This is a genomic window from Nocardia sp. NPDC050435, from assembly GCF_040655395.1.
Lineage (GTDB): Bacteria > Actinomycetota > Actinomycetes > Mycobacteriales > Mycobacteriaceae > Nocardia.
The window spans coordinates 55,188-112,858 of record NZ_JBFAJW010000010.1 but is presented as its reverse complement, the minus strand read 5'-3'; the positions used below and the strand labels follow the sequence as shown (position 1 = coordinate 112,858).

Here is a 57,671-nt window from a genome sequence, read left to right as displayed (position 1 = left end):
CCAGAGTGCGGACGCCGCACCGGAACTCGTCGGCACGCTCGGCGGGTGGCCGCGCTTGGCGCTGGTCCTGGCCGGTGTGCTGGGTGCGCTGGTCGCGGCTCAGCGTGTCCTGGATCGCGCGGACATGTGAAGACGCGCACGCGATCGCCGATAGTGGAGGGCATGAACGGCTTCGACCGCCTGGCCCAGCGCGTCCGGGTGCCACCGGCGGCACTGGCGTTCGTGGCGACGCTCGCCCTCGCCGTGGCGGTATTCGCGATCGTCCTGCATACCCTGCGGTCCGATACCAGCCTGGCGGACCGCTCATCGATCGGTCTCGCGTCGATCCAGGCCCTGGCGGTGGTGGCGGCGAGGCGGCTGCCGCTCGTGGCGTGGGGAAGCTCGATCACCGCGGTGGTCCTCGCCACGATCTGGACCGGCGGCGAGTCGTGGGTCGATGCGATGACCAACAGCTATCTGCTGGTCCTGGGCCTGATCGCGCTGACCGTGCCGGTGTGGGCGTCGGCGGCCTGCTGGGCCGGGACACTCGCCGTGGGAGTCCTCGTCACGGTCTTCCTGCGGCCGGACGACTGGCTGTCGGAGCTACTCGAACTGAGCGCCCTGGCCGGACTGGTACTGGTGGCGGGCGCGGCGGTGCGGGGGTTGCTCGCCGCGCATCGCAGCCTGCGGGCCGAACAGGCCGCGGTGATCCGGCAGCGCGAGCGCACCGCCCTGCTGGAGGAACGCGCTCGGATCGCCCGCGAGCTGCACGATGTGGTGGCCCACCACATGTCGGTCATCGCGATCCAAGCCGAGACCGCCCCGTTCCGGGAACCGGAGACGATGCCGCAGACCTTCGCGGCGATCCGCACCAGCGCGGTGACCGCCCTCGGCGAAATGCGCCGCATCCTGGGCGTATTGCGCGCCGACGACACCGGCGTGCTGCCGCAACCCACGCTCACCGACCTCGAGGAGATGGCAGCGGCGGTGCGCGCCACCGGCACCCGCGTGGAGCTGAGGATCACCGGAGACCCGGCAGCACTGCCCGCCGGACTCGGTTTGTCCGGCTACCGGATCGTTCAGGAAGCGGTGAGCAACGCGGTCCGGCACGCACCGGGTAGGAATATTCGCATCGAAATCGACGCCGGTGACGACTGTGTCCGCCTCCAGGTCGACAACCAGCTGCCAGCCACCGTGCGTGTCATCGCGGACGGTCTTCCCGGGTTCGGGTTGACCGGAATGCGTGAGCGCGCCAACGCATTCGGTGGACAACTGACCGCCGGTCCTGCCGACGACGGCTGGTTCCGCGTCACCGCCACTCTGCCGATCGGGGAGTGACCATGACGCGGATCCGGGTGCTCATCGCCGATGATCAGGAACTCGTCCGGGAAGGACTGGCCGTCCTGCTGGCCGCCCAGCCCGATATCGATGTCGTCGGCCAGGCCGCCGACGGTCTGCACGCGGTCCTCGAGGTCGAGCGATCGAAACCCGATGTCGTCCTGATGGATGTGCGCATGCCGGTCGTGGACGGCCTCGAGGCCACCCGCCGGATCATCACGGCTGGACACAGCGCCCGCATCATCATGCTCACGACCTTCGACCTCGACGAATACGTCTACACCGCACTGCGTTACGGTGCCAGCGGCTTCTTGCTCAAGGAATCCTCCGCACACACCCTGGCCGAGTCCGTGCGTGCGGTAGCTCGTGGTGATGCCATGCTCGCCCCCTCGGTGACACGCAGGCTGCTCACGGAATTCACCGAGCGCCCCGGCCGGCGCACCGCTTCGATGCGTAACCGGCCGGGAGCGCTCACCGCCCGCGAGACCGAGGTCCTGATCCTCATCGCCGGCGGCCTGTCCAACGCCGAGATCGCCGGCGAATTACTGATTTCCGAGCAGACCGTGAAGTCACATGTCGGGCGAATTCTGGAGAAGCTCCAGCTGCGCGACCGCACCCAGGCCGCGATCTACGCCTACGAAACCCGACTGCTCAGGCCCGATTGAGCGCTGGCCTAGAGAGCGCAACCGATCACGCGAGCATCCGCGAGCGGAACGCCGTGCCGGTTCACACAGTCGACCGCGTCGTCGACACCCATCACATTCCACCCGACATTTGGGGTGTATTTGAACATGTACACGACCGGGTGCAGGGTGCCTTCCGGTTGACTCAGCGCCGTCGCGTAGTTCCCACTGCACTTCGCGTTCTGGAGGTCGGCCAAGGGGAACTTGGGTCCTCCCGTCATGCGCAGTGTGGTGATCAGGTATTCGCGGGTGACCACGGCGCACGGCTCGGCCGACGCGGGCGCCGCCGTGGTTTTCGGCGGCTTCGACGGAGCCGGCTCCTCGGCGGCGGGTGCGGTGGTCTCGAGGGTGGGTGCCGTGGTCTCGCCCGTGGGCGCGACGGTTGCGGGGGTGGTGGTGCCCCGAGCGGATGTGGAAACGGTGCTCGATGCCGAAGGAGCGGCATCGGAGGCGCCCTCGCCACCGCACGCCGTGAGAGCCACCGCGAGGGCGGCCGTCGCGGTCGCGAGCAGAACAGATCGGGTCATATTTCCTCCGCGCTAGAGGCCGCCCAACCGGCGGCTGTTTCCAGATCATCTGAGCGCCTGCGAATTTCATTACACAGGCGAACTATGAGGGAACTCACAGGTCGGCTCCGGACCGGGATCGGTTCCGAACCGGACACACGCGTCGCCGTCCTGGTCAAAGGGCGCGTATCCGCTCGGCTCCAGGCGCAAACTGGTTGTGTCCCATGACGAATCAGCAGTGGAGTGCGCCATGCTCGTTCTTACGGATCACACCAAATCCGGCAGCACAGAGACCTTTCCGCAGAAGGACTTCATGGAGGGGGCGAAGTTGCTCGCGGGGAGGGTCGATCCGCCCACCAAATCAGCAGGGGCGCTACACAAGTTGCTCACCATCGTGGTCCAGGTCGCAGTGGACGACGCCGAGACCACCTTCACCGAGGACGACGTCGCCTACGCCTACCGCAAACTGGTCCGGCTGGCCAAGGCGCGAGTGCTGAGATGGGAAGTCGACGCCATCGAGTGCGAGAAGTTCCTGGCGGACAAGGAGAACGGCCAGCGCGCGACATGGCTGAGCCGGACCCAGAAGGAGCAGGACAAACGGCTCGAGACCCTCGAACAGAGCAAGTTCGTGGTGTTCACCCGCGGCACCGACCCGACGCAGGCGCTCAACATCATGATCTACGAGACCTTCGGCGGTGTGCTCGCCGGTCCGGAGCGCACGGACCGGCCGACCGAGGAGGAGGCGGGTGTGCAGACCGGTTTCGGCGTCAAGATGACGAGTCAGGGGCGGCTGGAGGAGTGGTCGCTGGGCACCCTCGACGGATTCTCGACCGGTGGGTACATGCTCATCGCGGCGGCGAAACCGGACGCCGTGCGGTTGCCTCCGGTCAAGGTGCGCGGAGCCGGTGAGCGCGGGGTCACCGGGTTCGCCGATCAGCGACTGCTCGGCGTCGCGATCCTCAAGGCCGGTCCCAAGTCCACCGCCGATCCGCTGGAACGAGCGATCGAAGGTCTGATGAAACAGGGAAAGGACAACGCGACGAGCGCCCTGCGCGACGCGGTATTGCATCGCTGAGTGCGTCGTGGCATTCGACTCGAACGAAGCGGAGGAATTCCGGTAAGTCGCGTCCACCGAATGTGCGGTGCGAGGTCGTATGTTGTCGAGGCGATGATTACCGACGACGAGCGACACCTCGCGGACCTGCTGGATTCGCTGCGCCGGGAAGCGCCGGATCTCGCGGCGAATTTCGCCCAGCGCTTCCGGAGCGACCTGCTGGGTTATCACGGCCTCGATGACGCCGACATCGTCGAGGCGGTCTTGCGTGCCGTCGACGGCCTGATCGCGATGGCACGCGAGCAACGCCCGGCTACCGACGACGAACTCGCGGGGCTGCGCGGGCACGGGGAGTTACGCGCGGACCAGGGCGTGCCCCTGGAATCGGTGATGCGGAGCTGGCAAATCGCGATTCGTGAAGTCATTCGCAGGATCGGAGAACTGGCCGAATCCGCGAACGTGCCGGTTCCCGTCCTCCGGGTATTCGTGGACGCCATGCTCGCCGCCATGGATGAGGCGATGCTGGAAATCAGCACCGGATATCGCGCCCGCGAATTCCGCCTTTCCCGGCAACTGGACATCCGCCGGGACGAGTTCGTGCGCGCCTTGTTCGGCGGCGGGCTCACTCCCGAAGAATCCCGGCGCGAGATGCAGGCGTTCGGGCTGACGCAACCGAGGTACGCCACGTTCCGGGCGGTGCCCGCCGACCGGACGGCCGAGCACGTCGATTGGGAATTGCGGCAGCGGCCCGGCTGTCGGCCGCCGTATGGTCTGACCGCGGTTCTCGATGGTGACGTGGTCGGCTTGTGCACCCTGGAGCAGGGGTCGCTGGAACTGGGCACGCTGGTCGTGGGTGTGGGGCCCGCGGTCGAACTCGACGAGGTGGCGTCGTCGTTTCATATCGCCGGGCGGGTGGCCTCGACGGCACTGGACTTCGAGTTGCCGGGCCAGCACACGCTGGCCGAATTGGGGCTGCTGACCGCGGTGACCGCTGACCCCGCGCTCGGCAAAAGCCTCTCGGCACGTTACTGCGACCCGCTGACCACCGACGACGAAATGGAAATCCTGCGCACCGTCGATTGCTACCTGTCCAACGGCATGAACGCCGCCGAGACCGCCACGCACATGTTCGTGCACCACAACACGGTGCGGCACCGATTGTCCCGTTTCGAAGAACTGACCGAGGTGCGGCTGCGGGATCCCCACATCGCCTCGCAGGTCTGGTGGGCGTTGCGATACCGGCAATTGCGCACAATGGGCCGATCGAATGATCAGGTGCGTTCCAGCGCCGGATAGCGATAGGTGCCGTCGATCACCGCCGAGCCCGGAAAGTACGTGCGGTGCATCACCGTGAACGGCGAATCCGGGACCGGAAGCCAGTTCGCGACGGGTGTCCTCGGCCGATCGGCCGACAACGCGACGGTGAGGGTTCCGTTCGCGCTGGGCCGCAGCCGATCGCTGCGCGTACCCAGGCGCAGCGTGATCGGCCCGTCGGCCGGAACGGTGCCCGAGGGCGCGCACACCGAGAGTTCCCAGAAGCCGCCCGGGCGGTGCGGTGTCCGAAACGCGTCGAAACTGAGGACGTAGAGATTCGCGCCGTGCAGCGGTAGGCCTTCGCGGTCGGTGAAGTAGAGGATTTCCTCGACGGCTCTGGGCACGCACGCCGAACCGGTTGCTTGCAGAGATGTCATGAGGCCATGATCGGGCGGCACGGGCGCCGCGGCATTGGAAAAACTACCGCGACACCTCCGGCGGCGATGTGAATTCGACCAACCCGCCGGGGTCAGCGCGCAGGGACGCAGCCCCGGGCCTCGAACTCGGCCTTGGACGAGTACTGCCCATCCGGCAGGTACTGGGCCATCACGGCCTTCTCGTCGCCGGGGACCTTGGTGTTCTGCACCGCGTGGCCGAAACCCTGGCCCGGCAGCATGTTCCGCAGGATCAGGTAGGCGTCCTGCGTGTGCCCGGCGCCGTCACCGGCCGCGGGCAGCGGCAGCCAGGCGATCCCGCAGGCTTCGGTCGCGTTGGCCGGTCGGTGCTCGGGCAGGCTCGCGACGATCGTGTAGCGGCGCGCGCTGTCGAGGGGCACCTGTTCGTCGAAGAGGCAGCCGGTCACCCGGGTGGTGGCGATCGATTCGTTGCTGCACAGCGACCAGTACCGCATATCGACGTCGCCGTCGGTGCTCCGGGCGCCGGCCAGGGTGCGCGGCGTGCGGGGGAGCGTCCCGGTCAAGGTCAAGACTTCGCCGAAACCCCTACTGACGCGAGCGGCCACGCCCATCGAGTGCCGTTGTCTTTGTTAGACAACCGACCTTTAGTGCATGGCATGTCATATCTACTGACTGTCAACAGGGGATCGTTGGGGAGGAACCCAACCGTTGGAATCGTTCTACATCCCAATCAAATTGGGGTACGCAAGCCCGTTCGTGCGTGTTTGAATCGACGGAGAATGTTGAGGAGACAACCCGGCGGTCGGCAGACATCCGAGTCGGCACGGCTCCGCTCGAGCGGAGCGGGTTGAACCGGTCGATTGCCCAAGTGTGAGGTTCGGTAGGCGATGCTTTTTCGGAGCGTCTCAGGGCGTCCTAGTGTCGGACTGTGTTCCGTGCTTGTCGCATTGGTCGCCATAACCCTCGTTTCATCGTGTGGTAATGAGGATCGTGGAGGTCGGGAGCTGGAGACCAAACGTGGGTTCGCGATCTTGTCGAGTACGAGGGGGCTCAGCCTCACCGATGGCAAGTCCGTTCGGGAGTTGAAGGCATTCCGGACAGAGGCAGCCAACTGGAACGGCACGTCCGCGGTTTGGCGAGACGCAAACTCCGCTGTCGTTATTTCCGGCGGCACGATTGCGATAGTAACCGCCGACGGTGAGCGAGTTACGGCGCCGTGCGTCGATTGTCGCGGACTGGCTGTCCACGGCACGACGGTGGTCACCGCGCGAACAAACTTCCGTGCCGGCGATGGGTTCGACCTTGTTGAACTCGACGGCAACTTGCGGGAGATCCGGTCGACTCCGGTACAGCGCGTGAACGAGCGGTGGCTCGGCGTGCGCAATGCCGACGACGTGCGACCGCCGGAAGTCGTAGCCGCTACCGCGGACGAGGTATATGTGAGCTACATATCTCGATCGGGCGGAGCTCGGCACGGACCAGAGATTATCGCCAAACATTCCCGGGATGGAGATCTGCGCGCGTACACCCTGGTAGATGGAAAACAGTTCGGCCACGCCGTTTCGCCGGATCTCCGATATCTCGCCGTGGCAGCCGGTGGATCTGGTGGGGCTTGTGTTACGACCGCAAACCTACGGGTCATCGATCTGCACGAAATGCGCGAGTTGGACACCTACCCTGACCGACCTCTCGAACATATGACGGCGACAGGATCGCTGTCCGAACCGTGGTTCTATGCAGAGGATGTTCGGTGGGTTGCGGGACACGTGGAGGTCACCGGCCAGGTGCACACCCTTCGGTCCGACGAGAACTGCGATCCCGCGCCGCGGTCCTGGACGCGGCGGTACAGCGTCGAAAGTCGGCAGTTTACAGACATGCTTGCAGCCCCCATACGTGCGGCTCGCGTCATCGGGCCTAGCTGTACGGACCTGATCGGCTACTCCGGAATTGACAGTAAGCGCGTCGTGGTCGCTGTATCGGATGGAAAGCACATCGAATTAGCCACGAGCGCAGGGATCCTCGCGGCGACAGCAGGGAGCCTGTCGTGTTGAACGAAGATGAACAGGTTGTGGAAGAACAAGCGACGAGATACGACGCCTTCATTTCCTATCGGTCTGCGGTCTCGGCTAAGCCCGCTCGCCAGCTCCAGCGCGCTTTGATTGCGCTTTCGAAAAGGCACCGGACCGACGGCGGTGCAATCTCGCTCTTTCTCGATACACATTCTCTTGTGGCAGGCGAACTCGGTGTAGAAATAAGGCGAGCGCTGGAAAATTCGCGATCGCTGATCGTATTGCTGGGGCCCGGCACCAACCGGTCGCCGTGGGTTGATCGGGAGATTCAGCACTGGCTCGAGAACGGTGGCGACAAGTCGAGGCTGTTCTTGGTCCGCCATGACGAATCCGTGAATTTGAAGTGGGACGAGGACAGACAGAATTTCGCCGAACCGGATGCACTGCCCGCCATGCTGTCCGGCTTGTTCGACAGCGAGAGAAAGTGGCTGGAACTGCGGAGTTCGCTGACCGGAACCGATGAGACCGCTCTGGTTGGCTTGTATGCCCCGGTGGCGGGTATCCGGCCCGAGGACCTCCTTCTCGCCGAGGCGGACTTTCAGCAACAACGGCAGCGGCGCACCAGAATGGTCGTCTCGGCGCTGTCCATTCTGCTCGTACTCTCACTGGTCGCAGGCGTCGTCGCGGTCTTCAGCTGGCAAACTTCTGAGGAGAACCGGGTCCGCGCCGACCGAGAAGCGGTACAAGCCAGGGCGGAAGCCAACGCTGCTCAAGCGCTGCTCGCAACCGAGGATTCCGCGGCACTTGGCATTCGTCTCGGGGTGGAGGCTGCCGAGGCATCTTCGAGTGCAAGTGTGCGCGCGGCCCTGTTGGCAGTGGCCGACTCCAGCGCTGTACTCGAGCATGCATTCGAATTCCCCCGGAGCGAAGCGGGTTATCCAGGTACAGGCGTCGCATTTTCGGCCGATGATGCCCGCCTGTTTGCCTGGGGGCATGCGGCAAACCGGGCGGAGTCGTACATCGTCGGCTGGGATCTCGAGACGGGACGCCAACAATTCGGTATCCGACTGGATGTTCCGGCACTCTCTGAGGTTGCCGCGGTCGCGCCGGACTGGGTAGCGGGTTGTTCGGATACCGGCCCCGTCCTGATCAGCACCATCACGCGCGACGTGCGCAAGCTGGCACCGGACTGGCAGCAAATGAGCAGGTGCACACTGCATGTTTTTGGGGGCGGGATGGCGATAGTGACGCGAGAGAAGGAGGGTACACAGGGCAGGTCGTACTTCCTGAACCACGCGGGAGAAGTCAGCGAACTGGCGGGTATGTCGAGCATCGCGGTCCGACAGCACGCATCCTCGGCGATCGTTTCGGGGCCAGGTGGCATCGCGGCTTTGCGAGCAGCTGGAGTGACGTTGTTGAGCGATCAACCGGCGGGCACCGTCGATGTGCTGGACAACGCGGGCGGTTTCGCTGTACGCGCCGACGAGCGGCGATGGGTGATTGGGCGCCCGCAAGGAGAAAAATACGAACTTTCCGAACTTTCGGCAAGCCAGGAAGCTGTTGATTCCGCGCCGGAACTCACCCTTAGCGGGCTCACCGGTGCGCTGGCGGAGGTTGCCGCAGACGGCACGGTGCGTATGGCCGGATCCGCTGAATACGGACAGGTCGCGAGCGACGGCCGCCTCGACAAATTCAATCACGCCACTGATATCGAGCCTGTGGAGGACGGTTTCGTCGTCGTCTACCGTGACGCCGCCTTTGTCGTGTGGCCGCCCGGGCGACACGCGGACCCACCACTGGTGAAGTATTTGCCGCGCGAAACCTGGCGGGTGCTGCATGCGGGGTGGAGCATGGCTGCCGCGCGAACGGGGCAGACAGCGGTGATCGGATCATGTGCCGACCGAGACAAGATCTACCTCCGTGACAGCAGCAATCCGTCGACAGTTTGGATGATCGGTTCCGACGAGCTGGCAACGAAGATCGAGGACTTTGTCGCTGCCGGATCCGAATGCGGGGTCGTGGCAGCCTCGGAAGGCATACGATTCAAGCCCAAATATCATTTCGAGGATAGCAATCTGGTATTGCGGAAGAACGCGGCGTTCGACGCTGTTGCGATCGGTGCAGCCGAATCCAAGATCGCGGTAATCCAGGCGGACCTCCCCATCGAGGTGTTGTCCACCAACGGATCCGCGAATAAGCCCTGGGGTGCGAGGCAATTGCCACAGCCTGAGGTAGCGACCGCCCTCGGTGATAGTCGAGTGGTGTTCCACAAAGGAGCGGTTACAGTACGACGGGACGGTGCAGTGCAGCGATGGCGAACCACTGTTCCCAGTAAGGTGCTCGCCGTACACCCCGCCGGCCGGGAGATCCTCGCCATCGATAGTAAACCCGCCGCGCGCCCTGTTTTCGTCACAGATGAAGGGGTGGAAGACGAGGCGGACCTCGTATGTGCGACGACGCCTCTCGGATACATCCCTCACCCCGGCTTCCAATCATCCAAAAAAGCTGCGGCACAACCTCTCCTGGTTGCCGATCTGGCTCGTGGAGTGATCGATTGTCGTACCGGCAGGCTGATCGACGCGATGGAACCGAGTCGGATCGTGGACTACGGAATCACCGAGGACGGGGGGCGAATTCTCTGGCGCGACGATAACGAACGTCTGCAGATAACTGATTGGCGCGCCGCGGATAGTCAGGTGCGGAATAGGGCCGCGCCCGACGAGATCAGCAGGCCCGGAGCGCAGGTCTTCGCTACCAGCGACATGATCGCCGGAATCGCCCAGGGCGAGGGACTACTTCGGATATTTCGTACCAACGGCAATGGTTGGAAGCATCAGTCAACCGTTCCCATGATGCTGCGAAAACTAGCTGGGATCGCCCTCGCCGACAACGGTACGCTGGCCGTGGTGGTGGCCGAGAACGCTGCCTTCGAGATTTTTGACACCGCGACCGGGCGCCGCTTGGTTACTGGTCATCCGGAACTCATTGGCAACGATCAACCAGAGCGCATCTCGGTCACCGAGTCCGACGGATTTCTGACCATTCTGGTGTATCGGAAGGGTGATATCACCGCGAAGATCGGAATCGAAGTGCCGATCACTGTGTCGCTATTGGTAGGGCAGCTCTGTACCGCCTATTCTGCTCCCTTGTGCAATGGGCGCAGCAATTGATGATAGGGGAATTGCGATGTCGCTTTGGCTCATCCGGTGGTATTCCGGCTCGACCTAAATCTTGAGCTCGGGATGATTGCCCTCATACTCGACACAGATTAAGTGCACGCCACTAATCAGGACATATGCCCAGATCCGGGATAGTTCTTCAGGTATCTCACTCGTTCTTGTCCTGATAGGGCGGTACCGGCTTGGCGGCACGCGGTTGCGATGAAATCGCCACCGACCAGTCCCGCGATCTTCCAAGGCCGCACGCTGTCGCGCGGCGTCACTTCTAGTACTAGTGCGCACTTCGGGCCCGAGCGGTATGCGGCGACGATCAGCCGATCCAGCACCGGGGGACGGCCACCCGGCCGACCCCTGCGCCGCCGGTTCGCTCACTGATCGGCCCGTTCGGGAATCGCGCGGGCTCACGTTCCAGGATGCTTGACGAAACTTGGCCTGACGTCCATCGATTATTTCGAGGTGCCGATCGTTTGGCTGCCCGCTTCGCCATCGAGAGGCCAGTAAATGACTGGTAACGCTGGTCTCAAGACAGTGCTCTGCGTCGGACTCGAGAAGAGCGCGACCTGTTGTGCTCAGTGATCACCGTTCAATTGAGCTGCAGTACGCCTAATTGCGTGCAAGAACGGCAAATCTTCGTCCTGCACAGATGGTGCCAGCTCGTTGTACGGCACCAGTGCAGAATGCGAGCGATCTTTCACCTGCATCCACGCAGCCCACGCGTCGTGAACGTCCTCCGCTGTGGTCGATTCCCCTTTGACTCGTGCGAGGAGTGCGTAGAGGACAAACAGCGCGTCGGCTCCGTCCGGCGGCGAAGCCTCCCGTGACAGGTTGTCGCGGATCCGATTTGCGATCGTATCGAGATAGGTCATCCTCGAAGTCTCCCTACGAAGAGCAGCACGTGCACTGCCATGAACACGAACGGGACACGGCGTTCGCTGACGCCCAGCTCAGCGTAGCGGGCGCGCCATGACCGCACAGGGTCCCGCCTGAGCGCCGCCCACTCGTCGGAGAATACCCGTACAGGCAGCTCCTCCTCGATCTTGTTGATGACCTCAAACTTCGCTCGGTTGAGGTCGCGGTAGCTCTTGAGCTGTAGCCACCAGGTCGCGGAGAGGGCGAGACCTGCGACTGCGACAGCGACCGACGCCCATAGTGATTTCGTGAGGCGTGGGTCAGCAAGCCCCAGCACCGCGACGAACGCCGTCTGTACTGAGAGAAAAAAGGAGTTCGCGGTGCCTCGGCGTGCGGATACGCGGTCCGCCATCTCCACGGCCAGCTTGTAGAGATCGAGTACCTGGCTCGGGGGCGTGGGTCCAGTGGGATTGTTCACCTAGCTCCGCCGATTAGTAGTTTGAGATTGGGCCAGGTCCAGTCGTACATGTTGTCGCTGACTCGCGCTGCGGCCGGCTTGGTGCATTCCTTCCGGTCATAGCCCTTCAGTAGGAAGTAGCCGATCGACTCGTCCCGCGTGATCTCTAATTCGGTTGAAACGCCTGAGGCAACGTGCGTGTGCTCACCGCACATGACAATAACGATGTCGCATGCACGGATTCTCCGCCGCGCCTTCATTTTCCAGTCCCACGACGGTTCCTTGATCGACCAATCATGAACGGCAAAGGGAGAGTCTGTCTTTCTGGCCTGGCTTATCAGGGCTTCTTTCAGGAACCTGTCGTAGTCGTAGTCGAAGCTGACAAACACTCGCTTGGCCATCGCGTCTCCTGAACGGTCGATAGAAAATATGGTAGAAATTATCGGACTCTAGTCGCAAAAATCGTGATCCTTATGGTTGATCCCGGAGAATCCTGCTCCACGATGCCATCTGCTCGGCGTCGATATCCAAGGGGCCCTGCAACCGTTCCAAACCCTGCAATATGCTCTCCACTTCGGCCGCTGTCGGTCTATGGGTGCGCACTGCGGCGAGGTGAGCTTGTGCCGCCACCAGATCACCGCTGACGATGGCTGCGGTGGCTGCCGTGGCCTCGGTCCAGAGATTCCGTTCTGCAATCCGATTGATGATTGCGAGCGCTCTCCCGTATGTTAGAGCGGCATCCGACTTGCGCCCGAGTTGGAGCTCTGCGTTGCCGAGCAGGTCTGCAAGGTAATATGAGTTGGAGTTCTTGGCGAAGGCTGCCGAATAGACTTCGCGGGCCTCCGGTATGTGCCCCTGCGCTCTGAACCATCGGCCCTTGAGCGCCGCGCATTCGACATTCGACGCAAAAGCGTCTGGGGCGAGGCTTGCGATGCTCTGCAGGACCTGGTCGGTGTCTGCGTAGTTCCGATCGGACAGGTAAGTCTGGCCGAGAGAGCGCAGAATGAATAGGTCACGCGGCGACAGCTTGCGGGCCATCTCGAACTGTGCGGCCGCCTCCCGGTAGTTTTTGGTCGCCAGATACAGTTCCGCTAGCCTTCGATGAAGCCGGATATCGATCGGGTTCTGCTCGATGCCATGGCCTTGACCGAATGCTACGAGAAGCCATTCGTGGAGCTGCTTTACCTCGGAAGCCCTGCCATCGGCGGCCAATGTGTCGAGTCGCTCGCACCATTCGCTGACGATCGGCTCGCTCGGCGTCAGCGGAGCCGTCCGCAACGCCTCGGCCACTGTATCGAGCCACTGCATCGCTACGGAGTCCACCCTCTGGGCAGCTCTGATGGTTGCAGTCCTATCGCCGCTGAACTGCTCTACGAATTCGTTGAGCAAGAGTTTGACGTCGGGAAGCGAATCACCGCGCGCAATGTGGGCGTGGCTGTTCGCGAGCGGCGAAGGGACGTCGCTCATCCCGATCTGAAAGGTGATCGGGCGAACGGTGCGCAGCTGTGCCGCCGGTGCGGCCAGTACAGCCCCGAAGACAGCGCCGGCTTCCCATAGCACCCATGGCTTGCGCACCGATGTCGGCGTGAGGACCACCAGGGTGACAGTCGCCGTCTGAACATGCTTGGCGATCCACTGAAACCAGTCCTCGCCGAACTTGACGCTGCTGCCCAGTTCGCGACTTGTGGAGTATACGACCGTGACGGCGCCGACGCCGAAAAGCGACTTGACCGCATCGTCCACCGCATCGGCGATCGCCTTGTCGGACTCCGTGTGGCTTATGAAAATGATGGGTCTGTCCGGATCTGCTTCTGTGCTCATTCCCCAATCCGTACTCTCATGATCATACGGTTCCACCGGGGATCGTAACCCCAACGGGAAGCTGTCAAGGAGCGAACGGGCTGTAGCGACCGTACGGTACGAATCGTGGTGTATCGCTGCGCGTTTGGCGCTGGAGCGGAGGACGCCGGGCGATCCCTCGATCCTCGGTCTGGGCCAAGGAGCTCGGCTCATCACTAAAGCTCACCGCTCAGACGGAAAGTGTCCTCCGCCCCGGCTACTATCGCTGAACCGCGGCTAGTCGCGGGACTGCGAAGTGATCTCGGTGGGGGACGTATGCGTCGGCCCTGCCGTGCCCGACCCTATGGAGACCACATGGCAACCGGACTACATGATGAGGATCTCCCAGGCTTCTGGCATGACGCCGATCTGGCGTCGACGTCTGCGCAGCGAATGTATCTGCGACTCACTAGGATTCGGTTGATCGGCACGATCGCGGCAGCGATTGGTGGCGCTTTGTCTTGGTCACTCGGTTTTGTGGACCTGTGGGGCGTGTTCGCGATGGCGGGATTCTGTGCGGCCTTGACCGCAGAGATGGCTCTAACCCTCCTGCATCCGGAGCGCGACTGGTACGCAGCTCGCGCCTTGGCTGAGTCCTGTAAGACGCTTGCTTGGCGCTACGCTGTCGGCGCTGAGCCGTTTCGAATCGAGGTGAACTCCGTTGCGGCACATGCTGTCATGGCTGGTCGACTGTATGATCTCTCTCGGCAGGCAGGAGGAGCGATCGCGATCGGCGGCACGGCCACCGCAGTCGTGACCTCTGGGATGGAGACGCTGCGGGGGTCGGCGTTCGACGACCGGAAGGGTGCCTACATCGAGCAGCGGACGCGCGCGCAGCAGAGTTGGTACGCCGAAAAAGCCTCTGTAGCAAGGCGGTCCGCGAAGTTCTGGCGAGTTCTCCTCGTGATCGCAGAACTGATCGGATTGATAGCGGCAACCCTGCGCACCGTCGGCGCGATTCGTTTCGACTTGCTGGGAATAATCGCCGCGCTCGTAGGCGCGGGCTCGGCGTGGTTGGCCGTGCGCCAGCACTCCGCCAAAGCTGCAGCGTATTCTACCGCTGCCAATGAATTAGCTATTCAGGTCGGCCGCCTTGCCGACACGGTAGAGAGTGGTTGGTCGGAGGCAGTGAACGATGCTGAGGAGGCGATTAGTCGCGAACACGCGCTGTGGCTGGCATCGAGGTCTTCAGGCTCGTCCTGACATAGGTAAGGACAACTGATTCGAATACTTCTATCCTCCTGATGCATTAGCATCGCGAACGGATCTTGGCGGAATCGATCGAGACCAACGGGTACTCCCGAGCAAATGCCAGATGCATGAGGCATTGCCGATGTCAGGTTCGGTGAGACCCGTACCGCAGTGTCGAGGCTGTCTCCCGACGCCTGGGGTCAACCTGTCCTGTGCTCTCGTGGTCCGTGGCGTGGCAGCCGAACCGCTGAAGGATTTGAACCCCTGGCTATAGTGGTGGACGACACGACGGCCCGACGGCGTAGTTCTTGGCGCGGTGTTGATGTTGGGCTGAGGACTCGCCACGGCCACAGTGGTAAATTCGCACGAGGGATGCGCAGGCCCGGAGCGATCGTTCGACGTCCTCAGAGAGCCCACTGAATCGACGGTCGAAGCGGAGTCCCTGGATCGGCGCGGCCAGCTAGCGCATGTCGCAGGTTCTGATGTGCTGGGGCCGCCTTAGCGGGCAGGTCGGCCGACATGCCAGAGGCAGGGATCGGAGATTTGCGTGGATGAGCAGCACCAAATCCGATCCGTTACCCTGGTCGCTGCTAGAGAGATCGCTCGAGGTTAGGAAAACATGGGAAGCACCGCGCTCGATATTGTCGCATTGATCACCAACCGCGCTGCGGCATTCTGGAATTGGCTGGCCACCGGCTCCGCGGGATTCCCTCCGCTGTGATGCCGCGCTGACCAACTCTCGGCGAAACCCCCTGGTCTGTAACTCATTCGAGGACAACGGACGGGGGGTTTTCTCATGCGCGGGCGCGTCGGCCGACGTATGTTGTCGAGCATGAGCATCACCGAGCGGGTCCGGCCCCCGCGCTGGTTCTCCGTCGCCATGGGTCTGCTCACGCTGGTGGTGGCCGTGCTGTGCCTGGCGCTGTGCTGGGTGCTGGCGGCGCAAGGTGGGTTCGTGACCAAGGCGCTGCTGTGGGCGGCGCTGGTGGGGGTCGGGCTGGTCACCTCGGTGCTCGGGCTGATCGGGCTGGTCCGCTATCACGCGATCCAGTTGTGCCTGGCCGCGCCGCTGCTGATCGGGGCGCTGGCCGCGCTGGTCTGGTACGGCGTGCCGGAGCGGGCGGGGTGGGAGGTTTCGCGCGGGATCCTCGAGGATCAGTCGACCGAGTGCGCGAATCCGGGGGATCGGACCCGCCTGGGCGTCTACGTGATCCGCTATATCGAGCGCCGGGACGGCGGCTGCCTGTTCTACACCGACGGCTCCGATCTGGACCGGTCGGGATTCGCCTATTTCCCGAACGCGGGGCCGCCGACGCTGGGTATGCCGCAGGGGCCGGGCATCGGGTACGAGGCGTTCGACGGTCCCTGGTATCGATTCACCGAGAAGTCCTGAATTTTCCGCTCGCCGGAGCGTGTGCTGAACGATTGCTGTGCGTTCTTCCGGTTACTGTCGATGCGCTGTTTCTATCAGGCGGTCGCGCGGAATGGAGGAGCGGTGGGTCTCGGAACGGTGTTCGTCGGTGAAGCCGTCGGTACGGCTGTGCTGGTCCTGCTGGGCGCGGGCGTTGTTGCCAATGTATTGCTGGTGAAGTCGAAGGGCTTCGACGGCGGCTGGCTGCTGATCAACTTCGGCTGGGGTCTGGGTGTCATGGCGGGCGTGTACCTGGCCTTCAAGACCGGGGCACATTTGAATCCGGCTGTCACCCTGGGCATTCTGTGCAGCGGCGCGAAGGTCTTCGCGCCGGGTATCGCGGTGACCTTCGCTGCGACACTGACCTATATCGCGGCCCAGCTCGCCGGCGCTTTCGTCGGCGCCTGCCTGGCCTACCTCGCTTACAAGAAGCATTTCGACGCCGAACCCGACGCAGCCAAGAAGCTCGCGGTCTTCGCCACCGGGCCCGAAATCCGGGACTATCGCTGGAATCTGCTCACCGAGATCATCGCGACCTTCGTGCTGGTGATCGTGGTGCTGTCCTTCGGTCACACGCCCTCCGGGCTCGGCCCGCTCGCGGTCGCCCTGCTGGTCGTCGGCATCGGCGCCTCGCTCGGCGGGCCCACCGGCTACGCCATCAACCCGGCGCGCGATCTCGGCCCGCGCCTGGCGCACGCCGTGCTGCCGGTCGGACGCGCCGCGCGCACTCCGGTCGCGGTCGGCGCGCATCCGCAGGCAGATCCGGGCGCGGCCCGCCCGGCGAGTGCTAGCGACTGGAGCTATGCCTGGGTGCCGGTGCTCGGGCCCGCGCTCGGCGGCATCCTGGCGGGCCTGGCCTCGCACTACATCTTCTGAGCGCGCGGCTCGATCCACAGCGCTTCGGCGAGCGCGCAGAGCTCGCCCTCCGGCGTGGCCACCGCCACACCGACGGTGTATTTGCGGCCGTCCCGATGCGCGGCCCAGGCGTAGGAGACGTAGTCCGCGCCAACGGAAATCGGCCGTAGCCGGGTGCCGGTGAGCGCGGCGGTGACCGCTCCGGCGCGCATGCCGTGCATGGTCATGGCGGCCCAGCCGCCGGGGCAGTCCAGCAACGCCCAGACCTGCTCGGTGGGCAGGACGCCGTCCGGCCCGGCCAGCAGCGGGTCGGGGGTCCACGCGCCGGCGATCAGATCGCTGCCGGGCAGTTTCGAGGTGAACAGGCGCATGCCCTGGCCGGGTGCGCACTCCGCGCCGCAGCCGTAGCAATCCGTGCGCGGGCGTTCCAGCGCCGCCGCGGACGCTTCGCGCGCCTGCGCCCAGGACGGCGCCGCCGGCGCGACGAGGGTGACCGTGGCCTTCGCGGTCTCGACGAGCAGCCGTCCGTCGGCGTCGACCAGCGCGCGCTGACCGGACTCGGTGGCGGTGATCGTCAGCGGGGTCTCGACCGGGACCGGCGCGCGGAAGTCGACGCGCAACTCGGTGGGGTCGGCGGAGCTGGCGGCGAGCAATCCGGCCACGTAACCGCCGAAGGCGACCTCCGGATAACCGTGGGCGTAGCCCGGAATCTCGATCGCCGCCACCACACTCATACCCGAACCTCCACGCTCCGCTACCGGATCGACAGTACCGAGCGTGGATGCGAGTGCTGCCGCCGGTCAGCTCCGCTTCAGGCTGCCCACGCTCAGCGACCCGGGCGCGGGGCCCGTCAACCGCTGCTCGACCGCGCGGACGTAGCCTTCGGGGTCCTTGTCGACCGCGTCGACGCCGGCGTAGTTGCGCGCCTCGAAGGCGGCGAAGTCGACGGCGAGCTGATGGCGGCGCGACAGCTTGGCCAGACGCCGGAAGTCGGTGAGGCCCTCGCGTTCCTCCTCGGCCATGTGATCGCTGTTGGCCAGGTTCGCGGCCGCGACCGCGGCGTACCAGTCGTCGGTGCCGACGGTGTGCCGGGCCACCGCGGCGACCGCGTCGCGGATCTCGTTGTGGTCGTCGATCGCGTCGAGGGTTTCGTCCTCGACTCCGCTCGCCTTGCGCGCGGCGATGCCGACCTGCAGCAGAGCGGGGTAGAAGATCTCCTCCTCGGCGAGCGCGTGCAGTTCGAGGAAGGCGGCGAGCCGGTCCCAGATCGCGGCGAGTACGTCGGTCTGGCCGGGGTCGATCTGCTCCAGGATCGCGAAGAGCCGCCGCTGCTCCCGGTGGTCGTCGAGGATGAGCTCGGTGATGTCCACAATTCCTCCCTGATAAGGCATTTCAGGTCAGTCCCGGGCGCGGGCGCACACCGGCGCGGCCCTCGATCCGACGATATCCCACCGGGCGCGGCCCAAACGTCAGCCTGCTGGCACCGGCCAGTCCTGATCGGAGGTGGCACAGTGAACGAGGGGGCCGAGCGAGGAGGAGCAGGCATGAGCGGACGTACCCCGAGTCAGTGGGAGGAGCGCACCGCGGCCGATCCCGCGCATTCGACGTGGTACGTGGAACGGTTCCGGAAGCTGGCGGCCGAGGGCGCGGACATCGTCGGCGAGGCGCGGATGATCGACGCGATGCTCGCGCGCGGCAGCCGGGTGCTGGACGCGGGCTGCGGCCCGGGCCGCGTGGGCGGGTACCTGCATCGGGCCGGGCACGCCGTGGTCGGGGTGGACGTCGATCCGGTGCTGATCGCCGCGGCGGAGCAGGATCATCCGGGCCCGGACTGGCTGGTCGGCGATCTCGCGGAGCTGGATCTGCCGGCGCGGGGGATCGCGGCGGACTTCGACCTGATCGTGTGCGCGGGCAATGTGATGACGTTCCTGGCGCCCTCGACCCGGGAAGCGGTGCTGTCCGGCTTCGCGCGCCATCTCGGCCCGCGCGGCCGGGTGGTGACGGGCTTCGGGGCCGATCGGGGGTACGAGTTCGCGCAGTTCCTGGCCGACGCCGCGGCCGCCGGACTCGAGCTGGATCTGCGGCTCGCGACGTGGGATCTGCGCCCCTTCGCCGAGGATTCGGATTTCCTGGTGGCGGTGTTCTCCGCGCGCAATATTTGACCTCAGGTTACAAAATACGTACTGTCGACCGCGTGGCACGCACTAAAGGCTTCGATCCCGACGAGGCGGTCGACAAGGCGATGGAAGTGTTCTGGCGCAAGGGATATGCCCGGACCACCCCGCAGAACCTGGTCGACGCGATCGGCATCGGCCGGGGCAGCCTGTACAACGCCTTCGCCGGCAAGCACGACCTGTTCGAGCGTGCCCTGCGCCGCTATCAGGCGCGGGTCACCGCACCCCTGATCGATCTGCTGGACGGGCCCGGCTCGCCGCGTGAGCGGGTGCGGGCCGCGCTGACCATGGTGCTCGACGCGGCCGGCGCCGACGCGCGCGGTTGCCTGGCGGCGAACACCGCCGTCGAGCTGGGCACCGCGGACGAGTCGGTCAACCTGCTGGTCCGGCGCATTTTCGACCGGCAGCACGAGGCCTTCCGGGGTGCGATCGAAGAGGGGCAGCGCGCGGGGGAGTTCGCCGCGGATCTCGACTCGCGCGCGGCGGCCACCTTCTTGCTGACCACGATCAACGGCATGCGGGTGCTCGCCAAGGCGGACCCGCGTCCGGAACGCCTCGCCGGGCTGGTCGAAACCGCCATGCGCGCTTTGTAATTCACACCCGCATGAGCCGGCGCCGTCGTCTGCGCTTATTTTGTAACTGTAGTTCAAGAAAAGGATGTGTCGTGGATCTGCACCTGACCGGAAAGACCGCCGTCGTCACCGGCGCCAGCAAGGGCATCGGCCTGGAGATCGTCCGGGCGCTCACCGCCGAAGGCGTGCGCGTGGTCGCCGCCGCACGCACGGTGACCCCGGAACTGGCCGAACTCGACGCCACCGCGGTGACCGTCGACCTGAGCACACCCGCCGGGGCCCTCGGCCTGATCGACCAGGCCGAGGCGGTCCTGGGCGACATCGACATCCTGGTCAACAACGTCGGCGGCGTCGTGCCCGGCAGCGCCGACGCCGCGGGCTTCCTCGAAGTCACCGACGCGGCCTGGCAGCAGACCTACGAGATCAATCTCTTCGGCACGGTGCGCGTCACCCGGCGCGCGCTGCCCGGTCTGCTGCGGCGGCGCGGCGTGATCGTCAACATCTCCTCGATCGGCGCTCGGGCCGCCTACCATCCCGTCGACTACGGCACCGCCAAGGCGGCGCTCAACAACCTGACCAAGGCGCTCGCCGAGGAGTTCGGCGGTCAGGGGCTGCGCGCGCTCACCGTCTCGCCCGGTCCCACGCGCACCCGCAACTGGTCCGAACCCGACGGGTACGCCGCCGACGTCGCGGCCCAGGCGGGCCTGACGCTGGCCGAGTTCCTGGCCCAGGCGCCCGCCCGGATGGGCATCACCACCGGCCGGCTCACCGAACCGGAGGAGATCGCCGCGCTGGTCACCTTCCTGGTCTCCAGCCGCTCCGGAAACCTCACCGGCGCCGACTACCTGGCCGACGGCGGGGCGATCAAGACCGTGTAGCCGCGTGCGACGGAGATGTAGGGTTCCGCCATAGTCCGAGCATTGCGGTGTGGAGGGGATCCAGGGTTGGCGTCGAATCAGTCGGGGTGGTTGGAACTGCTGCTCGCGGAGGCGCCGTGGCCGGAGCTGGTCCGGCACCGCGACGCGATCCGCGCCGAAGGCGGCGACGCGGACCGCGCCGCCCGCGATGCCGACGCCGCCCTGGAGCTGCGCGCGAAATTGGATCAGCGCCGCCACCGCGCCGCGGAGTTGTCGGCCCTCAACGACATCGCCGTCCGGCTGACCACCGTGCGGGATCCGTTCGCCCTGTTGCAGCTGGTCGTCGATCAGGCGCGCGGTCTGCTGCAGGTCGACCTCGCCTATGTCGCGACGCTCGCCGACGGCGAATTCGTCGTCGAGGTCACCAGCGGCGCGCTGTCCACGCTGCTGCCCGGCATGCGGTTCCCGCAGGAGGAGGGCCTGGCCGGGGAGATCCGGCGCACGCGGACCTCGGCGTGGACCCAGGACTATCAGGCGGATCCGAACTTCCGGCACCGCGCCGGCGCGGACAGCGCGGCGGCGGCGGAGAACATGCGCGGCCTGCTCGGCGTGCCGCTGCGGCTGGGTGCGCAGGTGCTGGGCGTGCTGTTCGCCTGCAAACGCAGCGAGCGGCAGTTCACCGATTCCGAGACCAGGCTGCTGTCGGCGCTGGCCGCGCACGCGGCGGTCGCGATCGACAACGCCCGCTCCTTCGAGGGCTATCAGCGCAGCGTCGATCGACTGGAACGCGCCAACGTCGAGTTGTCTACGCGCACCGCGCAATTGGAGAAGGCGATCGAGTGGGACCGGACCCTGGCGGAGGTCGTCCTGCAGGGCGGCGGGGTGGCCCAGCTGGTCGGCGACGTCGCCCGGCTGATGGGCAAGCCGGTGCACCTGGTGACCGAGGTCGCCGAGACGCCGCCGGAACTCGCGACGGTCCGCGCCGAAATCGGTGCTGTGCTGGCCGATCTCGCCGCCGGGGCGGTCGATCGGCGGCGGGCGGTGGAAAAGGCCGGGTCCCGGGCGACGGTGATCGCGCAGTGCATTCACACCGAGGACCGCTTCCTGGGCGCGCTGATCGTGGTGGCGGACGACCGGTCCGACTTCGCCGAGGCCGACCGGCTGCTGCTGGGCCGGGCCGCGCCCGCGGTGGCGTTGCTGCTCGCGGCCGACCACTACGCGGGCGAGGCGTCCCGCCGGGCGCGCGACGCCTTCGTCGTCGATCTGGTCACCCGCCCGGCCGCCACCCAGGAGGAGGGGCGACGCCAGTGCCGGTTGGCCGGGGTGGCCCCGGATCGCCGCTACTGCGTGGCGGTCGCGGTGGCCGAGGCGGACGGTGCGGCGGGACGGCGGCTGCTCGCGGACGTCGCCTGGCCGCCGGGAACCGTGGTGGCGCAACATGGTTCGCGCGCGATCGCGATGGTCCCGGCCGAGGGGCCGGACAGTGTGATGGCCCTGCTCCCGCCCGGCGGCGGCAGCACCCTGGGCGTCTCCGACGCGGCGGCGGGCGCGGCGGGCTTGTCCGCCGCGTATTTGGAGGCTCAGCAGACCTGCGACGTGCTGGTCACACTGGGCCGCGCGGGCGAGGCCAGCGCCGCCGCCGATCTCGGCATCTATCGAATCCTGCTGACCTACAGCGGCAGACGGCAACTGGACCGGCTCGCCGAACGACTCCTGGGACCGTTGCTGGCTGAGCAGGCCAAGCGTGGCACCCCGCTGGTGGAGACGCTGTCGGCCTACCTGAGCCACGGCCGCAAGCACGCCGACACCGCCGCCGCGCTCACCATCCACGTCAACACCCTCTACCAGCGCCTGGACACCGTGGACCGACTGCTCGGAAAACAATGGCGGCAACCGGATTCGGCGCTGGATCTACAGATCCTGCTCCGGCTGCGGCACAGTGCGGCGTTGCTGGCTTAACACCACGACCAGGGCGGCGGCCAGCAGCATCACCGCGCCGACCACCCACAGCCCGGCCCGCGGGTTGCCGGTGAGGTCGAGCAGCCAGCCGGTGACGAACGGCGCGCCGAAGCCCGACAGGTTGCCGATCGAATTGATCAGCGCGATACCGGCGGCCGCCGTGACGCCGCTGAGGAACGTCGACGGCAGATACCAGAACACCGGCAGCGCGCAGAACACCCCGATCGCGTTGATCGTGACGGCGGCCATCACCAGCAGCGGCGAATCCAGGTACAGCGCAAGCGGAATCGAGACCGCGCCGACGACGGCCGGGAGCGCGACGTGCCACACCCGCTCGCCGGTCCGGTCCGAGTGCCGGCTCCACAGCACCATGACCACGCCGCCGATCGCGAACGGCACCGCCACGATCAAGCCGGTCGTCACCAGGTTCAGGCGCAGGTCGAAGGTGCCCTCGAAGCCCGCGACAATGCTGGGCAGGAAGAAGCTCAGCGCGTAGAGGCCGTAGGTGATGCCGAAGTAGACCAGGCCCAGCGCCCAGACCCGGAGGTCGGTGAACGCGGCGCGGATCGAGCCGGCGGCGTGCGCCGGTGTCTGTTGCTGTTCCTCGGCGACCGTGGTGGTGAGCCAGTCGCGTTCCTCCGGGGTGAGCCAGCGCGCGTCGGCGGGCTTGTCGGTGAGGAAGAACCAGGTCACCATGCCGAGCAGCACCGCGGGCAGGCCGGACAGCAGGAACAGCACCCGCCATCCGGACAGGCCGAACAGTCCGTCACCGTATTCGACGATGGCGCTGGACAGCGGCGAGCCCAGCGCCGAGGACACCGGCAGCGCGAGCAGGAACAGGCCGGTCAGCCGCACCCGGTAGGCGCGCGGGAACCACAGCGTGAGATAGAACAGCACGCCCGGGAAGAACCCGGCCTCGGCGATGCCGAGCACCACCCGCAGCCCGGCCAGCATCTCCACATTCGACGCCCAGGTCATCGCCATCATGACCAGGCCCCACGAGACCATGATCCGCGCGATCCAGCGCCGGGCGCCGAACCGGTGCAGCGCGATATTGCTGGGCACCTCGAACAGCAGATACCCGGCGAAGAACAGGCCGGAGACGAGCCCGAACATCGTCTCGGTCAAGCCGAGCTCGGCGCTCATGGTCAGCTTGGCGATGCCGATATTGGTGCGGTCCAGATAGTTGACGAAGTACGCGAGCCCCAGGAACGGGATCAAGCGGCGGGCGACCTTGCGGGTCACCCGGTACTCCAGGTCGGAGCGCGGCGTGGGGCTCATAGGAAACTCCAGAATCGTGTTCGGTCAGCGGGGGACGGGGACGCACGGCGCGCCGCCGTCCGGGGTGTTCTCGGTGTGTGACAGGGTGAATTCCTGTGCGACCGAACGCATATCGGCGTCGGAGTTCGCGGCACGCACCCACCTCCGCGCGGTGGGGGCGGCGCGTGGACGTCCGTGGGAGCGCTGGGGCGGGATGGCTCGGCGGGAACTGCGACGGTGTTGTCGGCGGACGCGGGAGCGACATCGGGCGAAAGCGCGGCACACCCGAGACGGGTGTTCACGCACCGGCTGGAGACGCCGTGCACGGCCAGCACCGGCGCGGTGCGGCCCGCCCGGGTGGCGACGTTCAGTGGCCCGGCGGCGGTGTCCACCAGCCGATCCTGCAGCGCTGTCAAAGGTTTCTCCTCCACGTCGAGTCGGTGCAGGAATGTTAGGCAGGTCACATCGACGGCGAGGATGGACTATTGCTCCACCACTGTGTAGATCGAATGGAGTGTTCACACATTGGACGCCGATCCGCGCCCTCCATACCGTCGAAGACGTGCAGCCGACTACTTCCGACCACGCGCTGGTCGCCGAACTCCGTGACGCCCTGCCGGGCCGGGTCGTGACCGATCCCGGCGTCCTGGCCCGCTACGAGCACGACGAGGGGGAGTGGGCCGAGTTCGAGACGCCGCTCACGGTCGTGCGCGCCCGCAGCGCCGAGGACGTGCAGATCGTGGTGCGGCAGTGCCGGGCCCGCGGCGTCGCGGTGATCGCGCGCGGAGCCGGGACGGGGCTGTCCGGCGGCGCGAACGCCCGCGCGAACAGCGTCGTGGTCACGCTGGAGGCGATGAACTCGATCACCGCGATCGACCCGCTCGAGCGTCTCGCGGTCGTCGAACCCGGCGTGATCAACGACGACTTGCGCGCCGCCTGTGCGGAATTCGGCCTCTGGTATCCGCCGGATCCGGCCAGCGCACCGTGGTCCACCCTCGGCGGCAACGTCGCGACCAACGCGGGCGGGCTGTGCTGCGTGAAATACGGGGTGACGCGCGATTACGTGCTGGGCGTCCAAGTCGTCACCGGCACCGGGGAATTGGTGCGGCTGGGCCGCCGCACCGCCAAGGGCGTGGTCGGCTACGACCTGGCCGGGCTCATGGTCGGCTCGGAGGGCACGCTGGGCATCATCACCGAGATCACCGTCAAACTCCGTCCGCTGCAAGCGCCCCGGCGCACCGTGGCGGGATACTTCGATTCGGTGGGCGCGGCGGGCAACGCCGTCACCGCGGTGGCACGGGCCGGGCTGACGCCCTCGGCGCTCGAACTCATCGACCGGCAGTGCCTGCTCGCGGTCGACGCGTGGAAGAACATGGGCCTGGCGGTCGAAGCGAACGTCGTGCTGCTCGGGCAGATCGACACCCCGGGCGCGGAGGGCGACGCCGAAGCCCGCCGCCTGCTCGCCTGTTTCGAGGAGGCGGGCGCGTCCTGGTCGGCGGTCTCGAGCGATCAGGACGAGGCCGACGCGCTGTTCCAGGCGCGCCGCCTCGCCTATCCGGCCATGGAGCGCCTGGGCCCGGTCCTCACCGAGGACGTGTGCGTGCCCAAGCGGCACATCGCCGACATGCTGATCCGCATCGAGGAGATCGCCGCCGAACACGACACCGTCATCGCCAATATCGCCCACGCCGGGGACGGGAATCTGCACCCGCTGCTGATCGCCCCGCGCGCGGACGAACCGGCGCGGCTGCGCGCCCAGCGCGCCTTCGCCGCGATCATCGACGCGGCCCTGGCCTTCGGCGGCACCGTGACCGGTGAGCACGGTGTCGGCACCCTGAAGAAGGCGGGCCTCTATCAGGAATTGGAGCCCGCGGTCATCGAGATGCACCACGCGGTGAAGGCCGCGCTGGACCCGGACGGCATCCTGAACCCCGGCAAGGTGCTGTGAGGCTCACGGCGCGGTGAGTTGGGTGAGCATCACGCTCATACTGTTCCGTTGTGCCTGCTGTCAGAACCAAGATCGCTAGAACCCCCGGGTCGCAGGTATGTATGGGCAGGTGAGTGCGGGTTTCGGACATCTGCCCGAGATCGCGGCTGCATCACTAGGGATACCGCGAGATCACGGCCGCTCGGCCTGAATACGTTCGCGAAAACGTTCGCCGCGAACGGGAGGCTTCGGCGTGTCGCTGAGCGACACGCCGAAGCATTCTCAAGACCAGCAACTGTGCAGCGAACTGTTTCAAAGTGTTGCCAGGCCGACGACCGCAGTAGTCCCAGTGCACCGCGCAACTTTGTCGCATGAGGTCTGCCCCCAAAGTTGGGCCGGTCGGAACTGAATGACACCTACTCGGCGTGAGCTTCCGTCCGGAGGGGGACACGACCACTACGCCCACGCCTTCTACCAGCGAACGCTCCTTTCAATCAACCAATAGGAGCAACGCAGGAGGGGGTGAGCCTAGACCGGGCCCACCCCCTCCCCTGGTGGCAAGAGCACTGCCGCTGAGTCGGGGACTTATCCAGCCGCTCGCCCAGATTGCTCCTGCCTGGCTTCTTCTGCATTTATCACCACAGACCGCTCGACCTGGGCGACACTGTTGTACTTGGCAAGGACCAGGGCCACTTGTTCGCCTAAATCCTTGAGCGCGTTGACCATCTCCTGCGCGGACAGCGACGGCATGTCCTCGATCGTCTCACCGACCGCGTGTACGTACTGTGCAGCCCGGTTTAATTCCAGCGCGGCCTTAATGCCCGCCTCGAATGGCGATCTCGCGTTGCGCAACTGGCGCTGCTCTGCCTCCAGCGCCTTTTCAGCCGCGTGTAGCTCAGCATGGGTAACCCGGGCACGGCCCCGGACGCGACGCTCCCGAGAGGACTTGACTGACGGAACCTATACGGTGAAATTTCTAGATTGATCCCTACCGGATTTTGATCCGGTTACAAGTATCCGATGTGTACACGGAGGAAGGTATAGTCGCGCGGCGAAGAGCGAATTCGGCAAATGCATTTTTTCAACGGGCGGTGTTGCAGGCCTGGAGAACGCGCGGGCCGCGGTGTTGCGGGATATCGTTCGGAGCTCGCGGATGGTCAGCTCACAATGTCTTGATTCCTATGGTGAGATGGATCGCCATAGGTAAAGTCATGATCATGAGAGGGAATGTCTGAGCGCTGGCGCGGCGAAATGGTTTCTGCTGCAGTGTGATACATCGAATGAGTCTGCATGATCGATGCTTGCAACGGTATCGGCTCCACATCGCCACCGCCTAGTCCACGACTGTGAAACCGTGTCGACTTCCCAGCGCAGATCGGGCGCGAGGTGGCGATGGCTGCAAGGCCGACATAGCGGGTGCCCATTCGGTGGCGCTGTGGCATTGCGGTTACCGGATCGGGGTCGCGTCCAGCGGATCCGGAACAGTCTAGGTCGATGGTGCAACGACTGCGATGTCATTACCCAACCCGAGGACTATTCCGGAGCCCAGGCTGATAGCGACCACCGGTCGCGGAGTCGGATAGTCGATGACCGCAGTGGTGGACATGGTCCTCAGATTCCAGATTCGCATGGCTTGGGTGACGCTACTAGTGACCGCGACCGGGACACCGTCGATGACGGTGCACGCCACGGCCTCGACCCAGTCGGTGTGGCCGGTGAGGGTTGCCCGTTCGACTTCCGAGACCAGATCCCACACCCGCACCGTTGCGTCTCGGCCGCCAGAGACCGCGACCGGGACACCGTCGATGACGGTGCACGCCACGGCCTCGACCCAGTCGGTGTGGCCAGTGAGGGTTGCCCGTTCGACTCCCGAGACCAGATCCCACACCCGCACCGTTGCGTCGCTGCCGCCAGAGACCGCGACCGGGACACCGTCGATCACCGTGCAGGCCACCGCACGAACCGAGTCGGTGTGGCCAGTGAGAGTGCGGCGTTTGCCCCCGGAGGTTAGGTCCCAAACCCGCACCATCGCGTCTTTGCTGCCTGTGACCGTGACAGGAAGACCGTCGATGACGGTGCACGCCACTGCAATGACCGTGTAGCGGTCGCCAGTGAGGGTCGCGCGTTCGACGCCGGAGGCTAGATCCCATACCCGCACCGTCTTGCCGCTGCCGCCGGTCACCGCGACCGGAACATCGTCGATCACTGTGCACGCCACCGTATTAATCCAGTTGGTGTGGCCGGTGAGGGTAATGATTTCGACCCCGGAGGCCAGGTCCCAAACCCGCACCATCGCGTCTCTGCTGCCCGTGACAGCGACCGGGACACCGTCGATGACGGTGCACGCAACCGCCTCAACTGAGTTGGTGTGACCGGTGAGAGGCGCCCGTTGGACCGCGAAACCCAGATCTTGCACCCGAGCGGTGACCGCTCTCGTCGCACGATCTTCTTCCACGAAGTCTGCTGAGACGACCGATATCTGGTGTTCGTTAGCCGGGCTTTTGTACTCAGCAGTTCCGAGGTCCCACACCCGCACAGTGCCGTCAATACTGCCGGTGCACGCGACCAGCGAGCCGTCGATCATCGTGCACGCCACCGCTTCGACCCAGTTGGTGTGGCCGGTGAGGGTCGCGCGTTCACCTCCCGAGACCAGATCCCACACCCGCACCACCGCATCGCTGCCGCCGGAGACCGCCACCGGAACACCGTCGATCACCGTGCACGCCACAGCGTCAAACGACTGCATGTAGCCGGTGAGGATCGCACGTTCGTTTTCAGAGACTAGGTCCCACACCCGCACCGTCGCGTCTCGGCCGCCGGTGACCGCGACCGGGATACCGTCGATGACGGTGCATGCCACCGCCTGAACTCGATTGGTGTGTCCGGTGAGGATCGCGCGTTCGCTTTCAGCGACTAGGTCCCACACTCGCACGGTCTTATCTCTGCTGCCGGTGACTGCGACCGGGATACCGTCGATGACGGTGCATGCCACCGCCTGAACTCGATTGGTGTGTCCAATGAGGATCGCGCGTTCGTTTCCAGAGACTAGGTCCCACACCCGCACCGTCGCGTCTCGGCCGCCGGTGACCGCGACCGGGATACCGTCGATCATCGTGCACGCCACCGCCTCAACCCAGTCGGTGTGTCCGGTGAGGATCGCGCGTTCGTTTCCAGAGACTAGGTCCCACACCCGCACCACCCCATCGCTCCCGCCAGAGACCGCGACAGAAACACCGTCAATTACCGTGCACGCCAACGCCTCAACCGAGTTGGCGTGGCCAGTGAGCGTCGCGCGGTGTGCAGGGTGGGTTTGGTTTCCGGTTGCCCACCGGCATGGCCACGCAAGACTGCGGTTGAGTTGCTGTTGTTGGTGAACCGCCTGGAAGCGTGCGGCGTCGATTGCAAGGATTTGCCGCCGGCCTTGTGGTGGAAGTACGGCGTGGTGGACGGCGTTGCAGCGGTAGATGGCGCGGGTTTGGCGGGCGGCGTCGGTGGTGACGGTTCGCAGGGCTGCCAGCAGGGTGGTGGGGTCGGCGTGGACGAGGTAGTCCATGTCTGTGATCAGTTCGTCGACCAGTCCGGCGTGTGTAGCGTGGGTGGCTAGATGGCGCAGTGTGTAGGGATGTGCGCGGGACCAATCTCGGTGTCCCTCAGCGGTGATCGGTACGCGCTGGCACAGGACCTCGACGAATACCTTGTGGATGGCAGCCGGGTCGAGGCCGTGGGCGAGGTGTTCGGCGAGGGCTTGGTGGTAGAGCCGGTAAGCCGAGCGGTCGGCTTCGGTGGCTTCCACGACGTACGAACCGGCGTGACGGCGCAGCCACATCAAATCGTGGTCGGTGTAATCGGCGGCGGCGATCCGGGAGGCCAGGGCTGCCCAGAGATCTTCCCAGGGCAGACCCTGGCCTTGGGCGAAGGCCAAGGGCCGCAGCAGATTCCGGGCCCGGTCGGCATGTTCGCGCAGCCGGGCTTGCAGATCGCGATGCATGGCCTCGCCGGGCAGTCTCGGCAGACTCCTGCGCCACGCTCTATCCGCGGGGTCGGGCACAATCGGGTCGGCAGACAAGGTCGCGGCCACGATCCGGGCAACCAGGAACGACGGGTCGGCCTGCTCGGCGATCGCCCTAGCAACAGCCTGGATCAACTCCGGTCGCTGACCGAAGTAGACGGTGTCCGGGTCGGCTTCGAGGAGCCCGCGCACCGCATAGGTAGTCAACGCGGGTAGATCGGCGTAACGAGGATTGTCCACGTCGATCTCGCGGTCGCGGTCGGTCCCGAGATTGCCCAGCAGGAAGGGCCGGGTCCCAACCACCAGCCGCACCGCTCTACCAGCGTGATCGATCAACGGCCGCAACAGTTTCCGGGTCAACAGGTCGGGGTCGGCGGCTTCGTCGAGACCATCGATCAACACCGTCAACGGCGCCGGGCGACGCGCCAGCCCATCGACAAGCTCACCGACTGTCGCCGCGGCAAGCTGGGCGGCAGCGGCGATACCGTCACGGACCTGGTCGACGGTGAGGTTCTGGGCATAGATCGCCACATCCACACAGTTCGCTGGCGGGATCGCCTCGGGCGGAAGGCCGAGCGTGTGGATGGGCACGGTGCGCCGATAGTCAGGATGAGTGAGCGTGGCGACCAAGCCCAGGACCGCGGTCTTGCCGGAACCGGGGTTGCCCGTGACCGCGAGCAACCGTCGGGTGGGGTCGGGGTGGGTGAGCCAGGTGGTGATGTCGGTCAGGGCTTGGTGGCGCCCGCAGAACCACCAGCCCTTGTTGTCACGGTTGCCCATCGCGCGCACCAGCAGCCGGGTGCGGAACTCGATATCGCGGCGCTCGGCATGGGTTTCCCACTCACTGGCCTGCTGCAACGCCAGGTCGACCTCGGTCAACTGCGGGTCGCGGCGGGGGTTGGGCAGGAACTCGGGTAGCTGTCCGCTCACGCGCGCCTGGGTGCGTTCGATGGTTTGGCCTTCGGTGCGGGCGGGATTGGTGTCGATGGCGGTGATCACCGCGTCCAAGGCCAGGTTTTCCGGTCCGTAGCCGGCCGTGGCCAGCGATTGCACCGCCGAGGTGAACAGTTCAGGGAACACGCCGGCCTTTGCCCATTGGAAGGGCTGGGTTGAGCTGATCACCACCACCCCGGTGCCTTGCTCGTCTGCCCAGTGGTTGGTGTAGGTCGACAACGCCGCGGCCGCGAAGTCGGCGCCGCCCTTGCCCGAGTAACAGGTGTCCAAGATCAGCAGCAGTCGCCGTACCTCCGTGTCCAACAGCATCTGCCGCGCGAGCTCAGCGCACAGCACACCGGTCGCGGGATCCCCGGGTTCTGTGTCGGCGGCCACCAGCACGTACTCCCCGGTGGAATCGACGCGTTCCCCGTGACCGGTGAAATACAAGACGATCACATCGTCGCTGCGACGATCCGGCGCCTTACAGAAGGCACGCACCGCCTTCAGCAACTGGGTGGAGGTCGCGTTGACCCCGAGGGTATCGACCAGGGTGTAGCCGAACTGCCCGGCGAACAGCTCGATCATCTGCGCCCGCGCACCCACCAAACCTGGTGTGTCCCAATGCGGTGCCTCGGTGTGCGTCTCGATCGCGGTCGCGATCAGAAACCGGCGCGGACCGGCACCGGAGGGATGGTCAGCGGGCACGCAGGCCCTCCGAGATCGCTTCCCCGGTGAGCTTGTCGGTCAGATACGGGACCGCGCTGTGAGCGTGAACAGCGTTGTGCACCAATGCATCCCAAACCCTGCACGTGAAGCTGTCACCGAAGAACGGGTCGAGTTGCTTGACCAACGCCACGACATCGCCGCTGTCAGCGATGTTGGTCCACACCAGCCCCGCTACCCCGGGCCACGGCGCGACACCGTCCACCGGCGCCGGTTCGAGGCGATCGAAGATCAGATTCGGGATCCCCAACGGCGACCCCAACGTCACCAACGCCTCCACTCGATGACCTGGTGTCGCACACAGCGTTTCGTAGGCGACGATCGATCCCAGCGAATGCGCCACCACCACCCGCGTTTCCGGGGTGATCGCTGCCCGCACCCTGTCCCGGATCTGCTCCCGCAACCCAGGTTCGAACAAATAGCGGCGGACCTGTTTGATATCGCCGATCACCGCACGCATCGCCATCCCGGCGAAGAAACTCGACTTGGACAGCTGATGCAGGATCGCTTGGACCGGTACCGGTGTTCGCGCCAGACTCTGCTCCCCTGGCACCCGCACCGCCGCATCGGTTTGTGCGGCGGCCTCCCACCACTGCACCAGCAACTCCTGTTCCCAACCGGGCTGGACATCACCAGCCTTGTACCAGGGCTCACCTCCGGACAAGTACTGTCCCGGCGGCCGGTATAGGTCTCCGTAGAATCCCGCTGCTACATCCCCGCGCGTCAACGTGGAACTGCCTGCTAGAGATAAGCCGCTGTTCAGTGCTGGCAGCCACTCGTTCAGCATCACCTCGGCACCGGAAACCTGCCCTCCGATACCATGTACCAGCACCACCCGCGACACCCCGAACCCCCTTACGTTCTGAAACAACCAGGACTTGAACCTATCGACACACCCACTGTAGGTGTGACGTGTCGGACACGGCGTGTCACAATAGAATCCGCTGAAACCCTTGAGCGTCTATCGGCACCGCCGTCTGCGCGGTTCTAATAGACCGGATATTCCACCGACTGCGTACACTCGGACTGGATTCTTGGGGGACTGCATGAGTCAACTCGCGTGGCCGGTTGTCGCATCGACGGTATCAGCCTTAGCGGCAACAGTTTCTGCTCTCGTCGCAACGAGGGCGTTGGCGGTGAATCGACGCTCGTTGCTCGTAGCGCAACTTCTCAGCTCCTACGGCGAGATGATCGAAGCATTGAGGGCCTTGATCAACCAGTGCGCTGAGCTGGATCATTTGACGACAGGCCAGGCTGAACGACCTCGCATGATCGATGGAAGATCCGTCATACCGCCCAGAAGTATCACCGAACCGATGCTGGGACCAACCTTCAACCGAGTGGCCTCCGCAGCGGCGCGCGTCGCGATAGTTGAACAGACCGCTGTTTCAGGCATCCGAATTAGGCGGTCCATCCTTCCTCGGATTGGTTCTGCAACAACGGTTTGTGATGCGTCATATGGCTACTGGGTTCGGTTGGCCGCGCGCGCTCTGGCATGGGACGCTGTCGTTGCGGTCGAGACATTCAACCGACTCACTCGTTCTCGCGCCTCGCTCCTGCCGGGTGTTCGCCCTGCGGGCTGCGAGACAAGCAGTGGGAAGACCTTGGTCGCAACCTCTACTACTTGCATTTCTGTCTCTTGATCAAGCGGCTTCCGCAACCGGAATCCGGACGGTCGGGGTCGAGGGCCAGCGCCGCCTTAATGAGCCTCGGTGCCGTCAGCATAGAAGAACGTGCGCGGGAGAGTCTTTGCACGCAGGTGCCTCCCCTGCCTGCCGAAGCGAAGCGCAGTGTCTGGATCAGACCGCTCAGGTGTTGGCGGACTTCGTTGATTGGTGCGTAGTTCCGTGGTCCACTTACATAGCCACTCGAATCGGCGGGCAGACCTAGGACCGGCCGGGGACGAATACCGTCAGTTGCGCATCGGAAAGCTTTGTCGACCAACCGTTTTAGTCGGCGATCTAACGCCTGGGGCGCAGCCCAGACGATCAGTTACCTGCCGCCGTGATCGGCGCGCCTCATGGATCTGGAACATGCTCTTCCAGGGATCGCCTGATGCCGGTGGATCCGGTTCGTTCCCGAGCATATTGACCGGCTCCCTGCCATAGCGATGTGCTGTCTAGGGCTAAAGGGTCACGAGAAGCGTGCGGTGACTGGTCGGCGGTGCACGGGCTAGCCGAGACGTCGTGGCTTGTGGGGGGGGCTGGGGGCGGTCTGCGGCGCTGGCGTTGGGTTTTCGGGTCGCGGGCTTGTTTTTGTTTGGGGCGGGTATCGGCCTGGCTGAGGGTTGGTGGAGATCCGGCTTGATTGTGTGTGTTCGGGCTGTGGGCGGGCTGCGATGCGTTTCGGTGGGCGAGCTGTGTTTCTGCGGCTTCGATTCGTTGTTGGAGTTCGGCGGCGAAGCCGGCGATCTGGTCGTCTTGATCGGGGTTGTCGGGGATGGGCCGCATAGGGGCTTGGTATGGAAAGTCGTTCAGGGCGCGGAATCGGTGCGGGGGCTTTGTGTGTGGTGTGGATGGTGTGGAGGATCCAGTCGTCTGCGCGGTCGCGAAGTTCGGCGGCGGGGTCGTGGACCCAGCGGATTGATGATCCGGAGTCGTTGCCGTTGTTGGTGGCGATATCGGTGAGTAGGGCGGTGGTGTCGAGGCCGTGGGCGTCGGCGAGGGCGATGGTTTCCAAGAGCGCGGTCCACTCTCGGGAGTGGGTGACCAGGTCGTAGAGCGGTGGCGGGAGGATGCGGGAGAGGATGTTTTCGGTATGTCGGTCGGCAAGGTCCTTGACGTAGTAGTGGTAGTCCTCGCCCATCCGCTCGATCCGTTCGAGTGATGTCGCGCCAGCTGCGTTGTCATCGACGTCGAACTGTTCGGTCGCTCTTTCAGCGGAATCGATGCCTGGGTCCGGCAGTGAGGGTGAGGGAGTTGCAGCCGGAGCGTGGTTGGCTGGAATCGAGTGGGTGGGTCGAGTTTGCGGACGCCTGGTGAAAACGTTCGGAAAACGTTCACCGGCCTTCCGGGGGCGACTGATCGCCGGTGTTCGGGCTGGTGGGACTGTCCTTCGGTAGCAGTCGCGTGAGCATCACGCTCATCACGCCGATCTCCTGCCCCTGGGCCTGCACCATGGCGCGCGCGGTCTCCTTGACCGGCCCGCCGGTCAGGAGTTCGTCGGCGGCCTGCGCCATGGTGATCCCGCCCTGATGGTGGCGAATCATCAACTGCAGGAACAGGATGTCCGCGTCGCGGCCCCGAGCCGCGGCGAGGGCGTCGAGGTCGGCCATGGTGGCCATGCCCGGCATGGTGTTCGCCGGGGCCGTCGATGTCGTCGAATGGTGATGCGCGACAGCCTGTTCGGTGGGCATCCAGCCCATCGGCCGGGACGGCATCGGCGAGGCGTTCACCAGCCGCAGCCAGCCCAGCATGGTGCCGATCTCCATGCGTTGCGTGTCGGCGAGCTGCTGGGCCAGTCGCCGCACCGCCGGGTTCGCGCCGGGGTCCAGGCGCTGTGTCATCAGCAGCGCCTGCTGATGATGCGCGGTCATGTCCTGAGCGAAACCCACCTCGGTGGCACCGAGAACCGGTGCCGCCGCGGGGTTGTCGGCGATCAGCAGCGGGCGCAGCGCCGCGCCGAGCACCAGCAGGGCGAAGCCGGCCGCGAGCCAGGCGGCGATCCGCATCCAGGCGGGCGGGCGCCGATCGGTGGCGGGCACGTCAGGAACCGACGATCGACTGCTGGTCCGCGGGCGCGGTATACACCTCGTTCTGCAGCTGCAACACCATGAAGCCGTTGTCGGAGCAGGACACGAACAACTGGTCACCGCGCCACTCCGGCGGCGAGAAACACCAGTCGGTAGAGACGTCGCCGAAGGCGACCTTGCCGGTGCGCCCGGTCAGCGCCTGATAGGGGTTGAACTGACCCTCCAGCACCGACCGCGCCAGCGGCGGCGCGCTCATCAGCGGCACCCCGATGATCGAGGCCAGCGCGTGCGGGGAATTCCACAGTTCCAGATTGCGTCCGGTGCGGGCGGGCGGATTGAAGTAGGCGATCTCGCGGATCGCGAACGGGTCGCGCACGTCGAAGACGCGGATGCCGGAGGAGATCCAGCCGCAGGCCAGGGCCGTCGGGTTCGCCGGCCGGTCCGCGGCGCAATAGTGCGGTTCGTAGGCGAACACCGAACCGCCCATGGAGGAACCGATATTCGAGTCGATGTGCTGGGGCAGATTGATCTCCAGCTTCAGTTTGGCCGCGACCTTCGGCCGGGTCTCCTCGGAGATATCGATCAACTTGACGCCGCCGGAACCGCCCTCGTCGACAGTGAAGAGATAGGGCGCGCCGTCGTAGGTGACCGGGATGCTGTGCTGGGTCGCCCAGCCGTCGGTCCAGAAGGTCCGGCCGATGTGCTGGACCTGCGGGTTCGGATCGCGCCGCTGCACCGCGCTGATGTCGAGCACGGTGAAGCCCGCCAGCGCGGACAGATACATGCGATTGCCGTCGGCGCTGATGCCGAAGCCGTGCGCCTCGATGCCGGTCAGGCCTTGCCAGACGACCCGCGGGTTGGCCGGGTCGGTCAGGTCGACGGCGCTGAGGAAGCCGGGCGCGATGCCCGAGGCCCAGTAGGTCCGGCCGTCGGGGGAGAAGCCGCCCTCGTGCGTCGTGATCGGCAGCGGCATCGCCAGATTGGTGCCGGGACCGGGATTGAGCAGGCGCGGATGCGCGCAGTCGGAGATGTCGTAGACCGAGAGGTAGCCGACGCCGGTGCCGACTGGGACACCGGTGCCGACGAGCAGTTTGCGTTCCGCGTTGACCTTCAGGCTCTCCCAGGTGCCCGCGAGCATGGCCGGTTCGGTGAGGGTCGCGGTCGGCCGGGGCGCGGCCGGGTCGGAGACGTCGAGCACCTGCACGCCCCGGCCCTCGCTGATCAGGTCGCCGGGGAAGAACGAGCCCAGGTACGCGCAGTGCTCGAAACTGGTGGAGGTGATGCCCGCGCCGCGCCCGGCGAACTGGCCGACCATCGACATATTGCAGCTGTAGCCCAGGGTGGAGCGGCCACTGTCCCGGTCGGCGGCCGGAACGTCGCCCTGCAGACCGGGTTCGGGCATCGACCCGGGCCCGCAGTCGGCCCGCGGGGCCGCCACCCGGCCGACGTCGAGGAGTTCCTGGACGGCGGTGCCGATGTCGGACTGCAGGTCGGCCGAGGCGCTGGTGGGCAGCACCAGGGCGGCGAGCAGGACGGCGGTCAGCAGCGCCAGCGGTCTGGTGCGGCGCGGTGTCAGCGAGCGCATGTGTGCGTCCCCCAAAGCATTTCGTCGTTGAAAGGTTGGGTGCGCGCAACCGACTCAGACGGTTGCGCGAACTGACTGCATGGTAATAACAGGCCATAACTTGCGTCCTGCTTTTCGGGAATTCGCACCACGATGTGGAACACCCGTGGTCACAGGCTCGCGAAGAACTCCCGGATGTCGTCGGCGAGCAGGCCCGGCCGCTCCAGCGCGAGATAGGCGCCCGCCCCGTCGAATTCGGTCCAGCGCGCCACGTTCGCGTCCCGCTCGGCCCAGCGCCGGATGGTCACGTCGCCCGCCGCGACGGCGAACGCGGTCGGCACCGTGACCCGCGCCTTGGGCCCCCAGGCGCCCGGATCGTGGGCGACGTCGTGGTAGCTCTGCGCGATGGAACCGGAGGTGGCGGTGAACCATTGGACGCTCGCGTCGATGAGCATGCGGTCCACGGCGATGGCCTGCTCCGGGAGGTCGGCGCTCGGGTCGCTCCACTCCTTGAACTTCTCCACGACCCAGGCGAGCAGACCGATGGGGGAGTCGTTCAAGCCGTGGGAGATGGTCTGCGGCCGAGTCGACATGATGATGTTGAAACCGATCCCGTCCTGCATGAAGCGCTGCACCGTGGCCAGGCGTGCCTGCTCGGACTCGGTCAGCCCCTCGACGTCCTCGCCGGGCATCGCCACATAGGCGTTGACGTGCAGGCCGAGCAGTCGCTCGGGCACCTGGCGGCCGAGTTCGAGCGAGACGTTGGCCCCGCCCCCGCCGCCGTGCGCGCCGAAGCGGTCGTAGCCGAGGCGCTCCATCAGCTCGGCGAAGGCGCCGGCCACCCGCGGGACGTCCCACCCGGTGCTGGTGAGCGGGGTGGAGAAACCGAAGCCCGGCATGAACGGCACGACGAGGTGGAATTCGCGCGCGAGCGGTTCCAGCACGTCGAGCAGGCCCATCGCGCCGCCCGGATTGTCGTGCAGCAGCAACAGCGCGGGGGCGTCCGGCCGCGCGTTGCGCAGATGCTTGAAGTGGATCGGCTGCCCCTGGATCTCGGTGATGAACTGCGGGTGCCGATTGAGTTCGGCTTCGGCCGCGCGCCAATCGAACTCGTCGGCCCAGTACCGAGCCAGGTCCCGCAGGTAGTCGACGGGCACGCCCTTGCTCCACTCCGCCCCGGGCAACGCCGGTGTCCAGCGGGCCCGGGCGAGGCGGTCGCGCAGATCGTCGAGATCGGCCTGCGCGATGTCGATCCGGAAGGGGTGGATCTCGGTCATGACTGACTCCTTGGAACGGAATGATTTGTTCTGTTAGAAGAGTAGCAGAATGAATTGTTCCGTTTCAAGTGTTCTTATCGACCCTGGTCGAGCTCGGTGTCGAAGCCGCGCTGCACCCGGGTCAGGAAGTCTTCGATCACCGCGAGCTCGGCCACGCTGTAGTCGGAGAGTTCTTTGCGCCAGCGACCCAGTAGTGGCCCGAAGATCGGCGCGATGTCGGCCCGGGCGCGCTCGAGGTCGAGGTGGACGAGGACGCGGCGGCGGTCGGCCGTGTCGCGGACGCGGTGCAGGAGCCCGGCTCGCTCCAGGCGATCGATGAGCCCGGTCATGGAGGCGGTCGTGAGCCCGGTGAGCCGGGCGAGCTCGCCGGCGGTGCGCGGACTGCCCTGCAGGATCTGCAGGACCCGCATGTCGGTGGCGTTGATACCCAGGCGCCCGGCGGCGGTCTGGTTCATGCGCGTGCTGAGTTCGGCGGTCCGGCCGATCCCCGCGAGCACGGCGGTGATCAAATCCGCCTTCTCCGTTGACATTCCGCAGACTCCTCGCCATCCTGATAACTAGGTTTCCTAGTTATATGGTTACCTCGACATCAGGGTATCGAAGGGAAAGCGCCCATGTCTCGTCTGCCTCTGTTCCTGCTCACCATCGGGGTGGCCGCGGCCGCCGCCTGTGCCGCGCCGGAGCCGGATCCCGGACCGGCGAAAGCCTATGAGGGGCGGTGGAATTACGACCTGCCCGACACCGCCGCCATGACCAACATCGCCGCGATGAACATCGGCAACGGACTGCTGGGGCCGCAGATCGGTGACATCGTCTTCACCGCGGTCGGCCGCGATCGCGTCATCGGGCGCACCGACGTGGGCTGCACCTGGAAGTTCGCCGTCGACGGTGCCGCACTGAGGCTCGAATCGCCCGGGCAGACCTGCCACAATCCGACCGCGGGCTACGCCTACACGATGACCGAGTGGACCGTGCGCGTGGACGGCGACCACGAAACCGAATCCATCCGGGCCCGCAGCCATCACGGCGACCGCGACTACGACTTCGAGCTGGCGCAGGGCCATCGCACGCGCGCGCCCGAAGACGACCCCGCGGCGGTCGCGGCGTTCACCGGCACCTGGTCCTTCGGTGCGCCGAACCCGCGCACCGGCGCCAATACCCGGATCGCGGCGGGTGCGGTGACGCCGGAGACAGGAACCGTCGAGGTGCGGCCGGACTACGGCAATCGGATGACCGCGACCACCGGGGAGGGGTGCCAGTGGTCCCTGGTGGCGCGCGGCAACACCGCGAAACTCGATCCGCCGATCCAAACCTGCACGATCGGCGCTTCCGCTGTCACGCTGCGCTATTGGACCATCGCCGGCGACGGCCGCCGGCAGGTCTCGCAGATGTACGGCACCGATCGTGCGGGTGTGCCGTTCATCGTCAACGGCGAGTTGCAGTGAGCCCCGGGCGCTACCCGTCTGCGTATTCGAGCAGGGACCGGCAGGCCGCGAGCAGTTCGGCGCGCAATGTCGTGGCGCGCTCGGCGATCTCGGACTGCCGGCGCACATAGGTGGCGCGGCCGGCGGGGGTCTCGATGGGGATCGGAGTGTAGCCGTAGTCGGTGAGGTCGTAGGGACTGGCGCGCATGTCGAGTTCGCGTGCGGTACAGGCCAATTCGAAGCAGTCCAGGACCAGTGCCGAGGAGGTGAGCGGGGCGAGCTTGAAGCCCCACTTGTAGATGTCCATGTTGGCGTGCAGGCAGCCCGGCTGCTCCCGCAGCACCTGATCGTCGCGGGTCAGCGGGCGGATGTTGCGCCCGACGGCCTCGGGGGTGAAGAACCGGAAGGCGTCGTAGTGGCTGCAGCGCAACGACATCGACTCCACCACCGCGTCGGTGCCCGCGGGCCCCAGCCGCAGGGGCACCTGCTGATGGCGCACCTCCTCGGCGCGGTAGACCATGGCCCACTCGTGCAAGCCGAAGCAGGACAGCTGGGCCGGGCGAGACGCGGTGGCGCGCAACAGCTCCGCGACGAACGCGACGGTGTCGCGGCGCTTGGCGAGGAACGCCGGATCGGCGGTGTGGCCGCCCTCGACCGCGTGATAGCCCCGCGCGCCGTCGTATTCGCGCGCCCCCGCCAGCACCACGCCGAAACCCGGGTGCCAGCGCCGTAACTGCGCCGGCTTGTGCCCGTAGTAGGTGAACAGGAAATCGATCACCGGATGGGTCGAGCCCGCGGCCCGGCGCTCGAGATAGGGGCCGACGAGCCGGTCGAGCCGGGCGCGGTGTTCCGCGGCCCGCGCCCGCCACTCGGCCTCGGCCAGCACCGCGCCCGTCATTCGGCCAGGCGATGCGTCCCGTCGCGCACCGTACCGACGAATTCCTCGACCAGATCCTCCAGCGCCACGATGCCGATCGTATTGCCGTGGTTGTCCACCACCCGGCCCAGATGACTGCTGGTACGCCGCAACCGGGCCAGCGCCTCGTAGAGCGTGGTCGCCGCGCCCATCGTCGGCAGCGGCCGGATATCGGTGCGCGGGATCGGGGTGCCCGGCCCCGCGCTCTCGTCGGCGACCTTGTCCAGCACGTCCTTGACGTGCAGGTACCCGACCAGTGACCCGTCGTCGGCGCGCACCGGGTAACGCGAGAACCCGGTTTCGGCGACGGCGGTCTCGATATCGCCGAGTGTGGTCCCGTTGCCGCGCAACGGCACCGAGCGGGTGGTCGCCAGCGGCACCATCACATCGGCGATGGTGCGACCGGAGGTGCCCAGCGCCTGGGTCAGGCGACGGTGCTCCTCCTCGTCGAGCAGGCCCTCCGAGCGGGACTCGCCGATCATCTCGGCCAGCTCCACGCTGGACACCGTGGCCTCCAGCTCGTCCTTGGGCTCGATCCGCAGCATGCGCAGCGTGAGGTTGGCGGCGAAGTTGTAGATCGCGATCAGCGGACGCGCCAGCCGCAACCACGCCAGGTGCACCGGAACCAGCAGCAGCGCACTGCGTTCCGGGCCGGCCAGGGCGATGTTCTTCGGGATCATCTCGCCGAAGAGGATGTGCAGGATCACCACGATGGTCAGCGCGCCGGCGAAGGCCACCGGATGCAGCAGTCCCTCCGGCAGGCCGAGCAGATCGAACGGGCCCTCCAGCAGATGCGCCACCGCGGGCTCGCCCACCCGGCCGAGCAGGATCGAACAGATGGTGATGCCCAGCTGGGCGGCGGCCAGCATCATGGACAGGTTCTCACCCGCCCGGATCACGGTATTCGCGTTCCGCTTGCCCTGCGCGGCAAGCGCTTCCAGGCGGTCGCGGCGCGCCGAGATCAGCGCGAACTCGGCCGCCACGAAGAACGCGTTGGCCGCCAGCAGCACGACCGTGAGCACGATTCCGAACAGGTCACCCATGGTTGTACTCCGCCTGCGTCAGTTCGGCCTGCTTCGCCTGGTTGGCATCGTCGGGCCGATCGCGCGGCGGCTGGCGATCCGCCTCGCGTTCGCGCGCCTCCAGCACCTCGCCGGTCACCGGGATCAGCCGGACCCGGTCGATCCGGCGGCCGTCCATCCGCTCGACCCGGGCGATCCAGCCGCCCTCCTCGGTCTCGTACGGATGACGGTGATGCGCGGGCGAATTCGGCAGCACGACCTCGTCGCGGACCTCCGGGATCCGGCCCAGCCGGGTCAGCACCAGTCCGCCCAGAGTCTCGTATTCGCCCTCGGGCGCGTCGTATCCCGTCGCGCGGGAAACCTCGTCGATGCGCAGCAGGCCCGAGCAGTCCCACCCGTCGGCGACGCGGCGCACGTCGCGCTCCTCTTCGTCGTGCTCGTCGCGCACGTCGCCGAGGATCTCCTCGATCAGGTCCTCCATCGAGACGATGCCCGCGGTGCCGCCGTATTCGTCGACGACCAGCGCCACCTGCATGCCGTCGGCGCGGACGCGCTCGAGCACCTCGTCACCGTCCAGGCTGGCCGGCACCACCGGCACCGGGCTGGCCAGCTGCCGCAGCGGAATACTGTGGCGCGCGCTCACCGGATGGGTGAACGCCTGCTTGACGTGCACGACGCCGATGGTGTTGTCCAGATCGCCGTCGATCACCGGGAACCGGGAGTATCCGGTGCGGCTCGCGGCGGCGATCAGGTCGGCGATGGTGTCGTTCTGGTCCAGCGATTCGATCTTCACGCGCGGGGTCATGAGCTCCTCGGCGCTGCGCTCGCCGAACTGCAACGAGCGGTCCATGACCTGCGCGGTGCGCTGATCCAGGGCGCCGCGCAGCGCGGAGGTGCGCACCAGGGAACCCAGCTCCTGCGGGGAGCGGGCCGACCGCAGTTCCTCGGCCGGCTCGATGCCCATGCGGCGCACCACCCAGTTGGCGGTGTTGTTGAGGAAGTGGATCATCCACTTGAACACCCGGGAGAACGCGACCATCGGACCGGCGGTGAACCGGGCGGTGGCCAGCGGCTTGGCGATCGCGATGTTCTTGGGCACCAGTTCGCCGTAGATCATCGACAGCGAGGTGGCGATGATGAGCGCTAGGGCCAGCGAAATGCCCTGGGCGACACCGTCGCTGAGGCCCACCGCGTGCAACAGCGGATTCAGCAGCCGGGCCAGCACGGGCTCGGCGATGTAACCGGTGATCAGGGTAGTAATGGTGATGCCGAGCTGCGCGCCGGAGAGCTGGAACGACAGCGTGCGATGCGCTTGGCGCACCATGCGGGCGCGGCGGTCACCGTCGCGGGCATGGGATTCGACGGTGCTGCGTTCCAGCGCGGTGAGCGAGAATTCGGCGGCGACGAACAGCGCGGTGCCTGCGGTCAAGGCGATGAAGCCGACCAGGGAGAGCAGAGTCAGAGCGACGGCCACGATCAGCACCACCCGTCGCGGACAGGTTGGGAGGGGTCGTCGGACTCGGAAGGGACTGCGGGGTGGAGAGCGCCGGGTTTGTCACCCGGCTCGGTAGAGGAGCCCTCCTTGGTGGCGCCCTTGGACGCGGGTGACAACTGGTTCCTTTCGGCGGTGGAAATTCGGGAGAGCCGGATCACCGGCTGTGCCAACGATGGTACCGGCCCGCGCGAACCATCGCGCGGGCCGGTGACCGAGTCGTGCGGGTGTGTCGCCCGGGGTTACCAGCCGCTGGGCAGCGGGCGGCCCTCGGCGAAGCCGGCCGCGGACTGCACGCCCAGCACCGCCTTGTCGTGGAAAGCGGGCAGACTGCGGGCGCCGGCGTAGGTGCAGGCACTGCGCACACCGGAGGTGATGTGGTCGATGAGGTCCTCGACGCCGGGGCGCTCGGGATCCAGCCGCATCCGCGAGCTGGAGATGCCCTCCTCGAACAGCGCCTTGCGGGCCCGGTCGAAACCGCTGTCGGTGGCGGTGCGGGCGGCGACGGCGCGCTTGGAGGCCATGCCGAAGCTCTCCTTGTAGCGGTTGCCGTCGCGGTCGGTGCGCAGATCGCCCGGCGACTCGTAGGTGCCGGCGAACCAGGAACCGATCATCACGTTGGACGCGCCGGCCGCCAGGGCCAGGGCCACGTCGCGCGGGTGCCGCACGCCGCCGTCGGCCCAGATGTGCACGCCCAGTTCCTTACCCGCGGCGGCGCATTCGGCGACCGCGGAGAACTGCGGGCGGCCCACACCGGTCATCATGCGGGTGGTGCACATGGCGCCGGGGCCGACACCGACCTTGATGATGGTGGCGCCGGCGGCCGCGAGATCGCGCACGCCCTGCGCCGAGACCACGTTGCCGGCGGCCAGCGGCACGCCCAGACCCAGATCGGCGACGGTGCGCAGCGCCTCCAGCATCTTCTCCTGGTGACCGTGCGCGGTGTCCAGCACCAGCAGGTCGGCGCCGGCGTCGACCAGGGCCTTGGCCTTGGCCGCGACGTCGCCGTTGATGCCGACCGCGGCCGCGATGCGCAGCTGGCCGTTGGCGTCGACGTTGGGCTGGTAGATGCCGGCGCGGACGGTACCGGTGCGGGTCATCACGCCGGCCAGGCCGCCGTCGGAGTTGGTGAGCACCGCGAAGGTGGCGCGACCGGCCTCGAGCAGGTCGAAGATCTCGCGCGGCGAGGTGTCGGCCGGAGCGGAGACGAAGCTGGTGTTCATCACGTCGTGCAGGCGGGCGAAGCGGTCCACGTCGGTGCACGCGCCTTCGGTGACGACGCCGACCGGCTTGTCACCCTCGAGCACCACGACGGCGCCGTGCGCGCGCTTGTGCATCAGCGCCACGGCCTCGGACACCGAACGCTCGGGATCCAGGGTGACGGGGGTGTCGGCGGTGAGCGAGCGGCTCTTCACGAACGCGATGGTGTCGGCGGCGGCGCTGATCGGCAGATCCTGGGGGAGGACCACGATGCCGCCGCGGCGGGCGACCGTCTCGGCCATGCGGCGACCCGCGACCGCGGTCATATTCGCCACGACGATCGGGATGGTGGTTCCGGACCCATCGACGGTCGACAAATCTACGTCGAACCGGGACGCCACATCCGTCCGATTCGGGACGAGGAAGAGGTCGTCGTAGGTCAGGTCGTAGGGCGGCTGATGGCCGGGGAGAAACTGCACTTGACCAATAGTAACCGGCTCTGACTCGCCGCGTGCAAACACCCGGCATCGAGGAGTGCCGTCGCTGGTCACGGTGCTCGGGAGGGCAGGGGCGCGGGGTCCGATTCGGGGTCGGCCGCCGAGTCGGCGGCCTGATCCCGGGAGAGCTGGATGGTGGTGACGCACATGACGATCACCGCGAGCACCAGCACGGCCAGGCCGGCCCCGCCGGTGCGCAGGCGCTCGTGCAGCACGGTGAGCCCGAGGAAGGCGGCGACGAGCGGCTCGGTGATGGTGACCGCGGGCATGGACGCGGCCAGCGCACCCGCGTGGAAAGCGCGTTGCTGCAGGTAGAAGCCGACCAGGCCGGCGACGACCAGCGCCCAGGTCTGCCAGTTGAGAAGCAGGTGCGCGAGGCCCTCGGAGCTCTGGGCGGTGACGCAGGCGGTCAGCGCGGCGGCCAGGCCGTACAGCGAACCGCCCGCGGTGCCCAGCATCAGGGCGCGGCGAGTCGGATTGCCGCGCAGGCCGAGCGCGCCCGCGAGCGCGATCAGGCCCAGCAGCAGGGCGCACGGCCACAGCCAATCACCCAGCGGCGCATTGGCTTTGCCGTCGGAGGGATCGCCGACGATGAGGAACACGCCGAGTGCGGCCACCAGGGCCAGCGCGGTCGCCCAGGTACCCGCCGAGATGCGGCGGCCGTTGAGGCGTGCCGCCAGTGGCAGCGCGAAGACCAGCGCGCTCACCAGGATCGGCTGCACCAGCAGCACCGGTCCCAGCGCCAGCGCCGCGACCTGCATCACATAGCCGCCGGCGTCCCCGACCAGTCCGGCCCACCAGCGTGGGCTCCGGGCCAGCGCCGCGATCAACGACGCGCCCTCGGGTACCGCCGCGGCCACGCGCTGCTGTGCGACGGCGGCGACGGCGAACAACAGCGCGGCGATCAGCGCGCAGACGATGGATCCGACCAGGTGATGCGACACCCGGTCAGTCTCCCCGCTCGATGCGGCGATCTCCCGGATCGGCGCGTCCCCACTTGCCGGATCGGCAGGGTGAACTGCGCTTACGGCATCTCGGCCGGAGCCCCAGTTGCCGGTCCGGGACGGCGAAACGCGAGCCGCCGCGGATCAGGTGTGAAGCTGATCCGCGGCGGACGACTTTCTAGTTTGCTCCGCGATTGCTACGGCTGGGCGAGCCCTGCGGACGCCCGGCGCGTCGGCGGGTGTTTCCTGGCGTGTCCGTGCCGCCCGCGCGCGTCGCGCGACCAGTGGACGTCGCACCCGTGGAGCGGGTATGAGCCGCAGGGGATTTGGCGGCGGTGGCGGTGCGGCTCCCGCCGGGGCGGCCCGAACCTTCGGCGCGGGCAGGGGATTTGGGATTGCCGGTACCGCGGCTCGCGCCGCTGCGTCCGGACGGGCTCGCGGCCGCGCGACCGCCACCGGAACCACCGCGACCGGAACCCGCTGCGGGACGGCCGGATCCACCCGAACGCCGCGCGGGGGACTCCGCAGCGGCTTCGCCGCGGCGCGGCCGATTACGACCGGTGCCGCCACCCTTGGGCGCGTTGGCCGCGGGCGCGTTCGCCGGCGCGACGGGCACACCCGACGGTTGCCGGGCACCGGTGATCTCGATCAGCTTCCGGTCGCCGGGGCGCACGTTCACGCCCACCACGTCGACGCCCGCCTTGCGAGTCATCTTCTCGACATCGGCGCGCTCCTCGGTGGTGACGAGCGTGACGACCACACCGTCCTCGCCGGCGCGCGCGGTGCGGCCCGCGCGATGCAGGTACGCCTTGGACTCGGCGGGCGGATCCACGTGCACGACCAGCGAGATGCCATCGATGTGGATGCCGCGCGCGGCGACGTCGGTGACGACCAGCACCGGCGTGCTGCCGTCGGCGAACGCGGCCAGCGTGCGCTCACGGTTGTTCTGGGCCTTGCCGCCGTGCATGGCGCCCGCGTTGATCCCGGCGCCGCGCAACTGCTTGGCCAGCCGGTCCGCGCCGTGCTTGGTGCGCACGAACATGATGGTCAGACCCTCACGGGCGGCGATCTCGGTCGCCACGGCGCGCTTGTCGAACTTGTCGCGCACGAACAGCAGGTGATGCGACATGGTCGCGACCGAGGCCGACGGCGGCGCGGTGGAATGGGTGACGGGGGAGCGCAGGTACTTCTTCACCAGCTTGTCGACATCACCGTCGAGGGTGGCCGAGAACAGCAGGCGCTGGCCGTCTTTCGGGGTCCGGTCCAGCAGCTTGGTGACCTGCGGCAGGAAGCCCATGTCGGCCATGTGGTCGGCCTCGTCGAGCGCGGTGATCCGCACGTCGGACAGGTCGGCGGACTTCTGCTTGATCAGGTCTTCCAGGCGGCCGGGGGTGGCGATGAGCAGGTCGACGCCGCGCGCCAGCCGGTCGGCCTGGCGCTTGATGGGCGCGCCGCCGACGACGGAGGCGACGCGCAGGCCGAGCGAGAGCGCGGGCTCGTCGAGCGCGCGCTCGATCTGGGTGGCCAGCTCGCGGGTCGGGACCAGCACCAGGCCGCGCGGGCGGCCGGGGCGCGCGCCGGCGTTGTTCGCCAGCAGGGTCAGCATCGGCAGGCCGAAGGCCAGGGTCTTGCCGGAGCCCGTCGGGCCGCGACCCAGAACGTCCTTGCCGGCGAGCGCGTCGCGGCAGGTCGCGGCCTGGATCGGGAACGGGGCCTCGATGCCGTTGCGGCGCAAGGTCTGGACGAGGACGGCGGGTAGTCCCAGCTCCGCGAAGGTCACGGCCGGGGCCGTGGCGGCAGGAGTCGAGGGCGTCAAAAGAATGCCTTTCGTGTTCAGCGCAACTCGCACTGTTCGGAGTCGGTGAACACGTCTGGGGTTCACCGCACGGTGCGCCGTTTTCGGGGCACTCGTGGTCGATAAGAGATCGGGGGTCGTTCGGCGGGTACTCGGTCCAGCCGAACGTGGAAAGCCGATCGAACTGGTCGAGCCCGAGTCAGCTACGGAAGAGCCGACTGATCTCGACCAGCCAGGGTACCGCGACCGCGAGGGTCGGCACCACCAGGATCGCGGCCGAGCCCAGGTAGGCGGCCGAGGCGAGACGGAGATCACCGATCTGACCGCTCAAACGCTGGATCCGGATCAGCGTGGTGGGCCCGCCCGCGGCGAGCGCGCCCTGCGGTGCGGTCGATTTCGCGCAGGCCACCAGCGCGCGGGCCAGCGGCTTGGGGCCGGTGACCTTGACCGCGGAGTCGTCGGCGAGCAGTTCGATGAGCAGTTTCACCGAGCCGAGCGCGGCCTTGGACCGCACGACCCGCGGAAACGCCTCGTGCACCGCGGTGAACGCCTCGAGCACCAGGTCGTGGCGGGCGCGCAGGTGCGAGCGCTCGTGGCTGACGATCGCGGTGACCTCGGCGTCGTCGAGATTGGTCAGCGTGCCCTCGCTGAGCACCACGCGCTGCCGCAGGCCGGGCAGGCAGTAGGCGATCGGCTCGGTGGCGGCGAGCACCCGGATATCCGCGGCGCGCAGGTGCGAGCCGGTGCGTGCCGACTGCTCCCCGCGCAGCCCGCCCTGATCGAGCAGGTCGACCAGCATCCGGTGCCGGTTGCGCCGGCGCCGGGTGTGCACGCCCACCCGCACGATGGAGAAGATGAGCCGCGCGCCGACCAGCAGGGTGAGCGCGAACACCGTCACGTAGGCCAGCCACAGCGGCAGGCCGAGCGCGTCGATCTCGCGGGTGGGTGCGGTGGTGGGCCGGCCGTCGGGGCCGGGTACCAGCAGTTCGGAGGCGATGGCGAGCCCGGACCCGAAGGCCGAGAGCACGGCGGCGAGCGCGATGGCCTGCCACAACACCAACGCCGCGCGCGGAATCCGATAGACCCAGGTGGCGCGGCTGAGCAGAGCTGGAGCAGGCCCCGCGAGAAGCAATGCGAGTCCGGCGAATACCGGCGCGGTTGCGTTCATCGACTCAGCTCACTGCGTTGTGGGGCCTGGACGTGAGGAGTCTACTTCCCCTCGTTGTCCTCCAGCTTAGCGAGTGCTTCGCGCAACGCGTCGGCTTCGTCACGTCCGACCTGTTCGACGAAGTGCACGAGTGCCGCTGCGCGGCTGCCCTTTTCCTCCGCCTGCTGCAGCGCGTCGAACATCAGGCTCGCGACCAGCTCGTCGCGGGTGTGCACGGGGGCGTACCGGTGGGCCCGGTCGTCGCGGCGCTGAACCACCAGGTTCTTCTTCGCCAGACGCTGCAGCACGGTCATCACCGTGGTGTAGGCGAGCTCGCGACGTGCGGCCAATGCCTCGTGCACCTGCCGTACCGTTTGCGGTTCGTCGCTGGACCACAGCTGGTCCATGACCGCTTTCTCGAGTTCACCAAGTCCTGCCATCCCACAAGTTTACGGACTCAACGACGCAATTGCGTACTACACGATGTCGTAACCAGTCGATTGCTGTGTGGGATTCGTCACGGTCGGGCAGTGCCGGTATCACTGCGCGTCGGTGGACGCGAGCACATGCCGGGTGCCGATCGGCACGATCATGGGACGCCCCGACACCGGATCCTCGAGCACGGTCGCGCTGAGCCCGAACACTTCCCGCAACAATTCGGCACTGATGATATCGGCCGGCGCCCCCTGGGCGATGATCCGCCCCGAGCGCATGACGATCAGCTGATCGCTGTAGCGGATGGCCAGGTTCAGATCGTGCAGCACCATCACCACCGTGCGGCCCATGTCGTCGTGCAGCCGGTCCACCAGATCCAGCACCTCGAGCGAGTGCGCGAGATCGAGATAGGTGGTGGGCTCGTCCAGCAGCAGGATGTCGGTGCCCTGCGCCAGCGCCATCGAGATCCAGGCGCGCTGGCGCTGCCCGCCGGAGAGTTCGTCCAGCGGGCGATCGGCCAGATCGGCTATACCGGTTTGCTCCAGCGCGGTCAGCACCTCGGCCTCGTCGGTCGCCGACCACTGCCGCAGCCAGGACTGATGCGGGTGCCGCCCGCGCGCCACCAGATCGGCGACGGTCAAACCCTCCGGCGCGACCGGAGTCTGCGGCAGCATACCGACCACCCGTGCGACATCCTTGGTCTTCATCGACGAGATCGCCTTGCCGTCCAGCACGACCTGACCGTGCTGCGGCTTGAGCAGACGGCCGAGCGAGCGCAGCAGCGTCGACTTGCCGCAGCCGTTCGGTCCGATCACGGTGGTGACGACGCCGGCGGGGATCTCGAGATCGAGGCCGTCGACGATGACGCGGTCGCCGTATCCGAGGGTGACGTTCTCGGCGGCTAGTCGGTGCTCGGCCTTCGCGGTGGTCATGACAGGGTCGCCTTCCGATTCATACGCACGAGCAGATACAACAGGAACGGTCCGCCGAAGGCGGCCGTGACGATTCCGGCGGGCAGGTCGACGGGAAACAGCGTGCGCGAGGCCACATCCGCCCCCACCACGCTGAGCGCGCCGATCAGCGCGGAGCCGATCAGCGGTTCGCCGGGCGTGCGGAGCAGCCGGCGCGCGATCTGCGGCGCGGCCAGCGCCACGAAGGAGATCGGGCCGACCGCGGCCGTCGCCACCGAGGCCGCGACCACGGCCGCGCCGACCAGTAGCGCCTGCTGGGATTGGATTCGCACTCCGAGCACCCGGGTGGTGTCGGTACCCAGGCGCAGCGCGGCGAGCGTGCGCGCCGAGACCACGGCTACGACGATAACCGCGCCGAGCGCGAGCGCGGTCGGGAGCAGCTTGGATTGGTCGACGGCGTTGAGCGACCCGGTCAGCCACTGCTGGGCGCGCATCGCGTCGACCAGCGACGCGCGCGCCACCAGCCAGCTGAGCAACGCGGCCATCACCGCGTTGACGCCGATGCCGATCAGCACCAGCCGCAGGCCGGTCGCGCCGCTCTCCCCGGTCCGGCTGCGGCCCCAGGCGAGCAGATAGATCAGCGTCGCGGTGAGCAGGCCCGCGGCGAGCGCGGCCAGTGGGGCCCCGACCGAGGCCGCGAAACCCGTTGTCGCGCCGGTGCCGACGATCACCGCGACCGCGCCGACGCTGGCGCCGGTGGTGATGCCGAGCATGTCGGGGCTGGCCAGCGGGTTGTGCAGGATGGACTGGGTGAGCGCGCCGGCCAGGCCGAGCGCGGCGCCGACGAGCACCGCGGTGAGCGCGCGCGGCAGGCGCGATTCCAGGATGATGTAGCGCTGCGAGCGGGTGCCGCCGCCGGTGAGGACGTCGAGTACCCGGGCGAGCGGAATCTGGGAATCGCCCTGTGCGACATCCCAGCAGAACGCCAGGGCCAGCAGCGCCGTCAGGACCAGGACGGTCGCGAGCATCGCCGGACGCCACACCAGCGACACGGGTCCGACCCGCAGGGCGGGCCGGACCTTGTGCAGCACAGGTTCTTCCAGGGCGGTCACAGGCTCACCAGCTTCCGGCGGCGCACATAGGCGATGAAGAACGGCGCGCCGATGGCGGCGAGCATGACGCCGACCTGCAACTCGCCCGGCCGGTTCACCACCCGGCCCGCGATGTCGGCTAGCAGGAGCAACAGCGCGCCGAACAGACCGGAATAGGGGATCAGCCAGCGGTAGTCGGGTCCGGTGATGACCCGCGCGAGATGCGGGACGATCAGTCCGAGGAACACGATCGGCCCGACCGCGGCGGTGGCCGCGCCGCACAGCAGCACGATCGCGGCCAGGCCGAGCGCGCGGCTGCGGCCGATGTGCACGCCGAGCCCGCGGGCGACGTCGTCGCCGAGGGAGAGCAGGTTCAGGCCGGGGCCCGCGGCGAGCGCGAGCAGCAGGCCGACGGCGAGGAACGGCAGCACCTGCCAGAAGACCTCGGCGTCGCGGCCGGCCACGTCGCCGACCACCCAGAACCGGTAGGTGTCCAGTGCCGTGGCGTCCATCAGCACAACGGCGTTCGTCATCGCCTGCAGGAACGCGGCCACCGCCGCCCCGGCCAGCACCAGGCTCAGCGGACTGGCCTTGCCGCCGCCGACCGAGGACGCGCCGAAGACCACCAGGCCCGCGAGGAGCGCGCCCGCGAAGGCGAACCAGATGTAGTGCTCGGGCGCGGTGAGGCCGAACAGGAAGATGCTGAGCGCGGCGAGGAACGCCGCGCCGGAGTTCAAGCCGAGCAGGCCCGCGTCGCTGAGCGGGTTGCGGGTGTAGCCCTGGATCAGCGCGCCGGTGATGCCCAGGGCCAGGCCGCAGATCAGCGCGAGCGCGGTGCGGGGCAGGCGGAGTTCGCGCACGATCTCCTCCGCCGTCGATTCGGCCGGGCAGCGGAACGGTCCGCCGGCGCAGCCGAGCGCGTGGTCGAGCGCGCCGAAAACCGTTCCGGGCGCGAGCGCCCGGGTGCCGATGGCCATGCTGGCGAGCACCGCGAGCACGAGCAGGGCGGCGCCGAGGAGAAGTCCGATCAGGCGGCGTCGCCTGATCGTGCCGAGAGGTGTCACTGCGCCGAACTTCTCCTGACCAATTCAACATTCGAGCTTGCTAGGTCTGGTAAGGCTAACCTATGTTCGGTGGCGACTGACAACGGAGCCGACCCCGAGGAGGTTCGATGCTCGAGCCCATGACCATCCGCTCGCAGCAGCCATTCGACCGCGCCTGTACCCGACTGCGCGCGCTGCAGCCCGAGCATCCCCGGGTCTACGCGGTCGCCGACATGGCCGAACAGGGCAAGCGGCGCTGGTGGAAGCTGTCCAGCGGACTCGGTGAGGGCCGCATCGAACTGATGTACCGGCGGCACGCCGCGGAGATGATCAGCGCCGACACCGCGGCGGAAGTCGTTGCGACGGCGCTGATCCACGCGGTGGTCGGCCGGGTCGGCGCGCTGCTCGTCTCCGAGGGGCGGGCCTGGGACCCCGGGCTGGAGAACATCTGGATCCACAACGACAACGACGGCGGCATCGACTGGGCGGGCTTGACGGACATCACGATTCGCGTGCTCGACGGCGACCCGCTGGCGGGGGAGCCCGGCGTGGTGACGTTCCCGTGCGAGCAGGCCATGTACGTGTGGCTCGCGCATCGCTGTGCCTCCTCGCTGACGTCGATCCAGCACACGCTGGCGCGGTGTGCCGGGCTGGGTGCGCGCCGGTTCTGGGCGCTGGTGGGTGAATCCATTGTGGGGGCAAGCACTTACGTGCCCGAACTCGCCCGTACCAGCCCGGTCGAGGCGGCCCGGCACGGGCAGGGGCTGTTGCTCGCGCTGGAGGATCGCGGATTCCCGCTCCGCCGCACTTGCCTAGTTAGGTAAGCCTGACCTATACTCGATCACGGCGTTCGGATCGAGTTGGGGTCCCGAGGGCTGCGGTTGACCCCCCGTTCCTTGCCGCGGCGGGCTCCACCCACTGGGTGGAGTCCGCCGCTCTGTATTTGAAGGCACGGCGTGCGTGGTGTCTCGAAAGCCCGGGTTTAGGCTGAGCCGCATGACAGAACAGCCCGCCTCCACGCCCTCGATCACCGAACTCACCCCCGAGATGATGACGAAATACAGCGAGGGCACCTTCACCGATCTGATCGGGTTGCGCTTCACCGAGGTCGGCCCGGATCGCGTGTGCGGCGAATGGGTCGTCAAGCCGCACCTGTTCCAGCCGGCGGGCATCCAGAACGGCGGCGTGCTGTGCACCGTCATCGAATCACTGGCCAGCACCGGCGGACAGTTCTGGTACGGCGACCAGGGCCACGTGGTCGGGGTCAACAACAACACCGACTTCCTGCGCTCGGCCAGCGACGGCACCCTCAGCGCCGAGGCCACCCCGCTGCACCGCGGCCGCCTGCAGCAGCTGTGGCAGGTCGTGGTCACCGACGAGCAGGATCGCGTGATCGCGCGCGGCCAGGTGCGATTGCAGAACCTGCCGAAGCGGAGCTGACCCACCTGCGACGAAACATGCAGGTAACGCGCGTCGTGCCAGAATGACCGGCGAACTGTCCCGCGACCCGGTGAGGAGCCCGAATGCGTTTGTCGCCGCACGAGCAGGAACGCCTGCTGCTGAGTTACGCGGCCGAGCTCGCCCGGCGGCGGCAGGCTCGCGGGCTCAAGCTCAACCACCCCGAGGCGGTCGCGCTGATCACCGACCATGTGCTCGAGGGTGCGCGTGACGGACGCACCGTCGCCGAACTCATGTCCTCCGGGCGCGGCGTGCTCACCCGCGACGACGTGATGACCGGCGTGCCCGAGATGATCCACGACGTCCAGGTCGAGGCCACCTTCCCGGACGGCACCAAGCTCGTCACCGTCCACCACCCGATCGGATAGTCGCGTGATTCCCGGTGAATACCTCTGTGCCGAGGGTGTGATCGAGCTGAACGCGGGCGCCGAGCGCCTCGTGCTCGACGTCGTCAACACCGGCGACCGGCCGGTGCAGGTCGGCAGCCACGTGCACTTCCCGCAGTCCAACGCGGCGCTGGAGTTCGATCGCGCCGCCGCGCACGGACATCGGCTCGACATTCCGGCCGGCACCGCGGTGCGCTTCGAACCCGGCTTGGCGCAGCGCGTTTCGCTGGTGCCGATCGGCGGCGCCCGCGAAGTGCACGGCATCAGCCTGACCCCGCCGGGTCACCTGGATTCGACGAGGTAGGACATGAGCGAGCTGAACCGGGCGCGGTACGCCGAGCTGTTCGGGCCGACCATCGGCGATCGTATCCGCCTGGCGGACACCGATCTGCTGATCGAGATCACCGAAGACCGTTCCGGCGGGCCGGGTCTCGCCGGTGAGGAAGCCGTGTTCGGCGGCGGCAAGGTGCTGCGCGAATCGATGGGGCAATCCCGCGCGACCCGCGCCGACGGCGCGCCCGACACCGTCATCACCGGGGTCGTGATCGTCGACCACTGGGGAATCATCAAGGCGGATCTCGGGATTCGGGACGGCCGGATCTGCGGCATCGGCAAGGCCGGCAACCCCGACACCATGTCGGGCGTGCATCCGGATCTGGTGGTGGGCCCGTCCACCGAGATCATCGCCGGCAACGGCCGCATCGTCACCGCCGGCGCCATCGACTGCCACGTGCACTTCATCTGCCCGCAGCTGATGGAGGAGGCGCTCGGCGGCGGCATCACCACGCTGATCGGCGGCGGAACGGGGCCCGCCGAAGGCTCCAAGGCCACCACCGTCACGCCCGGCTCCTGGCACCTGGCCCGGATGCTGGAAGCCCTCGACAGCTGGCCGATGAACATCGTGCTGCTCGGCAAGGGCAACACGGTCAGCGCCGAGTCCATGTGGGAGCAATTGCGCGGCGGCGCGGCCGGATTCAAGCTGCACGAGGACTGGGGCTCCACCCCGGCCGCCATCGACGCCTGCCTGCGGGTGGCCGACGCCAGCGGCGTCCAGGTGGCGCTGCACTCCGACACACTCAACGAGGCCGGGTTCGTCGAGGACACCCTCGGGGCGATCGCCGGCCGGGGCATCCACGCCTATCACACCGAAGGCGCGGGCGGCGGCCACGCGCCCGACATCATCACCGTCGCTTCCTATCCCAACGTGCTGCCCAGCTCCACCAACCCGACCCGCCCGCACACCGTCAACACACTCGACGAGCACCTCGACATGCTCATGGTGTGCCATCACCTCAGCGCCGCCATCCCCGAGGACCTGGCCTTCGCCGAGAGCCGCATCCGGCCCTCCACCATCGCCGCCGAGGACCTGCTGCACGACCTCGGCGCGATCTCCATGATCGGCAGCGACTCCCAGGCCATGGGCCGCATCGGCGAAGTGGTGATGCGCACCTGGCAGACCGCGCACGTCATGAAGAAGCGCCGGGGCGCCCTGCCCGGTGACAACGCGGCCGACAACGCCCGCGTGCAGCGCTACATCTCGAAATACACCATCGCGCCCGCCGTCGCGCACGGTCTCGACCACGAAGTCGGCTCCGTCGAAGTCGGCAAGCTCGCCGACCTCGTGCTCTGGGAACCCGCCTTCTTCGGCGTCCGCCCGCACGCGGTACTCAAGGGCGGCATGATCGCCTGGGCCGCCATGGGCGACGCCAACGCCTCCATACCCACCCCGCAACCCGTGCTCCCGCGCCCCATGTTCGGCGCGGCCCCGGTCGCCGCGGCCGCCACCTCCCTGCACTTCGTCTCCGAACACGCCCTCGAGGACGGTCTCGCCGAGCGGCTGAACCTGCGCCGGAAACTGGTGCCGGTCAAGGACGTCCGCTCCGTCACCAAAACCGACATGCCCCACAACGACGCCATGCCGCACATCGAGGTCGACCCCGACACCTTCACCGTCCGCATCGACGGCGAAGTCTGGACCGAACAGCCCGCCACCGAACTCCCCATGGCCCAGCGCTACTTCCTCTTCTGAAAGCTATTGATACGCACCAGCTATGGGTGTAGCGTCGCTCTCCTGTTCGACTCACGAAAGTAGCCGAAGGGGGATCCGATGACATGCCACTTCACCCGCGCCGATATCCCCGGCCTACGCAGGCGCATGACGAGCAACCATCATCGGGTGATCGACGAGTTCGGGCTCGTGCACGCGGATCTCACGGAGATCAGAGCAACGCAAGGGGTGCACACGCTGCTGCTGGAGAGGCATGCGAAGCAGCTGGAGGAGATCACCGAGACTCTGGATGGTCATACGCGGCGGTTGGATGGGTTGACCGAGCGCGTAGACGGTCTGACTCAGCGGTTCGATGGGCTGACCGCGCGTGTGGATGGTTTGGCGCAGCGGGTTGATGGGTTGACCGAGCGCGTGGATGGCCTGACCCAGCGGTTCGATGGGCTAGCGGAGCAGGTTGACGGCCTAACGAACAGGGTGGATGGCTTGACGCGCCGAGTAGATGACTTGACGCTACGAATGGACGGCCTGACAAACCGGGTGGACGGCCTGACGCAACAAGTGGACGGCTTGACGCAGCAGATGGGTGTGCATACCGAGATGCTGACGGAGATTTTGCGGCGGTTGCCGGCGGCCTAGGCTGTTCGAGCGATCGTCAAGCGGCGAAACCGCAGGTGAGCAAGCCGGTCTGCGGTTCCGACCGGGCAATTCGGTCGGTAGGGTCGGTACGGCTCAGCCGCGACCGGCGTGGGGTTCGCGGGGTGGAAGGGGACAGCAAGTGGTGGGAAACGATCCAATGCAGGCCGCCGAGGATATGGGGCGGTGGGCCGAGGAACTGGAACGCAAGGCGCAGCAGTACCAGGACCTGCACACGCGCATGACGGGGGTATCGATCACCGAGACCTCCCCGGACAAGCGCGTCAGCGTGACCGTCGACGCGAACGGCATCACCACCGACATCACCCTCGGCGCGGCGTCCAAGGGCATGAACCCCAGCGCCTTGGCCGCCGAACTGATGGCCTGCACCCGCCGCGCCCAAGCCCGACTACGCACCCAGGTCGCCGACCTGGTCCACGACACCGTCGGCACCGACCCGGCCGGCGAGGCCATCATCGGCCAGTACGCCAACCGCCTCCCGCCCCTGGATCTGCCCACCACCCCGGAACCCCAGACCTACCAACCCGAACCCGCCACCTACACCCCACCACCACCGGAACCCGGTGCCCGCAAGCCTGACCGCGACCTGATGGTCACCCCCGACGAGCCGGACGAAGACGACCTCTACTTCCAGCGAAAGTCCTGGCTGGAGTGATCCGACGGAACCGGCCTGAGCCGGAGCGCGTCCTAAACTATGAGACGACTTTGAACCCCACGACTGGAGGCATGGTGGGACGACGGACGACAGCGACGGTGGCGGCGCTGGCCGGAGTGGTGCTCCTGGTTTCCGGGTGTCAGACGAAGACCGACGGAAAGCCCGAGCCCAGTACCGGGGCGACCTCCGGCGCTGCTGCGGCCCTGTGGGATCCGTGCACGCAGGTCACGGACGCGGTCTTGAAGCAGATCGGTGTCGAACCTTCGACCAAGAAGTCAGGTGTGGCTGGTGTCGAAGAGCCGGGGTGGAAGGTCTGCAACTGGAATAACAGCGACTTCAATCTCAGTGTGTTCTCCACCGCTCGGACGGTCGACGAGTTCAAGCAGAAGCCAGACAACGCGGACTTCAAAGACGTAACGGTTGGTGGCCGAGGCGGCGTCCAGTATCACCGGAAGTCGGACACCGAAAACGAGATCTGTGATCTGGTGTTCCCTGCGAAGCAGGGTTCCATCAGCGTGATGGTTTCGAACCGTGTTTCGTCCGACAACAAGGTTGCGCCCTGTGTTCGAGCGGATGCGGCCGCCGCCCAGCTCGTTCCGCTGTGGCCGAGCTGACGGGGAGTGT

Annotated in this window: 52 protein-coding genes (1 of these 52 only partly in view); 24 read left to right on the top strand and 28 right to left on the bottom strand. The window is 67.1% G+C overall.

The features are described from left to right. The 3 genes in view from AB0I43_RS28770 to AB0I43_RS28760 are tightly spaced (at most 32 nt apart) and all read left to right on the top strand, a layout consistent with a single transcriptional unit that may run on beyond the window. On the top strand, positions 1 to 130 hold the end of the coding sequence (locus tag AB0I43_RS28770; RefSeq protein ID WP_357432914.1) for an ABC transporter permease. The gene continues 614 nt to the left of window position 1, outside the view; 130 of the gene's 744 nt are visible here — the last part of the coding sequence; its start codon lies off the left edge, out of view; it ends in the stop codon at positions 128 to 130. A 32-nt stretch (positions 131 to 162) separates the two neighbouring features. Next, the gene (locus AB0I43_RS28765) at positions 163 to 1,317 is read left to right on the top strand and encodes a histidine kinase (protein WP_357432913.1); all 1,155 of its coding nucleotides are present in this window, start codon (positions 163 to 165) and stop codon (positions 1,315 to 1,317) included. A 2-nt stretch (positions 1,318 to 1,319) separates the two neighbouring features. Then, positions 1,320 to 1,982 (top strand): response regulator transcription factor, encoded by a 663-nt coding sequence (locus AB0I43_RS28760; RefSeq protein ID WP_357432912.1) that lies wholly within the window; start codon positions 1,320 to 1,322, stop codon positions 1,980 to 1,982. Positions 1,983 to 1,990: 8 nt separating this feature from the next. Here the strand turns inward: AB0I43_RS28760 and AB0I43_RS28755 are convergent, their stop codons facing one another. Then, positions 1,991 to 2,527: a hypothetical protein gene (locus AB0I43_RS28755; RefSeq protein ID WP_356980603.1), complete on the bottom strand. Its 537-nt coding sequence runs from the start codon at positions 2,525 to 2,527 to the stop codon at positions 1,991 to 1,993. 229 nt (positions 2,528 to 2,756) lie between these two features. Between AB0I43_RS28755 and AB0I43_RS28750 the strand changes: the two genes are divergently transcribed. After that, positions 2,757 to 3,581: a hypothetical protein gene (locus tag AB0I43_RS28750; RefSeq protein ID WP_357432911.1), complete on the top strand. Its 825-nt coding sequence runs from the start codon at positions 2,757 to 2,759 to the stop codon at positions 3,579 to 3,581. A 93-nt stretch (positions 3,582 to 3,674) separates the two neighbouring features. Continuing rightward, a complete protein-coding gene (locus AB0I43_RS28745) occupies positions 3,675 to 4,856 on the top strand; it encodes a helix-turn-helix domain-containing protein (RefSeq protein WP_357432910.1) in 1,182 nt (393 codons plus the stop codon). On the opposite strand, the gene AB0I43_RS28740 is transcribed toward AB0I43_RS28745, so the two are convergent. Together AB0I43_RS28740 and AB0I43_RS28735 are read right to left on the bottom strand one after the other, a co-directional pair. After that, positions 4,832 to 5,251, bottom strand: coding sequence for a DUF1214 domain-containing protein (locus tag AB0I43_RS28740; RefSeq protein WP_357432909.1), 420 nt, complete (start codon positions 5,249 to 5,251; stop codon positions 4,832 to 4,834). The two genes, AB0I43_RS28745 and AB0I43_RS28740, sit on opposite strands and share 25 nt — an antisense overlap. A 92-nt stretch (positions 5,252 to 5,343) precedes the next feature. Next, the gene (locus AB0I43_RS28735) at positions 5,344 to 5,799 is read right to left on the bottom strand and encodes a hypothetical protein (protein ID WP_357432908.1); all 456 of its coding nucleotides are present in this window, start codon (positions 5,797 to 5,799) and stop codon (positions 5,344 to 5,346) included. A 366-nt stretch (positions 5,800 to 6,165) separates the two neighbouring features. Here AB0I43_RS28735 and AB0I43_RS28730 point away from each other — a divergent pair, with 366 nt between their 5' ends. Next, positions 6,166 to 7,281, top strand: coding sequence for a hypothetical protein (locus tag AB0I43_RS28730; protein WP_357432907.1), 1,116 nt, complete (start codon positions 6,166 to 6,168; stop codon positions 7,279 to 7,281). After that, on the top strand, positions 7,275 to 10,409 hold the full coding sequence (locus AB0I43_RS28725) for a TIR domain-containing protein (protein WP_357432906.1): 3,135 nt from the start codon (positions 7,275 to 7,277) through the stop codon (positions 10,407 to 10,409). Before AB0I43_RS28730 ends, AB0I43_RS28725 begins: the two co-directional genes overlap by 7 nt. 578 nt (positions 10,410 to 10,987) lie before the next feature. On the opposite strand, the gene AB0I43_RS28720 is transcribed toward AB0I43_RS28725, so the two are convergent. From AB0I43_RS28720 to AB0I43_RS28705, 4 genes are all read right to left on the bottom strand, one after another. After that, on the bottom strand, positions 10,988 to 11,284 hold the full coding sequence (locus AB0I43_RS28720) for a hypothetical protein (protein ID WP_357432905.1): 297 nt from the start codon (positions 11,282 to 11,284) through the stop codon (positions 10,988 to 10,990). Beyond that, on the bottom strand, positions 11,281 to 11,745 hold the full coding sequence (locus tag AB0I43_RS28715; RefSeq protein WP_357432904.1) for a hypothetical protein: 465 nt from the start codon (positions 11,743 to 11,745) through the stop codon (positions 11,281 to 11,283). Before AB0I43_RS28715 ends, AB0I43_RS28720 begins: the two co-directional genes overlap by 4 nt. Beyond that, positions 11,742 to 12,125: a TIR domain-containing protein gene (locus AB0I43_RS28710; protein WP_357432903.1), complete on the bottom strand. Its 384-nt coding sequence runs from the start codon at positions 12,123 to 12,125 to the stop codon at positions 11,742 to 11,744. Before AB0I43_RS28710 ends, AB0I43_RS28715 begins: the two co-directional genes overlap by 4 nt. Positions 12,126 to 12,195: 70 nt before the next feature. Further along, on the bottom strand, positions 12,196 to 13,545 hold the full coding sequence (locus AB0I43_RS28705; protein ID WP_357432902.1) for a toll/interleukin-1 receptor domain-containing protein: 1,350 nt from the start codon (positions 13,543 to 13,545) through the stop codon (positions 12,196 to 12,198). A gap of 333 nt (positions 13,546 to 13,878) precedes the next feature. On the opposite strand from AB0I43_RS28705, the gene AB0I43_RS28700 reads away from it, so the two are divergent. The 3 genes from AB0I43_RS28700 to AB0I43_RS28690 all read left to right on the top strand — a co-directional run bounded on the left by AB0I43_RS28700 (position 13,879) and on the right by AB0I43_RS28690 (position 17,041). Then, positions 13,879 to 14,766: a DUF4231 domain-containing protein gene (locus AB0I43_RS28700; RefSeq protein ID WP_357432901.1), complete on the top strand. Its 888-nt coding sequence runs from the start codon at positions 13,879 to 13,881 to the stop codon at positions 14,764 to 14,766. A gap of 820 nt (positions 14,767 to 15,586) precedes the next feature. Then, positions 15,587 to 16,147: a hypothetical protein gene (locus AB0I43_RS28695; RefSeq protein WP_357432900.1), complete on the top strand. Its 561-nt coding sequence runs from the start codon at positions 15,587 to 15,589 to the stop codon at positions 16,145 to 16,147. Between the two features lie 102 nt (positions 16,148 to 16,249). Further along, positions 16,250 to 17,041 carry an MIP/aquaporin family protein gene (locus AB0I43_RS28690; protein WP_357432899.1) on the top strand — a complete coding sequence of 264 codons (792 nt, stop codon included), beginning with the start codon at positions 16,250 to 16,252 and terminating at the stop codon, positions 17,039 to 17,041. Here AB0I43_RS28690 and AB0I43_RS28685 read toward each other — a convergent pair. Further along, a complete protein-coding gene (locus AB0I43_RS28685) occupies positions 17,029 to 17,754 on the bottom strand; it encodes a hypothetical protein (protein WP_357432898.1) in 726 nt (241 codons plus the stop codon). The genes AB0I43_RS28690 and AB0I43_RS28685 overlap by 13 nt on opposite strands. A 66-nt stretch (positions 17,755 to 17,820) precedes the next feature. Then, positions 17,821 to 18,390: a hemerythrin domain-containing protein gene (locus tag AB0I43_RS28680; RefSeq protein ID WP_356980624.1), complete on the bottom strand. Its 570-nt coding sequence runs from the start codon at positions 18,388 to 18,390 to the stop codon at positions 17,821 to 17,823. 174 nt (positions 18,391 to 18,564) lie between these two features. Between AB0I43_RS28680 and AB0I43_RS28675 the strand changes: the two genes are divergently transcribed. The 4 genes from AB0I43_RS28675 to AB0I43_RS28660 all read left to right on the top strand — a co-directional run bounded on the left by AB0I43_RS28675 (position 18,565) and on the right by AB0I43_RS28660 (position 22,582). After that, positions 18,565 to 19,182: a class I SAM-dependent methyltransferase gene (locus tag AB0I43_RS28675; protein ID WP_357432897.1), complete on the top strand. Its 618-nt coding sequence runs from the start codon at positions 18,565 to 18,567 to the stop codon at positions 19,180 to 19,182. 32 nt (positions 19,183 to 19,214) lie between these two features. Continuing rightward, positions 19,215 to 19,787 carry a TetR/AcrR family transcriptional regulator gene (locus AB0I43_RS28670; protein WP_356980627.1) on the top strand — a complete coding sequence of 191 codons (573 nt, stop codon included), beginning with the start codon at positions 19,215 to 19,217 and terminating at the stop codon, positions 19,785 to 19,787. 71 nt (positions 19,788 to 19,858) lie between these two features. After that, positions 19,859 to 20,644 carry an SDR family oxidoreductase gene (locus AB0I43_RS28665; protein ID WP_356980628.1) on the top strand — a complete coding sequence of 262 codons (786 nt, stop codon included), beginning with the start codon at positions 19,859 to 19,861 and terminating at the stop codon, positions 20,642 to 20,644. Between the two features lie 66 nt (positions 20,645 to 20,710). After that, on the top strand, positions 20,711 to 22,582 hold the full coding sequence (locus tag AB0I43_RS28660; RefSeq protein ID WP_356980629.1) for a GAF domain-containing protein: 1,872 nt from the start codon (positions 20,711 to 20,713) through the stop codon (positions 22,580 to 22,582). Here AB0I43_RS28660 and AB0I43_RS28655 read toward each other — a convergent pair. After that, positions 22,535 to 23,863, bottom strand: a complete 1,329-nt coding sequence (locus tag AB0I43_RS28655) for an MFS transporter (protein WP_356980631.1) — start codon at positions 23,861 to 23,863, stop codon at positions 22,535 to 22,537. The two genes, AB0I43_RS28660 and AB0I43_RS28655, sit on opposite strands and share 48 nt — an antisense overlap. A gap of 541 nt (positions 23,864 to 24,404) precedes the next feature. Between AB0I43_RS28655 and AB0I43_RS28650 the strand changes: the two genes are divergently transcribed. Further along, the gene (locus AB0I43_RS28650; RefSeq protein WP_356980632.1) at positions 24,405 to 25,790 is read left to right on the top strand and encodes an FAD-linked oxidase C-terminal domain-containing protein; all 1,386 of its coding nucleotides are present in this window, start codon (positions 24,405 to 24,407) and stop codon (positions 25,788 to 25,790) included. A gap of 564 nt (positions 25,791 to 26,354) precedes the next feature. Here AB0I43_RS28650 and AB0I43_RS28645 read toward each other — a convergent pair. From AB0I43_RS28645 to AB0I43_RS28615, 7 genes are all read right to left on the bottom strand, one after another. Further along, positions 26,355 to 26,621 carry a hypothetical protein gene (locus AB0I43_RS28645; protein ID WP_356980634.1) on the bottom strand — a complete coding sequence of 89 codons (267 nt, stop codon included), beginning with the start codon at positions 26,619 to 26,621 and terminating at the stop codon, positions 26,355 to 26,357. A 634-nt stretch (positions 26,622 to 27,255) separates the two neighbouring features. Beyond that, positions 27,256 to 31,419, bottom strand: coding sequence for a caspase family protein (locus AB0I43_RS28640; protein ID WP_357432896.1), 4,164 nt, complete (start codon positions 31,417 to 31,419; stop codon positions 27,256 to 27,258). Further along, positions 31,409 to 32,281, bottom strand: a complete 873-nt coding sequence (locus tag AB0I43_RS28635; protein WP_356980639.1) for a hypothetical protein — start codon at positions 32,279 to 32,281, stop codon at positions 31,409 to 31,411. The genes AB0I43_RS28640 and AB0I43_RS28635 overlap by 11 nt, the downstream gene beginning before the upstream one ends. Before the next feature lie 2,154 nt (positions 32,282 to 34,435). After that, positions 34,436 to 35,107, bottom strand: coding sequence for a DUF305 domain-containing protein (locus AB0I43_RS28630; protein WP_356980695.1), 672 nt, complete (start codon positions 35,105 to 35,107; stop codon positions 34,436 to 34,438). A 34-nt stretch (positions 35,108 to 35,141) separates the two neighbouring features. Then, on the bottom strand, positions 35,142 to 36,713 hold the full coding sequence (locus AB0I43_RS28625) for a hypothetical protein (RefSeq protein WP_356980641.1): 1,572 nt from the start codon (positions 36,711 to 36,713) through the stop codon (positions 35,142 to 35,144). A gap of 149 nt (positions 36,714 to 36,862) precedes the next feature. After that, positions 36,863 to 37,969 carry an epoxide hydrolase family protein gene (locus AB0I43_RS28620; protein ID WP_356980643.1) on the bottom strand — a complete coding sequence of 369 codons (1,107 nt, stop codon included), beginning with the start codon at positions 37,967 to 37,969 and terminating at the stop codon, positions 36,863 to 36,865. Between the two features lie 74 nt (positions 37,970 to 38,043). Further along, complete coding sequence (locus tag AB0I43_RS28615) at positions 38,044 to 38,499, bottom strand: MarR family transcriptional regulator (protein ID WP_356980645.1); 456 nt, start codon at positions 38,497 to 38,499, stop codon at positions 38,044 to 38,046. An 84-nt stretch (positions 38,500 to 38,583) separates the two neighbouring features. On the opposite strand from AB0I43_RS28615, the gene AB0I43_RS28610 reads away from it, so the two are divergent. Next, complete coding sequence (locus AB0I43_RS28610; protein ID WP_356980647.1) at positions 38,584 to 39,414, top strand: hypothetical protein; 831 nt, start codon at positions 38,584 to 38,586, stop codon at positions 39,412 to 39,414. Positions 39,415 to 39,424: 10 nt separating this feature from the next. Here AB0I43_RS28610 and AB0I43_RS28605 read toward each other — a convergent pair whose 3' ends face one another. The 11 genes from AB0I43_RS28605 to AB0I43_RS28555 form a co-directional block, all read right to left on the bottom strand. Then, complete coding sequence (locus AB0I43_RS28605; protein ID WP_356980649.1) at positions 39,425 to 40,291, bottom strand: 3-methyladenine DNA glycosylase; 867 nt, start codon at positions 40,289 to 40,291, stop codon at positions 39,425 to 39,427. Beyond that, a complete protein-coding gene (locus AB0I43_RS28600; protein ID WP_356980651.1) occupies positions 40,288 to 41,352 on the bottom strand; it encodes a hemolysin family protein in 1,065 nt (354 codons plus the stop codon). Before AB0I43_RS28600 ends, AB0I43_RS28605 begins: the two co-directional genes overlap by 4 nt. Then, positions 41,345 to 42,805: a hemolysin family protein gene (locus AB0I43_RS28595; RefSeq protein WP_357432895.1), complete on the bottom strand. Its 1,461-nt coding sequence runs from the start codon at positions 42,803 to 42,805 to the stop codon at positions 41,345 to 41,347. Before AB0I43_RS28595 ends, AB0I43_RS28600 begins: the two co-directional genes overlap by 8 nt. 260 nt (positions 42,806 to 43,065) lie before the next feature. Further along, positions 43,066 to 44,502, bottom strand: a complete 1,437-nt coding sequence (locus AB0I43_RS28590; protein WP_356980655.1) for a GuaB1 family IMP dehydrogenase-related protein — start codon at positions 44,500 to 44,502, stop codon at positions 43,066 to 43,068. 68 nt (positions 44,503 to 44,570) lie between these two features. Beyond that, the gene (locus AB0I43_RS28585; RefSeq protein WP_356980656.1) at positions 44,571 to 45,464 is read right to left on the bottom strand and encodes a DMT family transporter; all 894 of its coding nucleotides are present in this window, start codon (positions 45,462 to 45,464) and stop codon (positions 44,571 to 44,573) included. Positions 45,465 to 45,642: 178 nt separating this feature from the next. Beyond that, a complete protein-coding gene (locus tag AB0I43_RS28580) occupies positions 45,643 to 47,244 on the bottom strand; it encodes a DEAD/DEAH box helicase (protein ID WP_356980657.1) in 1,602 nt (533 codons plus the stop codon). Between the two features lie 214 nt (positions 47,245 to 47,458). Next, positions 47,459 to 48,427 carry a M56 family metallopeptidase gene (locus AB0I43_RS28575; protein WP_356980659.1) on the bottom strand — a complete coding sequence of 323 codons (969 nt, stop codon included), beginning with the start codon at positions 48,425 to 48,427 and terminating at the stop codon, positions 47,459 to 47,461. A 41-nt stretch (positions 48,428 to 48,468) separates the two neighbouring features. Beyond that, complete coding sequence (locus tag AB0I43_RS28570) at positions 48,469 to 48,846, bottom strand: BlaI/MecI/CopY family transcriptional regulator (protein WP_356980661.1); 378 nt, start codon at positions 48,844 to 48,846, stop codon at positions 48,469 to 48,471. Between the two features lie 99 nt (positions 48,847 to 48,945). Beyond that, a complete protein-coding gene (locus AB0I43_RS28565) occupies positions 48,946 to 49,773 on the bottom strand; it encodes an ABC transporter ATP-binding protein (RefSeq protein WP_356980662.1) in 828 nt (275 codons plus the stop codon). Next, positions 49,770 to 50,780, bottom strand: coding sequence for an iron chelate uptake ABC transporter family permease subunit (locus AB0I43_RS28560; protein WP_356980697.1), 1,011 nt, complete (start codon positions 50,778 to 50,780; stop codon positions 49,770 to 49,772). The genes AB0I43_RS28565 and AB0I43_RS28560 overlap by 4 nt, the downstream gene beginning before the upstream one ends. Positions 50,781 to 50,860: 80 nt before the next feature. After that, entirely contained in the window at positions 50,861 to 51,907 is a 1,047-nt protein-coding gene (locus tag AB0I43_RS28555; protein ID WP_356980663.1) for an iron chelate uptake ABC transporter family permease subunit, read from the bottom strand. A gap of 107 nt (positions 51,908 to 52,014) precedes the next feature. On the opposite strand from AB0I43_RS28555, the gene AB0I43_RS28550 reads away from it, so the two are divergent. From AB0I43_RS28550 to AB0I43_RS28515, 8 genes are all read left to right on the top strand, one after another. Further along, a complete protein-coding gene (locus AB0I43_RS28550) occupies positions 52,015 to 52,710 on the top strand; it encodes a hypothetical protein (RefSeq protein WP_356980664.1) in 696 nt (231 codons plus the stop codon). Between the two features lie 223 nt (positions 52,711 to 52,933). Beyond that, on the top strand, positions 52,934 to 53,326 hold the full coding sequence (locus AB0I43_RS28545; protein ID WP_356980699.1) for a PaaI family thioesterase: 393 nt from the start codon (positions 52,934 to 52,936) through the stop codon (positions 53,324 to 53,326). Positions 53,327 to 53,409: 83 nt separating this feature from the next. Further along, on the top strand, positions 53,410 to 53,712 hold the full coding sequence (locus tag AB0I43_RS28540) for an urease subunit gamma (protein WP_356980665.1): 303 nt from the start codon (positions 53,410 to 53,412) through the stop codon (positions 53,710 to 53,712). A 4-nt stretch (positions 53,713 to 53,716) separates the two neighbouring features. Beyond that, positions 53,717 to 54,034 carry an urease subunit beta gene (locus AB0I43_RS28535; protein WP_356980666.1) on the top strand — a complete coding sequence of 106 codons (318 nt, stop codon included), beginning with the start codon at positions 53,717 to 53,719 and terminating at the stop codon, positions 54,032 to 54,034. A gap of 3 nt (positions 54,035 to 54,037) precedes the next feature. Continuing rightward, entirely contained in the window at positions 54,038 to 55,759 is a 1,722-nt protein-coding gene (locus tag AB0I43_RS28530; RefSeq protein ID WP_356980667.1) for an urease subunit alpha, read from the top strand. 147 nt (positions 55,760 to 55,906) lie between these two features. Next, on the top strand, positions 55,907 to 56,374 hold the full coding sequence (locus AB0I43_RS28525; RefSeq protein WP_356980668.1) for a hypothetical protein: 468 nt from the start codon (positions 55,907 to 55,909) through the stop codon (positions 56,372 to 56,374). Between the two features lie 142 nt (positions 56,375 to 56,516). Continuing rightward, positions 56,517 to 57,047, top strand: coding sequence for a YbaB/EbfC family nucleoid-associated protein (locus AB0I43_RS28520; RefSeq protein WP_356980669.1), 531 nt, complete (start codon positions 56,517 to 56,519; stop codon positions 57,045 to 57,047). Between the two features lie 98 nt (positions 57,048 to 57,145). After that, the gene (locus AB0I43_RS28515; RefSeq protein WP_356980671.1) at positions 57,146 to 57,661 is read left to right on the top strand and encodes a DUF3558 domain-containing protein; all 516 of its coding nucleotides are present in this window, start codon (positions 57,146 to 57,148) and stop codon (positions 57,659 to 57,661) included. The last annotated feature ends 10 nt before the right edge of the window (positions 57,662 to 57,671 follow it).

Coding starts and splice junctions, on each gene's coding strand:
- AB0I43_RS28695 (WP_357432900.1), top strand. CDS start 15,587: ATGAGCATCACCGAGCGGGTCCGGCCCCCGCGCTGGTTCTCCGTCGCC.
- AB0I43_RS28600 (WP_356980651.1), bottom strand. CDS start 41,352: ATGGGTGACCTGTTCGGAATCGTGCTCACGGTCGTGCTGCTGGCGGCC.
- AB0I43_RS28700 (WP_357432901.1), top strand. CDS start 13,879: ATGGCAACCGGACTACATGATGAGGATCTCCCAGGCTTCTGGCATGAC.
- AB0I43_RS28615 (WP_356980645.1), bottom strand. CDS start 38,499: ATGTCAACGGAGAAGGCGGATTTGATCACCGCCGTGCTCGCGGGGATC.
- AB0I43_RS28560 (WP_356980697.1), bottom strand. CDS start 50,780: ATGCTCGCGACCGTCCTGGTCCTGACGGCGCTGCTGGCCCTGGCGTTC.
- AB0I43_RS28655 (WP_356980631.1), bottom strand. CDS start 23,863: ATGAGCCCCACGCCGCGCTCCGACCTGGAGTACCGGGTGACCCGCAAG.
- AB0I43_RS28625 (WP_356980641.1), bottom strand. CDS start 36,713: ATGCGCTCGCTGACACCGCGCCGCACCAGACCGCTGGCGCTGCTGACC.
- AB0I43_RS28610 (WP_356980647.1), top strand. CDS start 38,584: ATGTCTCGTCTGCCTCTGTTCCTGCTCACCATCGGGGTGGCCGCGGCC.
- AB0I43_RS28765 (WP_357432913.1), top strand. CDS start 163: ATGAACGGCTTCGACCGCCTGGCCCAGCGCGTCCGGGTGCCACCGGCG.
- AB0I43_RS28760 (WP_357432912.1), top strand. CDS start 1,320: ATGACGCGGATCCGGGTGCTCATCGCCGATGATCAGGAACTCGTCCGG.
- AB0I43_RS28755 (WP_356980603.1), bottom strand. CDS start 2,527: ATGACCCGATCTGTTCTGCTCGCGACCGCGACGGCCGCCCTCGCGGTG.
- AB0I43_RS28630 (WP_356980695.1), bottom strand. CDS start 35,107: ATGCGGATCGCCGCCTGGCTCGCGGCCGGCTTCGCCCTGCTGGTGCTC.
- AB0I43_RS28605 (WP_356980649.1), bottom strand. CDS start 40,291: ATGACGGGCGCGGTGCTGGCCGAGGCCGAGTGGCGGGCGCGGGCCGCG.
- AB0I43_RS28745 (WP_357432910.1), top strand. CDS start 3,675: ATGATTACCGACGACGAGCGACACCTCGCGGACCTGCTGGATTCGCTG.
- AB0I43_RS28620 (WP_356980643.1), bottom strand. CDS start 37,969: ATGACCGAGATCCACCCCTTCCGGATCGACATCGCGCAGGCCGATCTC.
- AB0I43_RS28675 (WP_357432897.1), top strand. CDS start 18,565: ATGAGCGGACGTACCCCGAGTCAGTGGGAGGAGCGCACCGCGGCCGAT.
- AB0I43_RS28710 (WP_357432903.1), bottom strand. CDS start 12,125: ATGGCCAAGCGAGTGTTTGTCAGCTTCGACTACGACTACGACAGGTTC.
- AB0I43_RS28550 (WP_356980664.1), top strand. CDS start 52,015: ATGCTCGAGCCCATGACCATCCGCTCGCAGCAGCCATTCGACCGCGCC.
- AB0I43_RS28720 (WP_357432905.1), bottom strand. CDS start 11,284: ATGACCTATCTCGATACGATCGCAAATCGGATCCGCGACAACCTGTCA.
- AB0I43_RS28565 (WP_356980662.1), bottom strand. CDS start 49,773: ATGACCACCGCGAAGGCCGAGCACCGACTAGCCGCCGAGAACGTCACC.
- AB0I43_RS28530 (WP_356980667.1), top strand. CDS start 54,038: ATGAGCGAGCTGAACCGGGCGCGGTACGCCGAGCTGTTCGGGCCGACC.
- AB0I43_RS28545 (WP_356980699.1), top strand. CDS start 52,934: ATGATGACGAAATACAGCGAGGGCACCTTCACCGATCTGATCGGGTTG.
- AB0I43_RS28570 (WP_356980661.1), bottom strand. CDS start 48,846: ATGGCAGGACTTGGTGAACTCGAGAAAGCGGTCATGGACCAGCTGTGG.
- AB0I43_RS28750 (WP_357432911.1), top strand. CDS start 2,757: ATGCTCGTTCTTACGGATCACACCAAATCCGGCAGCACAGAGACCTTT.
- AB0I43_RS28575 (WP_356980659.1), bottom strand. CDS start 48,427: ATGAACGCAACCGCGCCGGTATTCGCCGGACTCGCATTGCTTCTCGCG.
- AB0I43_RS28740 (WP_357432909.1), bottom strand. CDS start 5,251: ATGACATCTCTGCAAGCAACCGGTTCGGCGTGCGTGCCCAGAGCCGTC.
- AB0I43_RS28685 (WP_357432898.1), bottom strand. CDS start 17,754: ATGAGTGTGGTGGCGGCGATCGAGATTCCGGGCTACGCCCACGGTTAT.
- AB0I43_RS28540 (WP_356980665.1), top strand. CDS start 53,410: ATGCGTTTGTCGCCGCACGAGCAGGAACGCCTGCTGCTGAGTTACGCG.
- AB0I43_RS28705 (WP_357432902.1), bottom strand. CDS start 13,545: ATGAGCACAGAAGCAGATCCGGACAGACCCATCATTTTCATAAGCCAC.